General features: G+C 42.2%; 52 protein-coding genes and 1 pseudogene (1 of these 53 running past the window's edge). 17 read left to right on the top strand and 36 right to left on the bottom strand.

Annotated elements, in window-relative coordinates; genetic code table 11:
- On the bottom strand, positions 1-502 hold the 5' portion of the coding sequence (locus ACSAZL_RS14830) for a PGF-pre-PGF domain-containing protein (protein WP_440945396.1). Its footprint begins 998 nt before the window's first position; the window shows 502 of its 1,500 coding nt (coding positions 1-502); it begins with the start codon at positions 500-502; its stop codon lies beyond the left edge, outside the window.
- A gap of 363 nt (positions 503-865) precedes the next feature.
- On the opposite strand from ACSAZL_RS14830, the gene ACSAZL_RS14825 reads away from it, so the two are divergent.
- Entirely contained in the window at positions 866-2,368 is a 1,503-nt protein-coding gene (locus ACSAZL_RS14825; RefSeq protein WP_440945395.1) for a DUF4139 domain-containing protein, read from the top strand.
- A gap of 428 nt (positions 2,369-2,796) precedes the next feature.
- Here the strand turns inward: ACSAZL_RS14825 and ACSAZL_RS14820 are convergent, their stop codons facing one another.
- A complete protein-coding gene (locus ACSAZL_RS14820; RefSeq protein WP_440945394.1) occupies positions 2,797-5,352 on the bottom strand; it encodes a PAS domain S-box protein in 2,556 nt (851 codons plus the stop codon).
- 623 nt (positions 5,353-5,975) lie between these two features.
- The gene (locus ACSAZL_RS14815; RefSeq protein ID WP_440945393.1) at positions 5,976-7,067 is read right to left on the bottom strand and encodes an iron ABC transporter substrate-binding protein; all 1,092 of its coding nucleotides are present in this window, start codon (positions 7,065-7,067) and stop codon (positions 5,976-5,978) included.
- A gap of 550 nt (positions 7,068-7,617) precedes the next feature.
- On the opposite strand from ACSAZL_RS14815, the gene ACSAZL_RS14810 reads away from it, so the two are divergent.
- The gene (locus ACSAZL_RS14810; RefSeq protein ID WP_440945392.1) at positions 7,618-7,845 is read left to right on the top strand and encodes a pyridoxamine 5'-phosphate oxidase family protein; all 228 of its coding nucleotides are present in this window, start codon (positions 7,618-7,620) and stop codon (positions 7,843-7,845) included.
- Positions 7,846-8,462: 617 nt separating this feature from the next.
- Here the strand turns inward: ACSAZL_RS14810 and ACSAZL_RS14805 are convergent.
- From ACSAZL_RS14805 to ACSAZL_RS14795, 3 genes and pseudogenes are all read right to left on the bottom strand, one after another.
- On the bottom strand, positions 8,463-8,837 hold the full coding sequence (locus ACSAZL_RS14805; RefSeq protein WP_440945391.1) for a hypothetical protein: 375 nt from the start codon (positions 8,835-8,837) through the stop codon (positions 8,463-8,465).
- A gap of 979 nt (positions 8,838-9,816) precedes the next feature.
- Positions 9,817-10,205, bottom strand: a pseudogene (gene anfO, locus ACSAZL_RS14800) (Fe-only nitrogenase accessory protein AnfO).
- Between the two features lie 351 nt (positions 10,206-10,556).
- Positions 10,557-12,347 carry a radical SAM protein gene (locus tag ACSAZL_RS14795; protein WP_440945390.1) on the bottom strand — a complete coding sequence of 597 codons (1,791 nt, stop codon included), beginning with the start codon at positions 12,345-12,347 and terminating at the stop codon, positions 10,557-10,559.
- An 829-nt stretch (positions 12,348-13,176) separates the two neighbouring features.
- On the opposite strand from ACSAZL_RS14795, the gene nifH (ACSAZL_RS14790) reads away from it, so the two are divergent.
- Together nifH (ACSAZL_RS14790) and ACSAZL_RS14785 are read left to right on the top strand one after the other, a co-directional pair.
- Complete coding sequence (nifH, locus tag ACSAZL_RS14790; protein ID WP_440945389.1) at positions 13,177-14,004, top strand: nitrogenase iron protein; 828 nt, start codon at positions 13,177-13,179, stop codon at positions 14,002-14,004.
- Positions 14,005-14,405: 401 nt separating this feature from the next.
- Positions 14,406-14,849 (top strand): pyridoxamine 5'-phosphate oxidase family protein, encoded by a 444-nt coding sequence (locus ACSAZL_RS14785; RefSeq protein ID WP_440945388.1) that lies wholly within the window; start codon positions 14,406-14,408, stop codon positions 14,847-14,849.
- Between the two features lie 200 nt (positions 14,850-15,049).
- Here the strand turns inward: ACSAZL_RS14785 and ACSAZL_RS14780 are convergent, their stop codons facing one another.
- The 6 genes from ACSAZL_RS14780 to ACSAZL_RS14755 form a co-directional block, all read right to left on the bottom strand.
- Complete coding sequence (locus ACSAZL_RS14780) at positions 15,050-15,151, bottom strand: hypothetical protein (RefSeq protein ID WP_440948867.1); 102 nt, start codon at positions 15,149-15,151, stop codon at positions 15,050-15,052.
- 834 nt (positions 15,152-15,985) lie between these two features.
- Positions 15,986-17,374, bottom strand: a complete 1,389-nt coding sequence (anfK, locus tag ACSAZL_RS14775) for a Fe-only nitrogenase subunit beta (protein ID WP_440945387.1) — start codon at positions 17,372-17,374, stop codon at positions 15,986-15,988.
- Positions 17,375-17,389: 15 nt separating this feature from the next.
- On the bottom strand, positions 17,390-17,740 hold the full coding sequence (anfG, locus tag ACSAZL_RS14770; RefSeq protein ID WP_440945386.1) for a Fe-only nitrogenase subunit delta: 351 nt from the start codon (positions 17,738-17,740) through the stop codon (positions 17,390-17,392).
- A gap of 22 nt (positions 17,741-17,762) precedes the next feature.
- A complete protein-coding gene (anfD, locus tag ACSAZL_RS14765) occupies positions 17,763-19,325 on the bottom strand; it encodes a nitrogenase iron-iron protein, alpha chain (RefSeq protein ID WP_440945385.1) in 1,563 nt (520 codons plus the stop codon).
- A gap of 33 nt (positions 19,326-19,358) precedes the next feature.
- Positions 19,359-19,739: a P-II family nitrogen regulator gene (locus tag ACSAZL_RS14760; RefSeq protein WP_440945384.1), complete on the bottom strand. Its 381-nt coding sequence runs from the start codon at positions 19,737-19,739 to the stop codon at positions 19,359-19,361.
- 13 nt (positions 19,740-19,752) lie between these two features.
- On the bottom strand, positions 19,753-20,070 hold the full coding sequence (locus ACSAZL_RS14755) for a P-II family nitrogen regulator (protein WP_440948866.1): 318 nt from the start codon (positions 20,068-20,070) through the stop codon (positions 19,753-19,755).
- Between the two features lie 1,818 nt (positions 20,071-21,888).
- On the opposite strand from ACSAZL_RS14755, the gene nifH (ACSAZL_RS14750) reads away from it, so the two are divergent.
- The 11 genes from nifH (ACSAZL_RS14750) to hacB all read left to right on the top strand — a co-directional run bounded on the left by nifH (ACSAZL_RS14750) (position 21,889) and on the right by hacB (position 32,188).
- Positions 21,889-22,716, top strand: coding sequence for a nitrogenase iron protein (gene nifH / locus ACSAZL_RS14750; protein WP_440945383.1), 828 nt, complete (start codon positions 21,889-21,891; stop codon positions 22,714-22,716).
- Positions 22,717-22,735: 19 nt separating this feature from the next.
- Complete coding sequence (locus ACSAZL_RS14745) at positions 22,736-23,053, top strand: P-II family nitrogen regulator (protein ID WP_440945382.1); 318 nt, start codon at positions 22,736-22,738, stop codon at positions 23,051-23,053.
- A 46-nt stretch (positions 23,054-23,099) separates the two neighbouring features.
- Entirely contained in the window at positions 23,100-23,471 is a 372-nt protein-coding gene (locus ACSAZL_RS14740) for a P-II family nitrogen regulator (protein WP_440945381.1), read from the top strand.
- A gap of 19 nt (positions 23,472-23,490) precedes the next feature.
- Entirely contained in the window at positions 23,491-24,933 is a 1,443-nt protein-coding gene (gene vnfD, locus ACSAZL_RS14735; protein ID WP_440945380.1) for a nitrogenase vanadium-iron protein, alpha chain, read from the top strand.
- Positions 24,930-25,268 (top strand): V-containing nitrogenase subunit delta, encoded by a 339-nt coding sequence (gene vnfG, locus ACSAZL_RS14730; protein ID WP_440945379.1) that lies wholly within the window; start codon positions 24,930-24,932, stop codon positions 25,266-25,268. Before vnfD ends, vnfG begins: the two co-directional genes overlap by 4 nt.
- A gap of 40 nt (positions 25,269-25,308) precedes the next feature.
- Positions 25,309-26,694 (top strand): V-containing nitrogenase subunit beta, encoded by a 1,386-nt coding sequence (vnfK, locus tag ACSAZL_RS14725; RefSeq protein WP_440945378.1) that lies wholly within the window; start codon positions 25,309-25,311, stop codon positions 26,692-26,694.
- 162 nt (positions 26,695-26,856) lie between these two features.
- The gene (locus ACSAZL_RS14720; RefSeq protein WP_440945377.1) at positions 26,857-28,386 is read left to right on the top strand and encodes a nitrogenase component 1; all 1,530 of its coding nucleotides are present in this window, start codon (positions 26,857-26,859) and stop codon (positions 28,384-28,386) included.
- Positions 28,371-29,711: a nitrogenase component 1 gene (locus ACSAZL_RS14715; protein ID WP_440945376.1), complete on the top strand. Its 1,341-nt coding sequence runs from the start codon at positions 28,371-28,373 to the stop codon at positions 29,709-29,711. The genes ACSAZL_RS14720 and ACSAZL_RS14715 overlap by 16 nt, the downstream gene beginning before the upstream one ends.
- A 23-nt stretch (positions 29,712-29,734) precedes the next feature.
- Positions 29,735-30,292, top strand: coding sequence for a NifB/NifX family molybdenum-iron cluster-binding protein (locus ACSAZL_RS14710; RefSeq protein ID WP_440945375.1), 558 nt, complete (start codon positions 29,735-29,737; stop codon positions 30,290-30,292).
- Positions 30,293-30,515: 223 nt separating this feature from the next.
- Positions 30,516-31,613 carry an ABC transporter substrate-binding protein gene (locus tag ACSAZL_RS14705; RefSeq protein WP_440945374.1) on the top strand — a complete coding sequence of 366 codons (1,098 nt, stop codon included), beginning with the start codon at positions 30,516-30,518 and terminating at the stop codon, positions 31,611-31,613.
- 80 nt (positions 31,614-31,693) lie between these two features.
- A complete protein-coding gene (gene hacB, locus ACSAZL_RS14700; protein WP_440945373.1) occupies positions 31,694-32,188 on the top strand; it encodes a homoaconitase small subunit in 495 nt (164 codons plus the stop codon).
- An 85-nt stretch (positions 32,189-32,273) separates the two neighbouring features.
- On the opposite strand, the gene ACSAZL_RS14695 is transcribed toward hacB, so the two are convergent.
- From ACSAZL_RS14695 to modA, 16 genes are all read right to left on the bottom strand, one after another.
- Positions 32,274-33,212, bottom strand: a complete 939-nt coding sequence (locus ACSAZL_RS14695; RefSeq protein ID WP_440945372.1) for a hypothetical protein — start codon at positions 33,210-33,212, stop codon at positions 32,274-32,276.
- A 100-nt stretch (positions 33,213-33,312) separates the two neighbouring features.
- A complete protein-coding gene (locus ACSAZL_RS14690; RefSeq protein ID WP_440945371.1) occupies positions 33,313-34,182 on the bottom strand; it encodes a homocitrate synthase in 870 nt (289 codons plus the stop codon).
- A complete protein-coding gene (locus tag ACSAZL_RS14685) occupies positions 34,175-35,305 on the bottom strand; it encodes a homocitrate synthase/isopropylmalate synthase family protein (RefSeq protein ID WP_440945370.1) in 1,131 nt (376 codons plus the stop codon). Before ACSAZL_RS14685 ends, ACSAZL_RS14690 begins: the two co-directional genes overlap by 8 nt.
- 54 nt (positions 35,306-35,359) lie before the next feature.
- On the bottom strand, positions 35,360-36,370 hold the full coding sequence (locus ACSAZL_RS14680; protein WP_440945369.1) for an ATP-binding cassette domain-containing protein: 1,011 nt from the start codon (positions 36,368-36,370) through the stop codon (positions 35,360-35,362).
- 2 nt (positions 36,371-36,372) lie between these two features.
- Positions 36,373-37,065 (bottom strand): GTP-binding protein, encoded by a 693-nt coding sequence (locus ACSAZL_RS14675; protein WP_440945368.1) that lies wholly within the window; start codon positions 37,063-37,065, stop codon positions 36,373-36,375.
- Positions 37,066-37,103: 38 nt separating this feature from the next.
- On the bottom strand, positions 37,104-38,195 hold the full coding sequence (locus tag ACSAZL_RS14670; protein ID WP_440945367.1) for an ABC transporter substrate-binding protein: 1,092 nt from the start codon (positions 38,193-38,195) through the stop codon (positions 37,104-37,106).
- A 46-nt stretch (positions 38,196-38,241) separates the two neighbouring features.
- Positions 38,242-39,330 carry an ABC transporter substrate-binding protein gene (locus tag ACSAZL_RS14665; RefSeq protein WP_440945366.1) on the bottom strand — a complete coding sequence of 363 codons (1,089 nt, stop codon included), beginning with the start codon at positions 39,328-39,330 and terminating at the stop codon, positions 38,242-38,244.
- Between the two features lie 105 nt (positions 39,331-39,435).
- A complete protein-coding gene (locus tag ACSAZL_RS14660) occupies positions 39,436-40,467 on the bottom strand; it encodes an ABC transporter substrate-binding protein (RefSeq protein WP_440945365.1) in 1,032 nt (343 codons plus the stop codon).
- 120 nt (positions 40,468-40,587) lie between these two features.
- On the bottom strand, positions 40,588-41,370 hold the full coding sequence (locus ACSAZL_RS14655) for an ABC transporter ATP-binding protein (protein ID WP_440945364.1): 783 nt from the start codon (positions 41,368-41,370) through the stop codon (positions 40,588-40,590).
- The gene (locus tag ACSAZL_RS14650; RefSeq protein WP_440945363.1) at positions 41,367-42,398 is read right to left on the bottom strand and encodes a FecCD family ABC transporter permease; all 1,032 of its coding nucleotides are present in this window, start codon (positions 42,396-42,398) and stop codon (positions 41,367-41,369) included. The genes ACSAZL_RS14655 and ACSAZL_RS14650 overlap by 4 nt, the downstream gene beginning before the upstream one ends.
- A gap of 1,217 nt (positions 42,399-43,615) precedes the next feature.
- On the bottom strand, positions 43,616-43,927 hold the full coding sequence (locus ACSAZL_RS14645; RefSeq protein WP_440945362.1) for a hypothetical protein: 312 nt from the start codon (positions 43,925-43,927) through the stop codon (positions 43,616-43,618).
- A 98-nt stretch (positions 43,928-44,025) separates the two neighbouring features.
- A complete protein-coding gene (locus tag ACSAZL_RS14640) occupies positions 44,026-44,490 on the bottom strand; it encodes an ABC transporter ATP-binding protein (protein WP_440948865.1) in 465 nt (154 codons plus the stop codon).
- A gap of 60 nt (positions 44,491-44,550) precedes the next feature.
- Positions 44,551-44,652, bottom strand: coding sequence for an ATP-binding cassette domain-containing protein (locus ACSAZL_RS14635; RefSeq protein WP_440945361.1), 102 nt, complete (start codon positions 44,650-44,652; stop codon positions 44,551-44,553).
- A 393-nt stretch (positions 44,653-45,045) separates the two neighbouring features.
- A complete protein-coding gene (locus ACSAZL_RS14630; protein ID WP_440945360.1) occupies positions 45,046-45,255 on the bottom strand; it encodes a TOBE domain-containing protein in 210 nt (69 codons plus the stop codon).
- 326 nt (positions 45,256-45,581) lie between these two features.
- Entirely contained in the window at positions 45,582-45,791 is a 210-nt protein-coding gene (locus ACSAZL_RS14625) for a TOBE domain-containing protein (protein ID WP_440945359.1), read from the bottom strand.
- Between the two features lie 566 nt (positions 45,792-46,357).
- The gene (gene modA, locus ACSAZL_RS14620; protein WP_440945358.1) at positions 46,358-47,161 is read right to left on the bottom strand and encodes a molybdate ABC transporter substrate-binding protein; all 804 of its coding nucleotides are present in this window, start codon (positions 47,159-47,161) and stop codon (positions 46,358-46,360) included.
- 388 nt (positions 47,162-47,549) lie between these two features.
- Here modA and ACSAZL_RS14615 point away from each other — a divergent pair, with 388 nt between their 5' ends.
- Both ACSAZL_RS14615 and ACSAZL_RS14610 read left to right on the top strand, forming a co-directional pair.
- The gene (locus tag ACSAZL_RS14615; protein WP_440945357.1) at positions 47,550-47,675 is read left to right on the top strand and encodes a hypothetical protein; all 126 of its coding nucleotides are present in this window, start codon (positions 47,550-47,552) and stop codon (positions 47,673-47,675) included.
- A 203-nt stretch (positions 47,676-47,878) separates the two neighbouring features.
- Complete coding sequence (locus ACSAZL_RS14610; RefSeq protein WP_440945356.1) at positions 47,879-49,180, top strand: formylmethanofuran dehydrogenase subunit B; 1,302 nt, start codon at positions 47,879-47,881, stop codon at positions 49,178-49,180.
- Positions 49,181-49,182: 2 nt separating this feature from the next.
- On the opposite strand, the gene ACSAZL_RS14605 is transcribed toward ACSAZL_RS14610, so the two are convergent.
- From ACSAZL_RS14605 to ACSAZL_RS14570, 8 genes are all read right to left on the bottom strand, one after another.
- Positions 49,183-49,386 carry a hypothetical protein gene (locus ACSAZL_RS14605; protein WP_440945355.1) on the bottom strand — a complete coding sequence of 68 codons (204 nt, stop codon included), beginning with the start codon at positions 49,384-49,386 and terminating at the stop codon, positions 49,183-49,185.
- Positions 49,383-50,300 (bottom strand): ABC transporter ATP-binding protein, encoded by a 918-nt coding sequence (locus tag ACSAZL_RS14600; protein ID WP_440945354.1) that lies wholly within the window; start codon positions 50,298-50,300, stop codon positions 49,383-49,385. Before ACSAZL_RS14600 ends, ACSAZL_RS14605 begins: the two co-directional genes overlap by 4 nt.
- Positions 50,293-51,231, bottom strand: coding sequence for an ABC transporter ATP-binding protein (locus ACSAZL_RS14595; protein ID WP_440945353.1), 939 nt, complete (start codon positions 51,229-51,231; stop codon positions 50,293-50,295). Before ACSAZL_RS14595 ends, ACSAZL_RS14600 begins: the two co-directional genes overlap by 8 nt.
- 1 nt (position 51,232) lies before the next feature.
- Positions 51,233-52,072: a nickel transporter permease gene (gene nikC, locus ACSAZL_RS14590; RefSeq protein WP_440945352.1), complete on the bottom strand. Its 840-nt coding sequence runs from the start codon at positions 52,070-52,072 to the stop codon at positions 51,233-51,235.
- Positions 52,056-53,006, bottom strand: coding sequence for a nickel ABC transporter permease (nikB, locus tag ACSAZL_RS14585; RefSeq protein WP_440945351.1), 951 nt, complete (start codon positions 53,004-53,006; stop codon positions 52,056-52,058). Before nikB ends, nikC begins: the two co-directional genes overlap by 17 nt.
- 31 nt (positions 53,007-53,037) lie before the next feature.
- A complete protein-coding gene (locus ACSAZL_RS14580; protein ID WP_440945350.1) occupies positions 53,038-53,730 on the bottom strand; it encodes a class I SAM-dependent methyltransferase in 693 nt (230 codons plus the stop codon).
- Between the two features lie 10 nt (positions 53,731-53,740).
- Positions 53,741-55,303, bottom strand: coding sequence for an ABC transporter substrate-binding protein (locus ACSAZL_RS14575; RefSeq protein ID WP_440945349.1), 1,563 nt, complete (start codon positions 55,301-55,303; stop codon positions 53,741-53,743).
- A gap of 333 nt (positions 55,304-55,636) precedes the next feature.
- Positions 55,637-57,208 carry an ABC transporter substrate-binding protein gene (locus ACSAZL_RS14570; protein ID WP_440945348.1) on the bottom strand — a complete coding sequence of 524 codons (1,572 nt, stop codon included), beginning with the start codon at positions 57,206-57,208 and terminating at the stop codon, positions 55,637-55,639.
- Positions 57,209-57,671 lie beyond the last annotated feature (463 nt).

Below are 57,671 nucleotides of genomic sequence, written 5' to 3'. Positions count from 1 at the left end.
CGGCTTCAAGGGGAGGGTATGTGACTATTATTTCCGAAGCTCCTGTAACAGGCACGGCAGGGATTGAATACGCGGAAACATTGCCTGAGATTTTGAAATTCCCGGGTTCGGAAGTTGAAGGCACTGTAACCCTGTAAACTACGGTTTTTTCCCCGCCTGCCTGGAGGCTTTCGACCCAGATCCATTCTAGGGTAGAAGCTTTGAAAGTCTCGGAATTCTGGAATGTAGCCCCGTCATTTTCAATTATTGTTATATCCCATCCGGCGGGAAGGTTTTCATCAAGAGCGGGGGCTTCAATGTACTGGGCTGCCTCTATGTGCACGGTTACCGTGAAAGTTTCGCCTGCATAAACCGTTCCTGCAGAAATCTCCCTGCTTGCCTCTATTCCGGAGGCTGAAACTGGAAGTACAGTTACTGCAAAAAATAGAAGAAATATGAGCCCGGAGATAAAATTTGAGATTGTGATCCGGTTTTTTACTTTAAGAGTTTCAACAGTTTTCATGAAAACGAGTCCTTTAGTTTTCTGGGGATTAGCTGGCATCTATTCTGCATATGTTATAGCATCCATCTTAGCAGCTATTTTAGCAGTTATTTTAGCAGTTATTTTAGTATCTATTTTAGTAACTATTTTAGCAACTACTTTAGTACCTATTTTAGCATGTATCTTGATATCTCTCTTAAATTCTATATTATGTATTGGTCTATATTATTATAACTGTGAACAGCCTGATTTTTATTAAATTTTTAAGGATTATTTGTTTTCCAGCATCACAGGGCTTCAAAAATTCAGGGATTCAAAGGGATAACTTCGAGTGAATCCGCAGTCAAAGTCACATATAAATAAAACAGTGTTCTATTCTCTGTTATGAGAACGAGAAAGAGTTATCTCTGGCTTGCTCTGGTTTTTATCGGGGTTGTAGCCACAGCAGCAGCGTTTTCCTCTCCCGGCTCTACCGAGAGTACGGTTCAGGCTGACGGGCAAGAAATCGCTGCAAATGGGATTGAGTCCTCTTCCAGCATTGTCACAAAGGTACAGCCTTCGAATCCTCTGAAATTTCTTACTGTCGGAGCTGCGGTGACCGATGCAGCTACCGAAGTTACGGTCTACAACGATAACCTGGCCCTTGTGAAAGAACGCAGGGAACTCGATTTGAAGACCGGGGTCAACAGCGTTGAATATACGGATGTTGCCGCTCTCATCGACCCTACATCGGTTATGTTTGAGGATACTACGAACAAAAATACTGCAGTGCTTGAACAGAACTATGAGTATGACCTGGTAAGCAGTTACAAGCTGCTGGATAAATTTCTGGGCGAAGAAATAACTGCGACTGAAAAGGAAGGAGAGACCTATACAGGCACGCTTCTCAGCCACGATGGCGGGGTTGTGCTCAGGCTGAGTGATGGAAAGGTTGTAAGTCTTGATGAGGTCTCTAAATTTGAGTTTCCTGATTCTGCAGGGCTGCTTACCAAGCCCACCCTGGTCTGGCAGGTCTACTCTCCCATAGCAGGCAGCCGGGATGTCCTTACGTCCTATCTTACGGGCGGCATGAACTGGAATGCGGATTACATTGTAAAGACGAACGCAGATGATACAAAGGCTGACATTCAGGGCTGGGTCAGTATTGACAATGAGGCAGGAACTACCTATGAAGATGCCAGACTGAAGCTCGTTGCAGGAGAAGTCCACCGCGTAACTGTACCTCAGACGATATATTATGATTATGAGGTTGCGGAAGAAGAGGGAGCAATGTATGCTGGGGCAAAGGACAGCTTTGTTGAGGAATCCCTCTTTGAGTACCACCTCTATACCCTTGAGAGGACGGTCACCCTGAAAAACAACCAGGTCAAGCAGATTTCTCTGCTTTCTGCGGATTCCGTGCCCGTGGAAAAGGAACTAATCTTTGATATTTCAAAAAGCGAGAATGTCCAGGCAGTCCTGAACCTCGAAAATTCAAAGGAAAAGGGTCTTGGAATGCCTCTTCCCGCCGGAGTTGTGCGTGTATATAAAACCGATTCCGATGGGCAGCTCCAGTTCCTCGGAGAAGACAGTATAGACCACACCCCGAAAGACGAAGAGGTCGAAGTTGTTGTCGGAAGCGCTTTTGACGTGACCGGCACCAGAACCCAGACCAACTACGATAGGGTAAGCAATGATGTCTGGCGGGAAAGCTATGAGATCGAGCTTAAAAACCACAAGTCCGAAGCCCAGAAAGTCAGGGTTGTGGAACATTTCTACGGGGACTGGGAGATTACCACAAGTTCCGATACTTATGAAAAGACGGATGCTTACACTGCCGAATGGGAAGTAACCGTGCCCGCGGACGGCTCGAAAAAGGTCACTTTCACAGTGGAACGCAGATATTGAGTTCCCGGCAGATACCAGGTTCACGGGCTGAAGCCTGATATCTTCCGGACTCCGGCCTGGCGGGAGAAAGTGGAAGAAATATGAAAAATGTAATGTGGGGGGCTTTTTTGCCCTTTTATTTTTTAAACGGGCTCTTTTTACACCCTTTTTCTGAAAATCGGTTGATTCTGATCTATTGGCGGATCTGGATTGGTGGATCTGGATTAGCGGATCCATTCTGAAATCCGGAAGAGAATCCTTTTAATTTTCCTTCCCTGCGCTGCACGTGCCTGGGTCGTACTTGTTAGCCGGATAAATACTATCCTGAACTCCGAAAGCCATTTTCAATTCAGATAAATGTTATCTAGGATTGATATATCACCGGAATGATCGAAAAAGCAAGGAATTACTGAACGACCTTGCAGGTCCGAAAGCCTGATTATTTTTCTCTATACTGCGAACTTTATAGTGAATTTAGTCCCGTTTTTCCTGTTCAGTTCAAGTTCCCCGTCTAACTGTTCTATGAGGGTGGTTATAAGCTGCATGCCAAGGGTGTCGGGATTTTCCAGGTCAAAGCTTTCAGGTATGCCGATCCCGTCATCTGAAACTTTTAGAATGAAACCGGTTTTCTTCAAGCCTTGATTTTTATTTCCTGTTCTACTCTCTTTAGATTTTCCGATTTTTTCTTTATAGAGTTTGATCCGGATTTCTCCTTCGTTTCTCCCATGAAATGCGTATTTAAGGGAATTGGAAACAAGTTCATTGACAACTATTCCTAACGGGATTGCTACGTCCATATTGAAGAACGCATTTTCTTCCAGATCCATACATAGGCGGATACTTTTGCTGCTAAGGCTGTAAGTCTGGAAAAGGTTTTTAGCCACCTTTTGGAGGTACGCTGAAAAATCAAGTTTATCGGTTCCTTCTCCTTTATAGAGTTCTTCATGGATAAGGGACATTGAGAATACACGGTTTTTACTTTCCTTGAAAGCTTCCAGTACCTCTTTATCCCTGAACTTTTCAGCCTGAAGATCCAGCAGGGAAGAGATCACCTGCAAATTGTTCTTGATTCTATGGTGGATTTCCTTTTTTCTGGCTTCTTCACTTCTTGCCAGGGCTTCTTCTGCCTTTTTTTTCTCGGTGACATCGAGAACAAAGGCTATGCCTTCATTGCGTTCCTGATCGAAGGTAGCTACTCCAAGGATGATGGGTACGCGCGAGCCGTCTTTGCGGATGTACTCCTTCTCAAAGGGTGTGGCCACACCTGTGGCTTTTAGTTCCGCGATAGCGTGCTCGTCCAGGAGACGATATTCCGGGGGGGTCATCTTATCCCAGTTAATCCGCCCTGCCTGTAAGTCTTCACGCGTGTAACCTATTATCTCCAGAAACTTGTCGTTGGCGCCGGTAATCGAACCGTTCAGCTTATAGTAATGCATGCCGAACAGACCTGATTCGTAAAACCTGCGCAGACGCGCCTCACTTTCCCGTAGCGTCTCTTCCGCCCGCTTTTGCTCGGTAATATCTCTGGCAATGGCTGAGATAGCCATAAGCTCTCCGGATACATCAAAAATCGGAGAAAGAGTTACTGAAACATTTATTATCGTACCGTCTTTTTTTAACCGCAAAGTTTCATAGCTCTGGATTTTTTTGCCCCGTTTAATCTTTTCAGAAAACCGTTTTATTTCCCCTTTGAGATTATCCGGTTCGACTATTGATATGTTTTTTCCCAAAATTTCTTCGGCCGAATAACCATAAACCTGTTCTGCCCCTTTATTCCAAGTGGTGACAATACCTTCAAGAGATTCGGTAAGAATAGCATCATTTGATGATTCTACAGCATTTACCAGGATCTGAATTTTCTCTTCTGCTTTTTTGCGCTCGGTGATATCCTGCACTATTCCCTTTATTCGAATAGGGGTATTTTCCTCATCAAAAATAATTCTGGATTGCATATGGATTGTGCGTATTTCTCCATTAGCCAGAAAAATCCTGTAATCAATATTGCAAGGTTTTCTCCTACTTAATGACTCTTTAAGGGCATTATCGACATAGTCCCGATCATCGGGGTGCGTGTAATTTAAATATTCATTGTAAGCTGGTGCTGACTCCCCAGGATTACGTCCAAAAATACGATACATTTCCTCAGACCAGTAAGCTTTATCATTTGCAACGTCCCAATCCCAATTTCCGACGTGGACCATTTTTTGAGCTTCAGCAAAACTTTGCTCACTTTCTTTCAACGACTCATAAGCCTTCTCAAGCTGAATTGTTCTTTCTTTAATTTTCTCTTCCAGACTGTCCCGTGCTTTTTTTAAAGCTTCTTCTGCTTCTTTTCGCTCGGTGATATTAGTGAGCACGCCAAGTGAGCCTGTAAACTTGCCATCTTTATTAAAAATGGCTTTAGCGCTTATAAGTGCCCATAAAAGTGAGCCGTTTTTACATATTAATTTCAATTCATAGACCTGATTGATACCTTGCTTCCTTTTTTCCAGATTAAGTTTGAGGATAGCCTTAAATTCCTCGTCGGCAAAGTTACATGGAGATCTGCCGACCATTTCATCCTGACTGTATCCCAACATCTCCGTCATTTTCTCATTGACGTAGGCAGTCCTGGCTTCGGCGTCAAGTATCCAGATACCTTCGTTTGCTATCTCTATAATATTGCGGTACTTTTCCTCACTCTCCCTAAGTTTTTCTTCAAGCCCTTTCCGGTCACTTATATCGAATCCGTAAATATTTACGGATTCATCTTCGGGTAAGGGATGAAATGAGACCAGGTATACTCTCTTTCCTGCTTTAACTTCCATTGTTTCCGGGCTATTCCGGCAAATTACCCTTTTCACAAGATCTCCGATACAGGAAGGCAGTTTTTTTCCAACTCTTACGCCCCACTCATGCAATAAGGGCTCACCTGCCTCATTTGAATAAAGAAGCGTCCCATCCTTTTCCACGCGGAGCACAGGATTCGGGTTCGCTGCCGAAAATTGCTCCATTTTCGCCTTCATTTTTACCCTTCAGGCTCTTATCTTTGAAGGCAACGGCTTACCTTCATTGAACAGTTTGACGGGAGTAAAACTTACGCAGTTATACTGAAAAACCAACAGCATCAAACCACTAACTGTCTAAAAAACCGATTTGACCATAGCGTATAGCGAGCTTGATTTTGTATTTTAAGTGTATAAATCTTGTAGATTAATTTTTAATTACTATGTTATTTTGTATCTCTGTTCTAATATATAGACTATACACACATTTGAGGTACAAAATTAGTATCTATTTCTTCCGAAAAATGAAATGCTCTTCATTGGTCATCGGTTGAGGAATTTTCTTGCCTGAAAGCTATCGATTTTGCACCAAAAGGTTGCCTTAAATTTTGGCCTTATTACATGAAATCGATACCCAGTTCCAGTCCACAACACATTAAAATTATTGACAACTGTTGTGAGAATGGAGGCAATTTATCACGTTTCCTCACTTAACCGAAGACGCATGGTTTTTAGTTTGTATTATTTCGCTGACTAATTTGAGAGGTTCATATATGGGTTTTTGCAGTGGATATGCCGATTTTTGAAAACATCTGCGGAAAGCAGGTTGGATTTTTAAACATCCTTGCCCTTCTCGCTCATGTTCAGGCCTCTGCTTCAGGGTTCAGGAGCATATCCAGTTCTTCATCCGTAAGCTCATAATGGAAGAATTCCGAGTAGAACTCACGGGTCAGCCCGGAGAGGTCCGTATCTGCAAAAAGGTCCGGATACAGCATTTTTGCAGTCCAGGCAGTCCCTATTATGAGATGAGGACCCTGAGGCCTATCGATCCAGCAGAAAGGATTCTGAGGGGCAAGGTATACCCGTTTGTTCCGGACAGCATCCACGCTTGTCCATAGAGAGTCAGAATATACGGATGTGTAAAACTGTGGATCGGAAGTGATAATTACCTCTGGATTCCAGTCCATGACCTGTTCTATTGAAACCTGGGTCATGCCGGTTCCGGATTTGAGGGGGCAGTCGGCAACATTGATGCCCCCGCAGATATCAATGAGCTGGGAATGGGGAGAACCCGAAGGGTCGGTCATCAGACCTTTCGGACCTTCTGCATAGTAAACCCGTACTTTTTCATCTTCGGGAATATCTTTTATAGTGTTGTTGATCTCGTTGAGGATTGAACTGCGGAACTCGATGAGTTTTTCTGCCCTGGCTTCACAATCGAGCAGCTTACCTGTATATTCGATAGTGGGGTTGGATTGTGTCACAAGGAGAATAGAATCATCAATAGCCACCACCGGGATGCTGCCGAGACTTTCCTGCCTGCGTTCTATGGCTTCATTGATTTGTCCGTCCTTGGAGGTACTTTCAATGACAATGTCAGGATGCATTTCAATAATGGTTTCATAATTTCCGGTTTTGGATCCTATCCAGTTTCCTATTACAGGCAGATTTGAGTAATTTTCATCCATGAAGGGTTGGGTGAGATTTTGTTTGGAGTTCCAGCCTGCAAGTTTGTCCGGGGCGAGCATATACACAAGGATGGTGGAAGGCGAAGAAGTACCTATAGTCGAGGATATTTCCGCAGGCACGGTTAATTGCCTGCCCAGCATGTCGGTGATATGCACAGTGCTTGAGTTCGGAACAACCTGTTGATCTGCATTTCCTGCACATCCACTGAATGCAACAACTAGAACCAGAAGATAAAGTATCAATGTTGTACCTATTTTTCCACCCATAGAGATACCTGACAAACTTTTGAGTATATAGTTGTTATGTTCGAATAGACATAATGCAAGTCGATGTCCTATCTTATGAGAAATTGAAAAACGCTGTCAAACATGCTTATTTAATAATTCCTGCGTTTTTGTAGCGTTCTTCGAATTTTCACGCTTCATATAATATAGGAAAACGGTTACCTATTTCCTAGTAATCATATAAATATTTTTTCATTTATGTGGAACTCGAATACTCTGCAAACATTATCACAAAATATGCGCGTATCTCTTCCATATCAGAATTTATCATCAGAGGAAAGGTCTGAGGCCTCTGAGTTTAGGTTGCAAAAAAATAGCTCTTAATCTTGAAAACAACAAAGTAAGGAGTTGTAACTCTCGACAAACTGGATCAATAAACGAGTTGATCCCAAGAAGGCCTTCAGAACTGAGACTTTCTTTTGGATGGATATTCATTTCCGGCTGACTGTACTAATTTTTCAATAAATTATTTCTTTCGATTCCTTTGTGGCAAAAAAACAGTCTATTTCCCTGTTTTGAGGATGCTGTTCCGATGAGCTATGTATGGCACAACGGTTCTGTTTATTTTCGTGGAACGGGTTCAGGTAAAAAAGAAGATCTTCTTTCCCAAAATCCACCTGTTTGTTTCACAATATATAGGAAACAGGGTATCGTGACTGACCCGGTGCCCTGTCACGCTGATACGGCATATATGAGCTTAATGCTTTTTGGAAAGGCTGAAAAAGTGATTGACCAGGAAGAAGCTGCTGAGGCTCTCTAGAAACTGGTTGACAAATATATGCCGAAGTACTACAGTAACCCTTTGACCAGCACCTTTATTGAGAAGTATAGATCTTCACTTGATGGGAATGTAGTTTCGGTTTATCGGATAACGCCACAGGGAATGACAGCCAAAGAAAACTCGGTAGAATCTGGCAAATTGTTTAACCTGGAAGCGCAGTAACTACACGCTGTAGTCACACAAAACAAAGGTACTTTGGGAGAAATTCATGAAGAATTAGTCTGTTGGATTCACAATCAAGAAAACAAATTTTAATAAAGCCGAACTGGTTAATCCCACATGCTCGTGAAGCTTGCACTTTTTCATAAGGGATAAAGGAAGCTACCTTCAATCAAATATGAAAGCTCTGTGCGAGTTGTTGGGGATTAACCAGAGGGTCTTGCCCTTTATTTGTTTCAGTTTAAAAGTATGGGACTTACGCAGTTGAATGAAAAACCAATAAATTTTAACTGAAACATCTGGAGACAGCTTTTAATCTCAGTGCTTTTCGAGTTTGATTTAGTTTCTCAAGTACGTAAGTCCTGTGTATTTTTGCCGGATTTGATCCGTAGCCCATCTTGTAATTTTACAAACTACTTATTATTTTTTTAATTACATCAGGTTCCATTAGTTTCATTAGTTACAGTTGCATTTTCAGGTACTGAATTATTTATGAGGTCGGTCAACTTAGAAAAATCCACAAAATCTGAAGGAGAAACAGGACCATTTGTTGAATTTAACGTATTATTCATGAGATTGATTACCTCAGAAATATTCTCAAGATCTGAAGGAGAAACAGAACTATTTGTTGAATTCCCTGTCGTATTCCCATCAGTTGCGTTTCCTCTAATTTCGTCCCAATCTATGTTTTCCCAATTCCGCTGCATATCCTCTGGTATATTCCATGCAGCAAGTGCATTCCCTGTTAATGCTGTGCAAATTAACATCCCTACAAATAGGGATAGTGCTTTTGTTCCTTTATATTTACTCATACTTTTTACCCCCGTATCAAATTTAGTTACTATAACTTAAGTTATAATTTTACATTTTTTTAGTCAAATAGTTCAGTCAGAAGCAAACCGAGTACGACGATATTATACCCAAATCTGACTATTAAATCCCAGAGATGACCTTAAAACCCCACACTTAATTATTAGAATTCAAGTAATATAATATATAAAGAAACATGGATTAGAAAGGAAAATTTTTATTAAATATATGAAACGCATCAATATAGAAAATCTATCAAATAATTGCACGAAAAATAAATTAGTCCGGACTTACGTACTTGAGAGACTAAATCATGAACGACAGATATTGATGAGCTAATCCCAAAACTCAAAATTTGCTTCTTTGGATCTCATATTTAAACTACATATCTAGCCTCGTTTATGAAACAATCCTGAATAATCCTGGATAATTAGATAAAACTGGGTTTTGGGATGAGCTCGATGTCAAAAACGTGATTTAGAGCTTATCCAAAAAGTGGTTGCCTGCTATAACTTTTACAATCTGCAATATACAAAACCGGAACGGATGCCCTAATCCTATAGACCTTACAAGTTTTACAACATGCAGTTATTGACTTTCCGGATAGGCTCTTAGACTGTTGAAGGTTTAATACATATGATTTTTCAGTTCAACCGTATTCCTATCATTTTCAATAGCAGTTTTCTACCCTCTGTCTTCATCGAAGAGGTCCTGTAAAGTGACTTTCCAGCACCCTTTTTACCACCTATCGTGAGTCCCATGTATTAAAATCAGTGCTTTGGATTATACTTGTCTATCAAGTCCAGATGGCAGTCCACATTAGGCTGAACGAGCCTCAAAGAATCAAGTTTGATCTTGCTGTTTCCGGAAAATTCCCGCCTTTCACGGAGTCTGCGCACGCACTATCCTGACTGTCTTCCTATTCTGCGATTAGTTCACAGTTTCATATTCAAACCCCATGGATCTTAAATCTGTGACAAACTACTTTGGAATATGACTACAAACGACATCCAGCCTGTTGAATTTTTCATTTTTCAGATGGGGGCTCAGAATTTTCTTTGAACTCAACCCGGATTCTTTAACATGATTTCTTCCATATTAATAGAAAAATCCCCTTTATTCATACCAGGTTTCAAAAATTCCATGATATCGAACTTACGGGGTTCTTTCTGTCGCTCCTCAATTGCCTCAAGCATTTCTTTTTTGATTGGATCAAGGACATCAAGCACGTCACTTTCCACAAGGAATATGTCAAAACCTGCTGCTTGAAAGGCGCCGGACGCTATCCCCGGAATTTCACTTGCAACCACTATTTTTGCATCACCAAGTTGCTTTATGGTATCCGCCACAGCCATGCGTACCGCAGCCATGCCTTTCGCGTTGCAAACTTTATTTTCAAAACGGCTCAGGACTTTCCATTTCCCCCGTCTTCCTCATATGTTGCAATGAATTCCGGTTCAAATATTGAACTGGTTTGTTGGTTATCGTTTTCCACAACTGCAATTTTCAAGACATGTCCTCCTTGCATGTTGAAATTCATGATAGGTTCAGGTATCATCAAAACAATTGATCGCCGTTGCAACGATCTGCTCTATTCGCCTACAATCCTGTGGAATTAATTCTGCAATCAAAGGAATATACGTTTGCGACAACGTGAACATACCCAGTTGCTTGGGGTGCGCCAGCACAACTTTGATTTTACTGTAATAATCTGGATGTAATCAGGCATGAGTACACCTCATCACATGCCGTGGCCAGATACCTGAAGAAGGTCTATGAAAAGACCTGTTAGGCGTGGCTTCCTTAAACCGCATACCATAAAACTGCATGTAAAAGTCATCAGCTTCCTCTTTCAGGTCGATTCCAAGTTTTCCGGGATGTAGCTTGTCTGTTATATATAAAAGGCCCAGTATCCAGCGGGGGTTTCCGAAATCCCACGCAGCCGGGACCGCATAAACCTGCCGTTTTTTTACAGCATCTGCATGTATTCCATATTTCTGGCACAGGTCATAGAACTCATTAAGGGGCCGCGAAAGGAAACTGGAAATGAAAATAGCTTCCGGATTGTGTTCATTGATAAATGCAGGAGATACATTCACTCCCGGTTTTCCTTTTTTTTGAAGCTGTTTATTGATACTAATGCCTCCGGAAAGCGTTACCAGGTTGTTTTCCATTCTCTCGGCGTTCAGGGCAAAGAGGGGAGAACCCATGCAATAATAAGCTTTACAACCGTTATCTTCTGCTGCAATATTCTGGACAATTTCAAGGCGATTGCGAATGAAAGAGACAAGTTTTCCTCCTTTCTTTGGTACGTTGGCTTTTTTAGCGATAAGTTCTATGAAATCCAGATAAGAATGTGGTTGCTGTGTCATTTTATGTATGTGCATTAGGGTTTTGGTGTCGGAAACTTCTCTCCAGACATCCATTAATTTATCATCCATCCAGAAATCCACCAACTTATCGTCTCGTATATCCAGGCACGTAAGCACCGCGTGGACCATACGGAAAGCCTGGACTACTCTGTGACCGTCCATAAAGCCTGTCTCACTGAAACTTTCATTGGCAGTTGTCCCTTTAACCGGAACGCTGTTGCCACAACCACACTTATAACTCACCTTTACGAACCTGGAGCCCATGAATTCCTGGAATTCCCTCTCTATTAAAGGGCTGCCACATTCGGAACAATACGTGCCCAACAATTCCGTACCCGGGGAATTGAAGAGGTAGACATAGTCCACATGCTTACGCAGGGCAGAACACAGTTTTTCCGCTTCTCCTATTGAAGGTTCAAGTTCCATCGGAGCATAACCGAAGGGAAGAAATCTCATGACCTGCAAGGGAATTGTGGGGGAGATCTCAGCCACTGCTTCTGCAACTTTTATCATCTCTTCCTCATTTCCCCTGGAATAAACTATTGAAGTTTCGACATGTACCCCCATGTCGAAGAGTTTTGAAAGGTTGCGGAAAACCGGGGCTGACGAAGGAACTCCGCAATTCATGTAGCTCCTGTCAGAGTATCCTTTAATTCCCACGTTCATGAAGTCTACAAGCTGCCCAAGCTCTTCTAAAGTCTCTCCTGTGAAATAACAATTGGTTGAACAGCCTGCAAGCAAACCCTGTTCTTTTGCCCTCACCGCAAGGTTCCTGAAGAGATAATAATTTGCAGCAGGCTCATTCATTGTGGAAACCACACCAAGGCAATTCTGCTGCAGGGCTTTTTCCACTATTTGAGAGGGATTGAGGGCCAGCTGGTTAAGGGGTTTGCTTGAAGCCAGCACCCTGGCCATGCAGCCGGGACATTGGAAATTGCAGCCCGTACTAAAAACCTGAAGGAATTTGCCTGAAGGATAATAATGAAGCAAAGGAACTGCTTCTATTGAAATTGGATATGCCCCAAGGTATCCCATCCCCGGACACTGGGCAATATTATCGCCTGTACACACATAAGCTCCACATCTGCCCATGCTACATCCTCCGATTTCGCACCTGACTTCACATATATTGCATTGCATTTTTTAGTCTCCGTTGCTTAACACTGTCCGGTTCCGCACTGGCCGGATTCCTCCTGAACCGCACGGCAGGGGATGGCTGTCTACCTTCAAGCTTTCTTAATGGCCTCAATTCTGTGTTCCAGGTCTTTTTTCCCAGAAACGCAATCTACCTGCCGTTTTTTTGGTTAATTCGTTATGTGTGCCTATACATAACCATGTGCATATGCTCGGATATGAGTAAAAATATTACACTTTTTGGGGAGGAAAGTTCTGTTTTCTTAAACATGGTGATGTACTGTTTGATATGTTTTTTTGACCTAAACAGCTGCATGTTCGCGATTTGTGGGTTTGAGCGTTATGTACTTAAACATAACGGTATCATCGGTCTCATAACTCCTCTGGCTTCTCAAATATGTTATTTTTTCTCTTCAGAGAATTCGTTATGTTTATATAAACATATCTGCATTTCTACCTTGAATTCAAATTTTGCAGTATTATTTTTTCAGTGGCAACGTCTATTGATGCTGTTTATTCCTCCCTGGCTTACTTTTTACCTCCCAGTCATTTTCTCTTTCTAATTTGTGGGTGTTTCTTATTTGTCAACAGATATCTATTTATATTATTAAATAGGAAATAGGAAACTGTATTCCGCAATATAAAGCTTAGTTATGTTTGATTAAACATAACACTTTGTGATCTGTATGTGGGAGGTGTATGACTGGAGTAGGTATACAGAAAAAGTATTTTCATTCTGTCGGATATGGCGATCAGTTGTTCCGAATACGATGTTCAAGGAAGTAGGTTATGAGTTTTGAGATTTGATTTGTAAATAAATATTGGAGGGTTGTAATTGACAAGAAAAATCGCTTTTTACGGGAAGGGTGGTATCGGAAAATCCACCACTCAACAAAATACTGCAGCGGCTATGGCATATTATCATGGCAAAAATGTTTTCATCCACGGGTGCGATCCCAAAGCAGACTGTACTCGTCTGGCACTCGGGGGTGTGCCTCAGACCACAATAATGGATACGCTCAGGGAACTGGGAGAAGAAGCCGTAACAACTGAAAACGTAATTAACACCGGTTTCAAAGGAATCAGATGTGTTGAATCCGGAGGTCCGGAGCCAGGCGTCGGTTGTGCTGGCAGGGGTGTTATCACTGCGATTAATCTTATGGAGGAACTGGGAGCCTATTCCGATGACCTGGATTTTGTTCACTTTGACGTGCTGGGGGACGTTGTCTGCGGCGGATTTGCAATGCCAATCAGGGAAGGAAAAGCCCAGGAGGTATACATAGTCGCTTCGGGAGAGATGATGGCGACTTATGCAGCAAATAATATCTGTAAGGGTCTACTGAAGTATGCCGAACAGAGCGGAGTGAGACTGGGAGGAATAATCTGCAACAGCCGTAAGGTCGATAATGAGCTGGAAATGATGGAGGAGTTTGTTTCCGCGCTAGGAACACAGCTGATACACTTTGTGCCACGCGATAACATTGTTCAAAAGGCGGAGTTTAATAAAAAGACAGTTGTGGAGTTCGACCCGGAATGCAACCAGGCAAAAGAATACGGAAAACTCGCCAAAAAAATTCTTGAGAATGAAATGTTCGTTATTCCTAAGCCATTAACCATGGATCAACTGGAAAAAATGGTGGCAAGATATGGTCTTATGGATTAATTTTTCCAGGGAAGGTCGAAAAAATAGTTACTCCATATAAATAGTTACTCCATATATTGTCTGGCCGAGAGAATAAAATAACTGACTACTGGCAGAAGCCGGGTATTATCACTTTAAAAACTTCTTATAGAAAGTAGAAGTTGGAAAAATACCTGACAGAAGTCATTATTCCTTAATAAATATTTTCCAAAAAATCTTTTATTCGCTGGATATACCGGAAAATTGCTTATTTGCCTTTAATATGCCAGTAGGACTAAGTCGCTAATATCTTTCTTACTCAACTAGAACAAATATGCATAGGGTGTTCTTTAATGGATCAGGTTCGTTATACTCAAAGAAACTGTACAGATAAGGAGAAAATAGAATCATTTCTTTTGCAGGAAAGAACCGGTGTACTGGGGATGGTAAACGGTATTTTCCCTTATGCTGTCCCGATGAACTATGTATGGCACAAAGGTTCTGTTTATTTACATGGAATGGGATCAGGCAAAAAGGAAGAGATTCTTTCCCGGAGTCAGCCTGTTTGTTTCACGATATATAAGGAGCATGGTACAGTGACCGACCCGGTTCCCTGCCATGCTGATACTGCATACATGAGCGTAATGATTTTCGGAAAGGCTGAAAAGGTGAGTGACCCGGAAGAAGCTGCTGAAGCCCTCTGGAAGCTGGTTAATAAATATATGCCAGGGTATTACAGCAACCCTTTAACCGGTACTTTTGTTGAGAAGTATCGGTCATCACTTGACGAAAATCCTGTTTCTGTTTATCGAATAACTCCACAGTGGATGACAGCCAAAGAAAACTTTGTAGAATCCAACAAACTATTTAACTTGGAAATGAAGTGATCATTTACCAGGTTATATGGATTGAAGACGCTTTGAAAAATGTTCTCAAAACGCCTTTTTACGGTACTAGCCTCAGCAATAGTCTGACAGTGAAATATATTATAGGTTTGCTGGAATTCACAGAGACTGCGTATTTATTATTCGGATGGTCATCTTATTCGGCCATCCATTCACAATTTCATATTTAAACTTCAAAACTGCTAATTCTTATCAAACCATTTTGAAATATGACTGAAAATTATATCCGGATTGTGAAACCCCTTATCTATTAAATAGGGAATGAAAATTTTCATGGAACTCAAATCAGGCTTATTTAACGGGATTTCCTCCAAGTTAAGGGAAAAATCTCCTTTATCCCACCAGGTTTCAAAAATTACATGTATCAAATTTAGGGGGTACTTCCTGCCTCATTTCAACGATCTCAAGCATCTCTTTTCTGATTGAATCAAGAATATCCAGCACTCAATTTTCTACAAGGAATGTGCTAAAGTTTGCTGCTTTTTAATAATTCAGAAAGTCATTTCATGGAACTTGCAACTATCATTCTTACAAATCAGGTTTCTTTATGGTATCCTCCACAGCTAGCTGTACAGCAGAAATACCTTCGCATTATAAACTTTGTTTTCAAAATGGCTCGGGGAACTTTACATTCTCCCTTGCCTTCTCATTATACTGCAATAAAACCAGATTCAAATAGTGGACTCGTTTTTTGGTTGTCGGCTTCCACAGCCGTAATTTTCGAGCCATTTCCTTCCTTCAGATTGAAAATTATAATATATTTAGAGAATTAAAACAGTTGTTTGCCTTCGAAACTATCTGCCCCTCACATAATTTCAAAGGGATTAATTTCTTATGTAAAGTGATGTTAATTTCAACAATTCCACATTTAAGCAACGTAGCAAAAAAACAGACAGCTATAAAAGCAGTGTAGATGCACCCCTGCATTTTTTGTTTCGCAAAGGAGCAAGAGAGCGAAAGATTATCTTTTGCAATCGGATGCATCATCACATTTGAGTTTATGTCTACTGTTAATTGATCCTACCAGAAATCAGTAACACTGTGAACTGGCAGACCCCAAAAAAATCTCAAGTGACTCTCACATGCTTGAGAGTTCAAAGGTTTTATTCAACGAATACTTACCATACATTCAGTATCCATTCCCTGTCTTTCTTATATTCCATATCGGCGAAGAGCGTGTTTGCCATCTGTTCAGCAAGCCATATAGCGCCTTCATATCCAACAACTGGATGGCGGTACATCCCTGCACGATCAAAAGTGGGAAAACCCACACGTACCATAGGGATGTTGTTGTCGATAGCAGTCCATCGACCCTTGGAATGCCCCATAATCAAATCAAGTTCAACTTCCTTATCCTTGATCCTCCTTTCAAGTTCCCACATATCTGCATTCATAATAATTTCCATATCGAAATCGACTTTTTCCTGCAATTCTTTGATGCGTGGATCATCCGGGTAAGTTTTGTTGTCATCTCCAAGAAGAAGAACCATAGGTTTCATCTCCATATCGAGGCAGAATTCGGCAAGACCAATGACAAGGTCTGGATTTCCGTATATAGCAACCTTCTTGTCTGCGAAAAACATGTGAGTAAGGTCAGTAATTGCATCGATTGCAATTCCTCTTTCGCGAACAAGTGATTCTGGAATTGGTTTTCCTGTCATTTTCTTCAAATTTTGCAGGAAAGTATCCGTATTACGGATTCCGATCGGAGTTGGTCCTATGATTGCAGGAACATCAAATTCGCTTTCAAGATATTTGGCGGCTTTTGCACCTTCATATCTGTTCAGTGCAATTGTTCCTATTGCATTTGCAGTTCCGGTCAGATCTTCTATCGTTGTACTGCCATGGGCAACTCCACTTTTATCCGGCATCAAAGGAGAATCAAAGCTTTCGATTTCGAAAAGGACTGTTGCATCGATGTCCATTGCTGACAAAAGATGCTTAAGTGCAGTAACATCTCCAGGATTGACCCATCCGGTGATCAGATTGATTTTTCCATTAGTTTTATCTTTTTTGGCAAATTCCTTTACTATGTCATGGACCGCCACATCATAGCCAGTTACCATACTTCCTTTAAAACTTGGAGTATGGATAGGAATAAGGTGTACCTCCCGATCTGCATATTTCTCTTTCAGAAGCTTTTTGTTTAGTTTCCGAATAAGACCGTCAATATCATCTCCAATAACTTCAGTCGAGCATGTCGTGATGATTGGTACAACCTTCACACGTGGGTACCTCGTCAAGAGCACATCTACAGCCTCTTCAACTCTATTGAGAGCTCCGAATACTGCACCGTCCTCATGTAGAGATGAGGATGCGATCTCGAAACTATCCTTGAAATGCTGTGCGAATAGCATACGGACGAACATTACGCATCCCTGCCCTCCATGAACGATTGCGATACAGTCCTTTATTCCTATACTGGCATACTGTGCTCCGCAAGGCTGGCATGTGAATATAGGGTTGATAATTCCCGGACGTTCTCGTTCTTTTAGTTCACAAGACATAATATTTCCTTTTCCTCAATAGAGCGGGTTAGTGAGTTCTTGATTAAGTGACCCGTTAATAGTTAAGTAGTCGATACGGTCTTTTAGTCCCTGCATAAGCAGCTTGATATCTTCTTTTTCCATCGTGCCCAGCCAGGGGTACGTCTTTTTGAAACCATTAGCCAGATACACAGCATCTACCCAATAGCATCTATCTGAAGGCGTGCTGAGATCAACAGGTTCGTCGCACAGTAATTGCATGGTTTTTGTAAGGATCTCTTCATTTTGTCTCTCTCTGTCCCAGGAACGTGAATGAAACTGCCACAGGCACCATTTCATAATAAAATCTACAAGCTGCTCTATTCTATCTTTCATAACGTCGTCCATTTATGACCTCACCTTCTTTCTATTATGCCGTACCAAGCTGTTGTGATTCAAGCTTTGGATACGTTTTTCCACGCAATCTTGTAACAATATCCCAGTCGCCGGTATACGGTCTCTCCTCAGATGGAGTTGTTCCGTCATCAACAATATTTACATCGGAAATCATTTGTCTGGTCAAGAATCCTTTATCAGTGGGAATCTCATCCTTACTTATGTCCATGCCAGAAAGCTGGTGAATTGGCGAATATATTGCATTGTAAAGATCCCTGGCAAGCCTGACCCATCCTTCATACCCTTTATATGGGCCATTGTGATATCCGTGAATATTGAGATACGGGATTCTCATCTTTTTGGAGACCTCTCCCGGACGGACACCTGTAAGGACACAATCGGGTTGTAACATCTCCATAGCTTCCAGCCCTTCAAGTTCATTGGGATCGTCAATTGCAAGTGCTCCTTCACTGCACCGAGCAACACCTTTTTCAAAGTCTCCCTGATGGCCGAATTTTGAATACACTGAGACAACCTTAACTCCCATTTCCTCTTCAATTACATGTGCCCAATGCCAGAGCTTAGAACCACCAGGCCAGAGACAGATCTTTTTTCCTTTCAGACGTTTGGCATACCAGTTGAGTTCCGGTCTCCATCTAGCGGTTTCTTCATCTATTATAGCCTGTGCTTCTTTTTCAAGTCCGAAAAACATGGCTACTTTCATTAATGATGCTGAGAGCGGTTCGAAACCAAAACCATCAATGTCAAGACGTGGAATTCCATATCTTTTTCTGAGTTCATTACAGATATATTCGGAAGAACGCGCACATTCAAGCACATTGAGGTGAGCACGATGCATACCTCTCAGGTCATCGTAGGTACAATTCCCAGTAAAGGTGGAGAGAACCTGAATTCCCATTCTCTGGAAAAAATCTAACATAATTTCCGCATCACCCTGGATATTATAGTCACCAACGTAATTGATAACATATTTACTTTTTATTTCAGGTTCATATGTTCCAACTTTTTGATCTATCCAGGCAATATTGATTTTGTGATGTCCTCCAGATTGGCTGGGTCCTCCAAAACCTGGAGCATTACAGACAAAAATGTCTACATCTGGCATTTCGGCCATCACTTTTTTAGCAACTGCAGCGATATCATCTCCAATAAGTGCCGAAGCGCAAGTTTGGTAGATGGTCATTCTTTTAATGTGGGGAAAAGCCTTGAAACAATCAATAATATTCTGTTTAAGCATTTTTTCAGCGCCGAATACGACGTGTTTTTCCTTCATATCAGTTGCAAAGGTATATTTAAGCTGAAAATTGTCGTTATCGCTGATGTAACGCTTAGTATGCCAGGTATCGTAGGTGCATCCAACTGGACCATGGCTCATATGAATGACGTCCTTCATGGGTGTGCCTATAACATGTTTTGCCCCACAGAAAGCGCATCCTCTTTCTGAAATCGTTCCGGGAATAGTGTTAAGGTATCCAAGGGGAAGACAGGACGTCAAATCTTCACCTGGACCTTTTATAACAGCATGCATCGCCCTTTCGGGAATACATTCGCTACATTCAAAAGTATGATATGGCATCGGTTTGTTTCTCCTTATTTTTTCTCCTTATTTTTATAGAAGGGCACTATCTCCCTGTTCGTCTGTCCTCACTCTAATGGCATCATCAACAGGACAGATGAAAATTCTCCCGTCGCCAATCTGAGCGGTTTGATTGACTTTAATGATTGCATCAACAACAGTATCGATATCTTCATCACGAATGATTAAGTACAGAAGACGTTTGGGAATAAATTCCATATATTTCATTCCAGCCAACAAGCCCTGATCCAAAAGACCGGGACGAATATCAATGTTGAGCTCTTCTGCAATACCTCGTTGCTTTCCTCGTCCAAACACTGAGACTACAGTTACACTTGGAATTCCGAGTTCCACAAGAGCTTCCTTTGTAGGTTCAACTTTTTTTGGACGAATTATCGCAATTATTTCTTTCAAAACGGCACCCCTTTCAAAGCCCTGAAACTCCGGTGCGTATCGTGTACGCGTCGTCAACAGGAGTTACAAAAATTTTACCATCCCCATAATTGCCTGTGTACGCTTTGTATTTAATAAGTTTAGCAACTTCTTCAACAGACTTATCTTCAACGACTAGCATTATTACTGTTTTAGGAAGTTCATCATAATGTATTGTTCCTACTGTAATCCCTTTTTGTTTCCCACGACCAAATACATCTATTTTTGTCAGTGAGAAAAAACCAGCCCCTTCAAGCCCTTCGATAACATCATCAGTGGCTTCGGGGCGTATTATAGCTTTGATCATTTTCACATTAATCCTCCTTTTTCCACTAAACTTCCAATATGGAACTTCATCCGACGGCAAAGCCTTGTATGCAGGCAATGAAGCATGTATGCGGAATGGAATTTTGCGCTGCAACATCCAATGTACTTAACTTCTCTTTATTTTTCATAACCTCCTTTGTAGCTATTAATAGAGTTATGTTTCATCAAACATAACAAATCTTTATATCAAAGGAAAACAGTTACCTATTTCCTATGTAATATTATATATAATTTTCTATTAACAAAAGAAATTTAGTCACTCTTTGTCGACAAAAACCCTCTGGAACAAATTATTGTTATGTAAAAGTAAACATAACAAATGATGCCCATGGATGGAAAGTTCAGAGTCGGAAATAGCCAGAATTCTTCAAAACCATTCCAAATATGCATTTGGATCGTTATCGGGGGAGTCTCTATTACTTCAAAAAGTTTCATAATAAAAAAATGTACTTTTTAATAACATCAATTGGCTGCTTCGCTATTTTGAGCGGACAACTTCAGTCACTTTCTAAATATGAGTAATACTTAAACACTTTTTGTTTAAGATATCGTACTCAGAATCGATTTTTATCCATGAATAGAATTGTTATATTTCAATTGGGCACCATTTGCTGCCTATATAAATCCAAGATTCTGTATTATTTCTATTGAAATAATTAGTTCTCACGATATCGTTTTTGAAATAAATCGATATATCCTAAAATCATAGTAAAATAGTTGATAATCGAATGCTATTGTTTTTTAGTCGCTAGATACACATGTACCTGCCTTTAATTCCTGCACAGGAGTTTAATCAGGTTCACATTAATCAAAAAATTGACCAAAATTAATTATGAAACTGTGAAATTTTGATGCGGAGGGTGAGATAATACATTGAATTGTCGTAATTAGGCATAGATGCTTCATCGCATACTGTGGCTAGATGCTGGAAGAAGACCCGTTAAACCCTGCTTCTTTGAATTTCCATACCTCACAAATGCCGTATAACTTATCTGCCTTTCATTTCTGCTGGCATGATGTGTTATGGACTAAGTTTTTGAATTTACATGTCTCCTCTTAATATACTAACTAATTTTCTTAAATAAGTACTTAGTTAATCTTTTTTACGTGAAAAACTTAAGATGCACTCGTTTTTCATGTTAGGTAGTTATGTTCAGTTGAACATAACATGGTAAGGTGATTAGTTTCACGAGATAAAAAACCAAAATTTATTGAAATAAAAGAGTTATGTTTACTTAAACATAACAATATGCAATATCACACTTTTTTGTACTGAAAGCTATGCACACTCACGATTTGGAAGTTAAGTGTTTGTGTAAAAAGCATATGGTACTATGTTTTCCTTATTATTCAATGATGCCTTATGTAATCGATAATTTGACCATTATCTTGTAATTTCTATATTATGCACAAACATAATTCAAACTCTTTCTTTAGGCATAAAACAATTATCGATAAATTATACATAAATGGATACTGATATCTTTTTTTAGTAATCGTTTTTCTAACTATACATATCGCAAATTTTTATTTCTGTCTCTTTCTCTAGTACTAGCAATAGATAGTTATTTATAGTTTCGTATAGGAAATAGGTTACTGTTTTCCTATATTATATAGCATTGTTATGTTTGAATAAACATAATACAGATTAAACTATTAACGGAGGCAGAAAATGGAGTAGGCATTTAGGGGAAATCTTGTTACTTTGGTTAGAAAATTGATTGATTATTCAGAGTATGTTACTCAAGGAAATGAATTGTGATTTTTTAGATGATGTTTTTTAAAAAGTGTTGGAAGAGTAAAAATGACCAGAAAAATTGCTTTTTACGGGAAAGGTGGTATCGGAAAGTCCACCACTCAACAAAATACTGCTGCAGCTATGTCATATTATCATGGCAAAAATGTTTTCATCCACGGTTGTGATCCCAAAGCAGACTGTACTCGTTTGGTACTCGGGGGTGTGCCTCAGACCACAATAATGGATACGCTCAGGGAACTGGGAGAAGAAGCCGTAACAACTGAAAACGTAATTAACACCGGTTTCAAAGGAATCAGATGTGTTGAATCCGGAGGTCCGGAGCCAGGCGTCGGTTGTGCTGGCAGGGGTGTTATCACTGCGATTAATCTTATGGAGGAACTGGGAGCCTATTCCGATGACCTGGATTTTGTTCACTTTGACGTGCTGGGAGACGTTGTCTGCGGTGGATTTGCAATGCCAATCAGGGAAGGAAAAGCTCAGGAGGTGTACATAGTCGCTTCGGGGGAGATGATGGCGACTTATGCAGCAAATAATATCTGTAAGGGTCTACTGAAGTATGCCGAACAGAGCGGAGTGAGACTGGGAGGAATCATCTGCAACAGCCGTAAGGTCGATAATGAGCTGGAAATGATGGAGGAGTTTGTTTCCGCGCTAGGAACACAGCTGATACACTTTGTGCCACGCGACAACATTGTTCAAAAGGCGGAGTTTAATAAAAAGACAGTTGTGGAGTTCGACCCGGAATGCAACCAGGCAAAAGAATACGGAAAACTCGCCAAAAAAATTCTTGAGAATGAAATGTTTGTGATCCCTAAACCGTTAAGTATGGATCAACTGGAAAAAATGGTGGCAAGATATGGTCTTATGGATTAACATGGAGGTGGGTTGACAAATGAAGATGATTCGTGCTATATTAAGGCCTGAGTGGACGGAAGAAGTAACCGATGGACTTGCAGAAGCTGGATATTATTCTCTTACAAAAATAAACGTTTTCGGTAGAGGAAAACAAAAAGGGATTACTGTCGGAGATATGCACTACGACGAACTCTCAAAATCCATGATTATGATGGCTGTGGAAGATGAAGCGGTTGACGAAGTAATAAAAATCATTTCAGGTAAAGCATATACAGGCAACATGGGAGATGGAAAAATCTTCGTGAGCCCGATTGACGATGCATACACGATTAGCTCGGGTGCAAAAGGATTATGAAAATAATTCTAAAAGCAGGAAATTTTGAAAACCGGGAGGTTTCCATATGAAAGAAGTTACTGCAATTGTCAGACCCAATAAAATGTCTACAACAAAAGATGCACTGGATAAAATCGGCTTTCCTGCTATGACAGCAATTCCGGTATTAGGGAAAGGCAAGCAAAGAGGCATCTCTGGGGAACTTAACTTTTACATACAGCCAAAGCTGCTTGCAAAAAGGTACAGTACAGGTATGAAATACATACCCAAAAGGCTTCTGAGCATAGTCGTAAATGACGAAGATGTGGATCTGGTGGTAAAAACCATTATCGAAGTCAACCAAACTGCCCAGATAGGGGATGGAAGGATTTTCGTTGAGCCGATTGATGATGTCATCAGGATCAGGACTGGCGAAAAAGGAGAACTATCTTTGAAATAAACAGATAAGGGAGTATAAGATGCCGTTAAAACTATTCTGTTGCGATGAATGCATACCTGAGCGCAAAAACCATGTTTACATCAAGGAAGAAGGGGAAGACACAACTGATTTTCTCCCATTGTCAAATATTGATACGATAGCAGGATCGTTGTCGGAAAGGGGTTGCAGCTATTGCGGAGCTAAACTCGTTATTGGTGGAGTAATTAAAGACTGCATTCAAATGATACACGGGCCGGTAGGGTGTGCATATGATACATGGCACACGAAGCGGTATCCCAGTGACAATGACAACTTTCAATTAAAATATATCTGGTCTTCGGATACGAAAGAAAAGCATATTGTGTTCGGCGCTGAAAAGCAGCTGAAAACAGCAATAAAGGAAGCTTTCCAGGAATTTCCGGAAATTAAGAGAATGTTTGTCTATACAACCTGCACAACCGCCCTCATCGGGGATGATCCCAAAGCTGTATGCCGCGAAGTTCAGGAAGAGCTTGGAGATGTCGATATATTCGTTGTCGAGTGTCCGGGCTTTGCCGGGGTCAGCCAGTCGAAAGGACATCATGAGCTAAATATTGGCTGGATGAGGGATAAAGTAGGCACGCTTGAGCCTGAAATCACAAGCGAATACACGATTAATGTTATTGGCGACTACAATATTCAGGGAGATACTTACGTCCTGCAAAAATATCTTGACAAAATGGGTATACAGGTTATCGCACACTTCACCGGGAATGTAACCTATGATCAACTGCGCTGCATGCATAGAGCAAAGCTGAATGTTGTCAACTGTGCTCGTTCTGCCGGATATATAGCTAACGAGCTCAAGAAAAAATATGATATCCCTAGAATGGATGTCGATACCTGGGGTTTTGAATACATTAAAGTAGCCTTGAGAAAGATCGGGGCTTTCTTTGGACTGGAAGATAAGGCTGAAGAGGTAATTGCAGAAGAAGTTGCAAAATACGAAGGAAAGCTTGACTGGTATAAGGAACGGCTCAAAGGAAAGCAGATATGTATCTGGACCGGAGGGCCAAGGCTCTGGCACTGGACAAAGGCTCTTGAAGATGATCTGGGTATGGAAGTTGTTGCCATGTCATCTAAATTTGGGCATCAGGAGGACTTTGAAAAAGTTATTGCCAGAGGCAGGATAGGGACTATCTATATTGATGATGGAAACGAGCTTGAATTCTTCGAGGTGCTCGATAATATCCATGCCGATCTGATTTTTACCGGTCCGAGGGTTGGAGACCTCGTCAAAAAACTGCACATCCCATACATTAACGGACATGCGTATCACAATGGTCCTTACATGGGTTTTGAAGGAGCAGTAAACATGGCGAGAGACATGTATAACGCGATATATTCCCCGATGTGGGGTTTAGCTGGAAAAGATCCCAGAGTGGTGGATCCCCCTATGTGGAGTTTAGCTGAAAAAGATTCTGGTGTGGTGCAGGAGTCATGAATGAAAAAATAGAGGAAGTTACGGCTCTCATCCAGGAAAAGTGTTTGTGGCAGTTCTTTTCAAGAAGCTGGGACAGAGAGGAAAACATTGAGGGTATTATGACAATGGCCGGCAAAATCCTCAACGGAGAAAAAGTAAATCTTGTAACTCCGGCAGATAAAGCATTTTATTCCGATGCAAAAAATCTGGCTGCAGATATACAAAATAAAATGCCCTGGATCTCCGAACTCGACAAATCAGGAATACTGGAGTTAGTTGAAGGCGTCAAAAAAAGATTGCTCCATATTACTGTAAAAAAGTCCCGGAACTGCGAACTGAACTTGACAAATTACTAACTAAATAAAAATACCAGCTGAATCAAAAGGGGGTTAAAGTGTGTCATGTGAATTGATGTTGAAGGAAAGAACAGGAATAATTAACCCTATGTACACCTGTCAGCCGGCAGGTGCCCAGTATGCAGGAATTGGCGTAAAAGATTGCATCCCGCTCGTACACGGCGGTCAGGGCTGCAGCATGTTTGTCAGATTGCTGTTCGCTCAACACTTTAAAGAAAATTTTGATATTGCTTCCTCTTCCCTGCATGAAAGTGCTGCCGTTTTCGGAGGTGCAGTAAGGGTTGAAGAAGCGGTTGAAACGCTTATTGCCAGGTATCCTCACCTGAGGATTATACCTATAATAACTACCTGCTCAACTGAAACGATTGGGGATGATATTGAAGGTATAATCCGGAAAGTAAATCAGAAAATCAAGGAAAATCATCCTGACAGAGATGTAAAGCTCATTGCCATTCACACCCCAAGTTACAGCGGCAGCATGGTGACGGGATATGATAATGCAATTAGTGCTATGATAAAAGCTCTTGCAAAAAAAGGTGACCCTTCCGAAAAGCTGAACATATTCACCGGCTGGGTCAATCCGGGGGATGTTTCCGAAATTAAACACATTCTATCTGAGATGCAGGTTGATGGAAACATACTCCTGGATACCGAGACCTTTGATTCTCCTATTATGCCGGATAAATCGGCATTCGCATATGGAAACACGACTATTGAGGATATAGCCGATTCTGCAAACGCTCTCGGATCGATTGCATTAAGCCGATATGAAGGAGCAAATGCTGCAACATTTTTAAAAGAGAAGTTCGATGTGCCTTCGATTATTACGCCGACTCCCATAGGCATAAACAATACCGATATCTTCCTTAAAAATATTAGTGAACTCACCGAAAAACCCATACCCGAATCCCTGGTTATCGAACGCGGCAAAGCGATAGATTCGATTGTAGATCTGGCTCACATGTTTTTTGCAAATAAAAAGGTAGCCATCTTTGGCAATCCGGATCTTGTATTCGGGCTTGCGCAGTTTTGCCTGGAATGTGAGCTTGAGCCGGTACTCTTGCTGTTAGGCGACGACAACTCTTCATATAAAAAAGACCTGAGGCTCAAAGAACTTGAGGAAAAGGCAAATTGTGATATGCAGATCATCTGGAACGCTGATTTGTGGGAACTGGAAAGCCGTATCAAAAACAAAACAATAGACGTTGATTTGATTTTAGGGCATTCAAAAGGCAGATACATTGCCATAGACCATAACATCCCTATGGTCAGGGTAGGCTTCCCGACATTTGACAGAGCAGGGTTGTGGAAGTATCCGGTAATCGGATACAAAGGAGCCGAATGGCTGGCTGAAACAATTGCAAACACGCTTTTTGCATCTATGGAAAGCAAGCATGACAGAGAATGGATAATTAACGTCTGGTAACCGAAAGGAGGCAAAAAATGGAGAATTATCTGGTGGTAGCAGCATTTGTTATAGTGGAATTGCGTGGGTATCCTGTTTAATGGCTTAAATTATAGCTAAAAACTCTTAACAATTTTTATTTTTTTTGGTTGTACTCAATCGTGTGAAAGGAATGAGGAGAATATGGCTGGAATTGCTAACGAAAGTATAGTGTTTTTTGGAAATTTAAGCGAGCTTTATCAACTGGCAAAAGAAGGGAAAATCGATACGAAATTACAGGGCAGCCATACCCGACCCTGTAAATTCTGGACTGCAATGAAAATACTGAGTGGGATTAAAAATGCTGTCGTGATCGCTCACGGCCCCAGCGGCTGCGCATTCGGAGTAAAGCAGACCTATAAGCTAACAAATTGCAGAAACAGCGGTTCGCCTTATGAAGCTGTCATTACCACAAATATTGATGAGAAAGCTGTTGTGTACGGGGGCGAAAGGGAACTGAGGGGCTCCATACTGGAGGTCGACAGCAAGTATAAGCCGGACATAATTTTTGTAGCGACAAGCTGCGCTACCGGAATAATAGGAGACTACGTGGATGCGATAGTGAATAGAGTCCGGCCTAAAATTAACGCCAAAATCATGGCCGTTCACTGCGAAGGCTTTGCGGGAGAGTACAGAAGCGGATTCGACCTGGTTTTCAGGCAAATAGTTCGGCTTATGGATAAACCTGATTCGGAGAACAGAGCAGCGCTTGCCGGTTCGGTCAATATCGTCGGGGGGAAGATGGGTCCCGAGAGGACGGAAATTGATACTGATGTTAAAGAATTGCGGCGATTAATTGAAGGCATGGGTGCAAATATAAATGCCATCATAGCAGGCAACTGTTCGCTGGAGGAGATACAGCGGGCTCCCGGTGTGGCTGTAAACTGTACTTTATGCCTGGACCTGGGGTATGCTATAGGAAGAGAAATGCTTGATCAATTTGATACCCCTCTGAATTCGACGATTCTTCCTTATGGTATCAGTGCAACGGAAAGATGGCTGAGGGAAGCGGCTAAACATTTACACATGGAAGCTGAGGCTGAAGCCCTGATCAAAAGAGAATATGAAGCAATACGTGTCGAATTTGAAGAGGCGAAAAAACATCTTGCCGGCAAGCTGGCAATTGTTGAAGGGCATGACGCGATAAAGGCTCTGTCAATTGCTCATATGCTCGAACGTGATTTCGATATGCGTGTGGTCATATACAATTTCCATCCCTGGAGCACGGAAGCAAGAGAAACAAGTATCGATTACCTTCTGGAGACCGGGCTTGACCCTGAAATACTGATAACAAAGGGTACGCTTGCTTTCGGAAAATATGAGGCAATGCTCCAGACTGAAAATGAGCTGCTTGAATATCTGGGAGATATGAGCCCGGAAAGAACCGTATACTTCGGATCATCAATGAGCTTCCCGAATATTCCGGTAGTCGACTTAAACGCCATATTGAACCGTCCGAGATTCGGTTACAGGGGGGCCTTAAAGGTGGCAAAATGTATTTGCACTGCTCTTGAGTATTCCTTCAGACCACGCAGCTGGGTAACAAAAAGAATGGTGTTTCCTGAAAAATCAGGGCTCTCTTCGGCTCAGTCGCTTACCCCAAAGCTCGCTCAGGAGCTGCCGGATTGCACAATCTATGCAGGGAAGGAGAGGGGCAAATGTATGATGAGCTGAAATTCGAGAATTGCAGCCACAGCAAGGACCCGATGGTCGGTTGTGCTCTTGAGGGTGCTGCCGGCATACTGGCCGGTATTAAGGATATCAGCATTGTCATACATTCTCCTCAAGGTTGTTCTTCAACGGTTGCAGCGGCTTATGATACCCACGAAATTGACTTTACAAAGCGAAAGGTTGCATGCACCCGGCTTTTTGAAACGGATATAGTTATGGGCGCTTCGGATAAGCTGAAGGAATTGATCAGGGAAGTTGATTCGAAATTTAAAACCCGGGCGATCTTCGTAATTGGCACATGTGCAGCTGATATTATCGGTGAGGACCTTGAGGGCTTATGCAGAAATCTCCAGCCGCGGATCAATGCGAGGCTTATCCCCCTGATGGCAGGAGGGTTTCGAGGAGACAGCTATGCCGGGATTGACCTGGGGCTGAGGGCTTTATTCCCTTTCATCAAAAAGCAGAGTGAAAAAATTCCAAACACTGTGAACTTAATAGCCCCTCAGGCAAACCTGAATCCTACATGGTGGGCTGATTTGAAGTGGATGCGTGAAGTCCTTGAAAAGATCGGTATTCGAGTGCTGTCTGTGCTGCCTCATGAAACTTCGCTGGAGGAACTGGAGAATGCGGGGCTGGCATCGGCAAACATACTTCTCAGTCATGATGCAGGGTACGAATTCGGATTAAAAATGCAGGAGGTTCATGGGATCCCTCTTATACTTTCGGATATCCCTCTCCCTGTCGGGCTGAAAAATACCGCAGGATGGCTCCGTGCGCTGGGCAAGTATTTCGGCGTTGAAGAAGAGGTCGGGACGATAATAACAGAAGGAGAAGATACAACTATCGACGTGCTGAGACGCAGGGGACTGATGATGATTCAACGGTACCGCAACTGCAGAGTAGCCGTTTCAGCCGATGCAACCCTGGGAATAGGCTTGATCAGGATGCTGTTCGAAGAGCTGGAAATGATTCCGGAGCTGTTGCTTTTCAGGTCTTCTATGCCTGACTCTCAGTTGTTGCTGGAAAATGAACTTAAAGCTATGGGGATTTCTCCCAAGGTTGTTTTTTCAGCGGACGGGTATCAGGTAAAGCAATCTTTAACGGACAGTAATGTTGATGCCGTATTTGGTTCCTCCTGGGAATATTACATGGCTGAAGAACTGGGGATAAAGTTTGCATTTGACGTTTTCAACCCGACAAATAGAGTGAATTATCTGAATAAATCATATTTCGGATATGAAGGTATGCTGAACTTTTTAGAAAATGTTGCGAACGATTGGGAAAGAGCGCTGCGTTCGAAGCAGATTAACTGGGAAGAATATCTGTAATTCTGAGAAATTGAGGTGACAACGTGGATTGTGCATGCACAGCTTTAAAAAAGAGTGTACGGATGCATGGAGCCTTGCTGGCAAATACCGCAGGTTTTCTGGGGGAAGGTGTGGGGTTGTTGAATAAAGAAGAAGTGCTTACCGAAGGTTATTCAAGAGAACTTGCAGACAATACGCTTGTGCGGGATAAGCAAAAAAAAGAGGTTGAAAATAGGGACAATGGGATATTCAAGGTAGCGGTCACTTCCAGAGGAGGAAAGCTTGTTGACCAGCATTTCGGGAAAGCAACTACTTTTATGATTTTTGCGATTGAAGGTCAGGATTGCAAATTTCTTGAGACGCGTTCAACAAAGAAATACTGCAATGGAGGCCGCGGAGTCGATGTGGAACCCCTTGAGAAAAACGAAACAATAAAGTCGATTTCGGATTGTGATGCCGTGCTTACCATGAAAATCGGGTCAGGAGCGCAAAAAAAGCTTCAAGAATACGGGATTGATTGCGTTGAATATTGTTATACTATAGAGTGTGGATTAAAGTATTTGCAGATGGTGGGGAAACAGAGAAACAGGTATAAAATTTAACCGAGTTATACGGCAAACCGAATTATACGGCATTATTTCAGAATTTCGATAGTTTTCCTCGATTCCGGAATTTAATAAATCGTCAACCGTTATTTTCCTCTTGATGCAAAGTTTTTTGGAAGCATTTTCCTTCTGATAGCCGGGGGTATAGCCGGACGAATCCTTACAATGAATATTTCCTGGAAATTAGTGCTGAATTCTAAGAATAAAAAGAGGTACCTGAATGAACAAAAAAATAATAACTATTCTCTTCATCGCACTCTTATCGGTATTATTTTTCACTGGCTGTATGGAAGAAAAAATCAGCTCGCAGGAACACGGGAGCACAAAAGGCGTATCCGCTTCAAACGATGAAAACGCGGAGAATAGGACTGTTACTGATTCGTTAGGTCGACAAGTTCAGGTTCCTTTAAAGGTAGAAAGGGTTGCGGATACCTGGATGGGACATAATGAAGTGCTTGCCATGCTAGGAGCTGACGACAGGATTATTGCAACAATGTTCAGCCCCAAAACAAGACCATGGGCGTATAAAGTTTGTCCGGCCTATTATAACGCTGTAACACTCAGCCCAACATATGATGTGGAAGCTTTGCTTGCCACCAGGCCGGATGTTGTTTTCATGCCAAGCAGAGATAAAAATATAGAGAAAGTATCCAATCTTGGAGTTCCTGTTGTGGAGGTAAGTTTCACAGATTTTGATTCTATGAAAAAATGTTTTTCAGATACTGCGAATGTATTGGGAGACGAAGAAGCTTTGGAGCGTTCACAGAAATATAATGCATATCTGGATAGCAAATTAGAATCTGTAAAAAATATCTCATCCAAAATACCTTACGAAGAAAGACCAAAAGTTCTCCATCTCGTATCACTATCACCTTTGTGTGTAGATGGCGGTGGAAATATTATAAGCGATTGGATTGAGGCCGCAGGAGGGGTTAATGCAGCCGAAGAGGTAAAAGGGGGCATCATGCAGGAAGTTTCAATGGAACAAATATTAAAGTGGAACCCGGATGTGGTTATTCTCAGTGTGAACGCCAAATCCCGGGAGAAAGAACAAATTATGAACAGTGATCAATGGAAAAAAGTTAAAGCAGTTCAGGATAACAGGGTGTTTCTAAATCCGGAAGGAGCATTTATCTGGAGCCGGGCCGGAGCAGAAGAAGCGCTCCAGATTCAATGGGCTGCAAAAACCATCAATCCGGATAAGTTTCAGTTCATTGACATAAATAATGAAACAAAGTGGTTCTACAAAACTTTCTTTGAGTATGAACTTACGGATGGGGAAGTTCAAAAAATTCTGAATGCAGAGGCTCCAAATTAATATCTGACCGGCAGTTTGGGAAAATTTCAGTGCTTTTTAAGGTATAAATGCATTAAAAAATTTACTTTCAGGTGAGGGTGATGGCAAATCCTATTGTAGGGCGAGTCTGGAAATTCGGAGATGACATTAATACCGATGCGATTATCCCAGGGAAATACCTGCGAACCAGGGATATGCAGATATTCGGAACTCATGCGATGGAAGGCATTGACCCTGAGTTCACAAAAAAAGCAAAACCCGGAGATATCATTGTTGCAGGCACTAATTTCGGGTGCGGTTCATCAAGGGAGCAGGCTCCCCTCGCTTTGAAACACGCCGGAATAGCCTGTATTGTGGCAAAGTCTTTTGCAAGGATCTTTTTTAGAAATGCAATCAATATAGGACTGCCTCTCATGGAAGCAGATGTCGAGTGTCAGGAAGGAGACGAGATTAAAGTTGACCTGCTCAAGGGGGAAGTTCTGGTTCCGGAAAAGGGCACATTCAAAGGAAACAAACTGCCTGATTTCCTGCTCGATATGCTCAATGACGGCGGACTTGTAGCTCACAGAAAAAAGGTTAGGAGTGAGCAAAAATAATAACCGAATCCGATAACTAATCCAAATGATAACTAATCCGGGTCTCGGTAATAATCGAAATCTCTCAGTAACAATCGAAATCGAGTTACATGCAGCCCTTACACTTAGAACAATCTCCGCAAGTTGGAGCTTCCGTATAGTCCCCGCCTGTGATTTTGAACATGGAATCGGATATCCTGTATTCGTTTGCTTTAGTCCCGTCATCAATAGTTACGGTATCCCCGTCAAAACTCAATTTTATCGGCACTTTTTCATACTCTTCCGTCAGGCCGGGTTTCAGCTTAGGGAAAGTTACTTTCATTTCGCCGTTGCTTTTTTTGACCGAAATGATGTCAAAGGTAGCAAGAGAAGTTAACCTTCCGTTCCTATCAAAGCGCAGGGAATTTACATCAGCATCGATACCCACTGCAGCCGCATCATATGCATTGATCAAACCGATAGAGGTTTCAACAGGAACCGGTTGCGCCGGTTCCACGGATTCCATACTCCCGTCTTCAAAAAGCTTGAACCCTGTCCGGATGGGAATTTTTCCTGCCGGTGTGTCAACTGCGATTCTTTCTGTCGGCCACAGGATCAGGCTTCTGACTTTTCCGTCCGGATAAAAACGCAGGCCGATTATTTTTGCACTGAAGCTCCCGAACGGAAATGTGAAATCATATTTCTGCGCCAGGGCACTTTCCTCTTCTTCCGACCAGAAGCCGCTTATTTGCCCGTTTAACGGGAATAAACTATTGAGCGAGCCATCTTCAAAAAAAGTGACCAATTCAGCCGGAAAATTGCCTATTGAGGTGCTTATTTCTGTCTGCTGCTCCAGTGAAATGTTTTTAACTTTCCCACTCTTATAAAATGAAAGGGCATTTAACTGCTTTCTCCTTATTCCGGGGTTTCCGTACTGAGGAACAAAGTCCCCGTATTTTGTGTGGATTAAATTGTACTCATTAAGCTTACACTCTTTCAGTCCACCACTGTCATACGTGGTAAAGCTTGTAATTCCTTTTATGTTGCTTGTTTCAACAGTGAACATTTGTATCACCCTTACTAAAAAATGAATCAAATTTTTTGCTTTAGCTCATATCCTGAAAAGCAATACTGTGTATTAAGAATAAAAATAGAGTTAAATTATATTAATTATCTAAAATCTTTTGTGTAAAGGGTCCAACTACCGGTTTATACGGGAACAATGTTCTTTCGCTCGCTTTTGAGACCATCTCAACCAGGGACGTTAAAGCTTCAAGTTCAATTCCGCAATCATAGTTGTAAAAGTGTTTTAAAGACACGGCTGTTTCTTCCATTGACGCATTTCCTGCACGTTCGCCGATCCCTGTTATTGTCACGCTGGCAAACTTTGCTCCCGCTCTGTATGCCGCCAGGGTATTTGCCAGGGCCAGGCCAAAATCATTGTGTGCATGAATTTCAACAGGAAGAGGGCTGCGATTTACAATGCTTTCGATTTTGTTATAAGTCGTAAAATGATCCAGGCATCCGACCGTATCCGAATATCGTATCCTTATCGCACCGTAAGAAGCCGCAATATCTGCATATTGAAGAAAGAACTCCGGGTCTGCCCTGGATGCGTCCTCCGCTCCTACAATAATCGTTATCCCACAGTTTTTGAGATATTCCAGGCATGTCTTCAATTGATCTAACACCCAGACCCTGCTTTTTTGAAGCTTGTATTCTATATGCAGGTCAGATACCGGCAGGGAAACATGAACAAATTTAAACCCGCAATCGATAGATGCCTTTAAATCCTTTAAATTTGCCCTGTTCCACGCAATAAGATTCGATTTTATCGGGAGTTCGAGCATAAGGCTCAGAGCTTCACATTCCTGTTTGCCCATAGCAGGGATGCCGGCTTCAATCCATTTCACGTTTGCTTTATCTAAAGCCGAAATGATATTCATCCTTTCTTCAATCGAAAATACAACACCTGCAGATTGTTCCCCATCACGCAAAGTGGTATCAACGATTTCAAAGCTTTCATTTTCAGTCACAGGGCATTTCTCCTTTACCTGATAAATGAATATTCGAGTCTTTTACCGATTCCATCTGCAAATCGTAAAGAGTTTTAAGCTGCAAATCCGTTAACGGTTTCTTTTGCAGGATCGCAGTATTTCTTACTTTCTCGAGCAATGCAGCTGCTTTCTCGGGACTCAAAGATAAACCCAGATGCCGGAGCTTCTGCACTAACGATGCTGTCCCCGAGTGTTTTCCAATTACTAAAAGCCTGTGCAAGCCCACCTCTTCCGGCTTAATCGCTTCGTATAAATTAGGATTTTTAAGGACGCCGTCAACGTGAATCCCGGATTCATGCGCAAATACATTTTTCCCTATAATGGCCTTTTCTCCGGGCAACATAATACCAGCCCTGTATAAAATATTCTCACAATCTGTCGCAATGCTATATCCATTGGGCACCTGTTCATTTTTCCACAAATGCCTTGCTGCCATCAAAACCTCTTCCATGGCCGCTACTCCCGGAATCCCGATACCGCTGACTGCCGTTGCGACATATTCAACGCCTGCTCTTAATGCTGAAAGCGTGTTGGCTGTAGCAGTCCCGTAATCGTTGCACCCCACATATTCAACAGGACATTGCATTGTATTCCCTAAAGAGCCAAGCTTATCATAGGTGGTGAAAGGGTCCATTTTCCCGTTTCTATCGCCCAGTATTAACCTTTTTATCCCGTATTCGGCAATAAGAGGATATACTGCTTCTAAGTCTCTTATTGAGAATTCCAGAGCATTGTCAATGCTCAAATAAATTTCCTGGTCGTTGCTACAGGCCATTTGCAATACAGGTTCAAGCGTATCCTGTATGGGGGTGAGAGGGTTTAGAGAAGTGTTTATTACTATTTTGGAAAAACCGAGCTTTTTCGTCCTGAATATCTCCTGTCCGGAACACTTTACTCTGCATCTTATACTTTCCGAAAATTCATCAGCTTCAAATCCGACCATATTTTTTTCTAAATTATTCAATGAGACATCTGCCGTATCGAATGAGTACTTTTTCAGAACTGACAGCATAAACCTTACATCGGCAGGGTTATTAACTCCCAGGCGTATGACCTCATTGATTGTATGGTCCACAATTGAAATCTTAATGTCTGTTTTCAACTCGCTTCCTCCGCCGATAATTCAAAATTTAGAAAGGCCTCTTTTTGTTTTTCATCATCCAGAACACCAGTTGAGTTCGGTATCAATCCGCCCTCCGTTTCTCAACATATCACGCAGTTCCGTCATTTTGCAATCCAGAAACTCCATGTATTCCAAATTCATTCTTTCCTGCTTACTTGTTTCAATAATATTGGATATTGCCCCGTTCCTGATTACAATCCGACGATCGCCCATTAAAGCTAACAGTGGATCATGGGTAGATACGAGCACTATTTTCTCTTTATCAACCAGAAGTTCCAGCGCTTTTTTCCTGTTAACTCCTGCATTCTCGATCTCATCAATCAAAACGATAGGAGAAGCACTTAATAAAGCCGTATCCGCAATCATTAACGAACGTGTCTGCCCCCCACTAAGCTGGGTAATTGAAACATCGGCACTGAATTTTTCTCCTGTCAGTTCATTTGCCATATAAATTATGTCGTTGATTGTTTCATCTTTCCTTGAAATCATGCGGCACTCGGCATGCATTGTGATGAACTCTTTTACTGTAAGGTCTACAACAAAATTCATGTTTTGAGACAATTGTGCCACTATCTTCTGGTTCATCGAAAAGCGTTTCTGCGCTTCAGGTACACAGCCATTTATTAAAATCTGCCTCCCTGTCGGCGTATCTTTCTGGGCCATACATTCAATATCCGCAAGCAGTCGACTTTTTCCAGAACCGGTAGGGCCAACGATACAAACTACCTCTCCGGGCTTCAATGTAATACTCGCATTCTCCGGATTGCCGTACTTATCTTTTCCCCCAATTACTGTAAGGGAGCTTACCTGATGTTGTTTCTCGGGAATGGCATTTATCTGGATTATTTCTTCGATATGGTTTAATATCCGTTTCCGATCCATTCCCGAATCCCTCAGGAATTCATCGGTCAATCCTGCAAGCCAATCATGTAAGGTCAAGGACCGGGGTAGTTCTTTTAGTCCGATTGATGCAAAAAAATCCATGATGAAAGGATGGAAATTCAAAATATCTTTAATCGATGAAGTTAACAGCTGATCGTTCACTTTTACACCTCCTTAAAAATCATTTTTTTTGCATTGCCGCGCTGGTAGTCTTTACTGATTACAGTTTCTCCCACACAATAAGGGCATACGGCTGACGGCATGGAAAAACGCAATTTTTTCCCTTCCAGTGCGTCCACTTCAGCTGCGCTATGCAAATAATAACTTAAATCAAAAGCTCCCTGCCCGGTAATACCATTGACAAACATAATTTCGGCCTTCGGATTTGCCAATCTTACATTGAAGGCAAAAACTTCCCTTTCTGCTTGCGATACAATATCGCCCTTTGTGATAACAACAATATCCGCTAATTTTAACATCGGGCCGATTTTTTTTGGTGTATGGACCCCCGCAAGGTTATCAATAACACATACCCCCAGCACTCCTTTTATATGGGGTGAGCATCTGTTGCACAAACCTGCACTCTCGGTGATAAGCATATCCAGTTCGTTTTTTAATCCCCAGGTCAGACATTCGTCAACGTTACTCACAAAGAAATGGTCAGGGCATAGATTTCCAGAGAGTCCGACCATGACCGGTAGTCCCATTTTTTTATACGCAAGGTCGTCTTTTGTGGAAAGTGCATCAAACTTGATAATGCCTATTTTTTTCCCTTCTTCTTTTAAGTGTTCAACCGTTTTCAGTATGACTGAAGTTTTTCCAACTGAAGGCGGCCCTGCCACTGTAATTAATCTCATCTCGCGGATCTCCTTTCGGTTTTGGAATTTTGTCTCTCTTAAGTATCAATTTTGGTAAAATGGAGCGGCTGCCATACTTCAAAAAATACTTCTGATGCCCGTCGGATTAATTCCATGGTATCGTTGGAACGCACATAATCCCATCCCAGCCATTTCAATTTTGCATTCTCCGGATATCTGTACTCCACTTCAGGACTTAATGGCGGATAGCAATTGTCGGATAAATATTGTCCTATTTTTCTACCGGTAGTGTACTTTATCAATACATCCAGTTCCTCCAGCTTTGATTTCTTGACTAAAATATAAAACGGGAACGCCAGAGCCCCGTCTTCCGGCCATATCACTGAAGTCTTCCCGCGTCTTGGACAAATATCGGCCAGAAACCAGGGAATGATATATATGGCTGCGCCAAGCTCGCTATCCGAACCTGCAATTCTCGACATGTGAACGTAATGCAGCATGTTTTTCGTATTATACGCGAGGTGCTTTATGCCCTGAACGCCGTGGTCTTTATATATATTTAAAAATAAAAACGTGTTAAACTCGGAATACGGGCTTTTTTCATCTTTCCGCCAGCCTCCGACTATTATCTTGTCATGGTAAATCGGGTCAAGAATGTCACTCCAATGCCTTGGGATGGGCAGGCCGCCAAGCCTCCGATGGTCTACAAGAAAAACAATAGGAACCACGGCAAAAATAGTGAATTGCTTTTCAGGATCTTCGATCCCGCACTCAGCATATATGGGAGGTAGCGGTTTGGGTTGGCACGCTTGGAAATAACCCTTATCAATAAATTTCCCGAAAAATTTTTTCTCAAATACATTATCAAACGATGAAGACAACACTATGTTGGGAAAATCATCAATGTTGTCAACCTCGTGAATATTCTGAAAAGGTGAATAGCCGCTTCCTCCACCCATCGGAAAATAGCATTTGAGCCGGATTCCTTTTTCAATCCGATAATTCTTTAGTACGGCTTCCAAACCATCCTTGAACGTATACTTTAAGGGGACCGGAATTCGTCCCATAAAGTCAAATTCTCCGGGTGGCAGGTTACCGCTATAAAGTTCGGTTTCGAAATTGTAGTCATTTCCTTCTGTACGGAAATCTAAAGTATCTCTATTTTCCACCTTAATGTTTTCACCCCCTCATTTTGTCGTTTCTCTTGTTTTCGTATCATGAGCTTGCAGGCGGCAAATGCTGCAGTATCCTGTTTGCTTCATCATCTGTCAGATTGTAGTGGTAGAACCTCGAGTAGTAATCTTTGACCTCACTGGTCATGTTCAGGTCTTCAAATAACTCAGGATGCAGGGTCTTGGCAAAATATTCCATGAGTAGTACCCCTTCTGCACCATAATCCCACCAGGCCACTCCCTGCGGGCAGAGATATACGCTGTTATTCTGTACAGCCTTTAAATTAATGAACTTGGAATCGTTCGTAAATATATCTGTACTGTTAACATGTCCTACATAGATTACATCAGGATTCCATACAAGCAGCTGCTCCGGTGTAATTGTTTCAATCCCTTCCGTATCTCCTGAAATATATTTGCCGCCAGCCATCTCCACATAAAACTGCGGATAAGAGTTTTTACCCTGATTTGTCATTGCATCATTGGCATAGTATACTGTTGGGCGCTCACTATCTGTAAGGTTTGCAGTTCTCGATGTCACATAATTTGCCTTCCGATCAAAGTATACACCCCATTCGTCAGCAGTCTTTTTTGCATCCGGCCCCATTACCTCACCGTAAAGCGCGATTTCCTGCTTCACATATTTAACGAATGAGTCTACGTTATCAGGATTTCCTGAGTTTTTCTGAGTGACCACAACAGGAATATTACTCGAATTTAATTTATCCCTTGTAAAATCCAGGCAAAATACTACCTGTACTTTTTTGCTTATGAGATCTTCAACATTAGGATTTTGTTGATTTCCATTCATTGGGATATTTCTCAACTGCGGAGCTACCTTATAGGCCCATGGGAAATCATTGGACACACGTATTGTCACTGCCATTTTGTCTGTTTGGTTTAGCAAAATTAATTTTTCATATGATTGACCGGCAAGAGCAGCGACATGAGTCACATTTGCTGGTATAGTTACAACTCGTCCCTCTTGATCCGTAATCTGAACGTATTTATCAGACTCTATCTCACTACTTTGATCAGATTTTGTGTTACTATGACCTACATGTGCAGCAACGGATACTATTGCAAGGACTGCAATAAGCGCAACAACAGCCATTATTCCCCTTTTATCCATTCAATCACCTTGAACTCCATTTTAATTTTGTATTGATTTTTTTCTTTGACCGATGAAGGTACAATTAATTTTATGCCTTCGTTGCTGTCGATTTCTTCAAAAGCATTAATAACTGGCAGGTGGGAGATGCTGCAGTATCCTGTTTGCTTCCTCGTCTGTCAGGTTATAATGGTAGAACCTCGAGTAGTAATCTTTGACCTCACTGGTCATGTTCAGGTCTTCAAATAGCTCAGGATGCAGGGTTTTGGCAAAATACTCCATAAGTAACACCCCTTCAGCGCCGTAATCCCAGTAGGCCACTCCCTGCGGACAGAGATACACCCTGTCATCCTGTACGGCTTTTACGTTACTCAGCCGAGTGTCATTTGTAATTATATCCGTACTGTTAACCCGGCCTATAAAAATTACATCAGGATTCCATGCCAGTAGCTGTTCCATTGTGACGCTTTGAAGTCCTTCTTTATTGGTATTTTTTGCAACGTAGTCGCCACCGGCCATTTCCACGTAAAACTGTGTATAAGAGTTTTTACCCTGTGTTGTTATCGCATCCGGACCTCTGGCATAATACACTTTGGGACGCTGACTGTCTGTAAGGTTTGCAGTTCTCGATGTCACATAATTCACTTTCTGATCGAAGTACGTACCCCATTCATCAGCAATTTCCTCCGCATCCGGGCCCATAACTTCACCGTAAAGCGCTATTTCCTGTTTCACGTACTTAACAAATGAGTCTGCGTTCTCGGGGTTTCCCGAGTTCTTCTGAGTGATCACAACAGCTATATTGCTCGAATTCAGTTTCTCCTTATTACCGTCGTATGACAAACAAAAAACGACCTGCACTTTTTTGCTGATAAGATCTTCAACATTGGGATCGTTTTCTATAGGGATATCTTTCAACTGTGGGGCTATCTTATATGACCAAGGCAGATTGGTCCATGCCGATATTGTCACTGCCATCTTGTCGGTCTGATTTAGCAAAATTAGTTTTTCATATGACTGACCGGCAAGAGCAGCCACATGAGTCACATTCGACGGCACAGTTACAACTCTTCCCGTCTGGTCTGTTATCTGAACGCCCTGATCAGCTCTTATCCCGATGTTACTATCTAGATCAGGCCTTGTGTTACTGTAACCCACGCCTGCAATGGATAAAATTGCAATAACTGCAATGATAGCCACCATACCCTTTTTATCCATCCAATCACCTTAGTTTCCCATCGTATGCCCGGATCGATTTGTTTTCATAGCCCCTTATGGTTATTGTATCTGCATAGGTATGCATGCTTTTCTTTGTTCATCCACATCCAGTATTTTTACGTCTATGCCGTAGGCTCGTTTCATATTTTCTTCTGTGACTACGGTTCCAGGGGTTCCTATCTCCATAATTGTGCCCTGATTCATTATAGCGACTTTATTGGATGATAAAAAAGCATGGTCTGGAAAATGAGAAGTCATAACAACTGATAGTCCACTTTTAGACAATTTATTTATGACTTTGAGTGTTCGTATCTGGTTCCCGAAATCCAGATGAGATGTAGGTTCGTCCAGAAGAAGAATTTCGGGTCTTTGGGCTATTGCTCTGGCCATCAGTACGAGCTGTCTTTCTCCACCGCTGATCTCAGTGTAGCTTTTATTCTTCAGGTGCAGAATTCCAAGATTTTCCAGAGCTTCTTCAGCTATCTTATAATCATTTTTCCCGGGAACCGATGTTACGCTTAAATAGGGAGTCCTGCCCATTAAAACAATATCAAGAACTGAATATGCAAAGGTTGAATTGTTTGATTGGGGTATGTACCCCATGACCTTGGCGATTTCGGTATTATTCATTGAATATATGTTTTTGTCCTTCAATAATATCTTGCCACTTTTTAGTTTAAGCAGGCTGCTCATACATTTGATTAATGTTGATTTTCCGGTTCCATTGGGTCCTAATATACACAGGACATCTCCTCTTTCAATTGAGATGTTCACATTTCGGAAGATGCTTTCCTTTCCGTTGTAAGAAAATTCTGCATTCTTTATATCCATAATATTTCTCACGACCATCCCTCGTAGCCTTTTTGGAGTAGGTGCACAAAAAAAGGTGCTCCTATAATGGCTGTTAATATTCCCAGAGGAATTTCGATAGATGTGGCTGTTCTGCACACATCATCCACCAGCAGGAGAAAAGCAGCTCCAAGTGAAATGCTTGCAGGTAAAAGCTTCCTGTGATCCGGACCTACAAGCATTCTGGCCGCGTGAGGTATTACAAGGCCCACCCAGCCAATGATTCCACTAATACTTACAGCAGCAGCTGTTAGGAGTGTGCAGCAAAAAATTATCAACAGTCTCATTTTCTCCGTGTTTATGCCAAGTGAGCGTGCTTCGTCGTCACTCATTGAAAGGACATTAATTCTCCATCCGATAAGCAGTAATACTGTAAACCCAACCAGAACCGGTCCTGCTATCATCAACATACTGCTGCTTTCAACCGCAGAAAGGCTGCCCATAAGCCAGTATACGATCTCAGGGAGCTTACTGTCCGGATCTGCAAGATATTTGATACATGAAATGAAAGCGGAAAAGAGTGCTGCAATAGCTATCCCGCCCAGCACCATCATCAAAACGGTATTGCCCTTAAATCTTTTACTCAGGAAGTAAGTGAGGAAAACCGCAAGGAGGCCGAATAAAAAAGCTGTAATCTGAATCATCGCCATGGAAAAACCGAACAAAATAGCTATTGCAGCTCCAAAACCCGCACCTGAAGAAACACCCAGGATATCCGGGGATACCAGCGGATTCTGGAAAGTTCCCTGAAAAGAAGCTCCTGAAATTGATAAAGCTGCACCTACAATCATCGCAGCTATTATGCGGGGCAAACGTATGTCCCATACTACTGTATAAATAGTGGGATCCAAATTTGTTTCCATAGGCACAAAAACCGATACAATGGCAAGTATTACGTCCAGGGGAGACACTGGATATCGGCCAATCATAAAAGATCCAAAAAATAAAATGATCGGGAGTGCTAGCAGCACAGTTGTTGAAGAAATATTCCTGATGGTTTCCCTGTTTATTCGCCTGTTCATTGTTCTTTCCACACCAGATCTATGTACATATTCATTATGTTTGTTTGAACACAACAATTCTTATATACTGGAATACAGAAATTAATTACCTATTTTATTGTATAAATAAGTATCTATATAAAAATATTAATTGTATGGGCGTTCCTACAAATAAACAATAACAAGAGATGTAAAAGCGAAAAAAGTATTTTGTGAGTATAAAACTGAGATCTTGGTTCTCTAAAAAGGAGCACTTGTAAAACCGTAATTGGAAACAGATATGTCAAATGAGACATAACGCTTTGCTTGGAAATAGAAAGATTACAGCTTGGAGCTCCAAATGCAAAATCATTCGTCAAATGAGTATCTATTTATATCATGAATAGGAAATAGGTTACTGTATTCCTATATATAAAAATTGGCTATGATGAAATAAACCTATTCCTTATACAAATATAAAGGAGGTAAATAAGAAAAATGTCTTTTCATGGAAAAAGTAGTATCGAAAAGCCATTGTTCAGCAAAATACTAAGTATACTATCATTATCAGGTTAAATGAGTTCGTATTCATGGTTATGAAATTTAAATGGTGGAGATTGACGTGCATCATTTGCAACAGTCTCAAAGTCGATATTTGTGATTCGGTTGCGTAACTAAGGAGGTTAGAACCTGGGTGCTGAATGTGAAACGAGATTCCAGAATCTACATGATGAAATCGAGAAAATAAATACAGAGATTAAAGAGCTAAAGAACGAGATTAGAAAGAACAAGATAAACAACTCGCCTGCGAATATATAAATACAGGAGACAAATTCAAAAGCGAGCGAAGAAAACACAGAGAAAGATTTCACGGATGTAATAAGAAAAGTATTAGATATTTCAGAATAGAATAACAAGTAAATCCGGGCTCTTCGGTATTTCAAGAGGGGTAATTTGATCCATTTCCTGGAAAAGTAAAACGTATAAACTGAAAATACTTATTGAAAACCAAACCCTTGTACCATATTTTCCTTATTGGTCCGCTAGATTGTATCTTCAGTATTATTTATATTCTCTACAAAAACGAGAAGAGTCCGGAAAGGTAAAATACACTGGCAAGAGAATTCCAGTACAGAGCTTAAGTAAATATTAGCTCGTTACTGCCATTTGAGTTTGAAAAAGCAATTATGCAATGGTGAACTGTCAGTATCCTACCATAATCAATATCCTATCTACAATAAAATATTCTATTTGTTGAGTCAGAAATTACGGAATGTTACTACTTTATTCATTTCCAGTCTGACCAGGCAGAAATCACCTGCATGCAGTTCCAGGGAATCAACAAATTGTGCAGGCACTTCTGCAATCAGAGTATTGTCATATCTTACAAGTTTAAGGGTAATTCTTTTTTTAGGTCCGTTATTTATGATATTGTTCACATGTGCAGAATGAATTTTTTCATCCTGATCTTCAGAGCCGGAAGCCGGCAAAAGAGTTATGTTCTCCGGGTGGATTCCCAATGAAACTTTATCCCCTGCTTTGAAGTTCGGAGATTCTGTTTTTATTCTCATGTCTCCACTTTTTAATACTGTACTTTTTGACTCTTTATCGTGCTCTTCAACATAGGCATCGTCAAAAATATTTGATATCCCTATGAGTTCTGTCGCATTCAGATTTTCAGGCTGATAGAAGATTTCTTCCGGAGTTCCGAACTGCTGGATCTTTCTTCTATGTGAGATAAGATCCTGTCGGCCAGCAGGAAAGCTTCCTTAAGGTTGTGGGTGATGAATAACAGAGGTATCTCAATCTTTTTTCGCAATTCCTTTATTTTATCGGCAAGTTCGGTTCTTATTTCCATGTCCATTGCGGAAAAAGGTTCATCTAGAGGTAAAATCCCCGGTTTGGGGGCAAGGGCTCTTGCCAGGGCGACTCTCTGTTTCTGTCCACCTGATATCCTGGAAGGGTAGCGGGTTTCCAGCTCTTCAATATGGAGCAGGTTCAGCATTTCCATAACCCTTACTTCCCTGTCCTCTTTTTCCAATTTTTTGAGGCCGCATTTGATGTTTTTTCTCACGTTCATGTGGGGAAAGAGGGTATAGTTCTGAAAAACATAGACAAGATTACGTTTCCGGATTGACAGGTTAATTTTTTGTCTTTGTCGTAGTATATTTTACTCCCTACAGTTATTTTTCCGCTACCAACTATGTGATGTTATTTTTCCGCTATCAGGCTGTGTGGTTCCTGAAATGCATTTGAACAACGAGGTCTTTCCGGATCCCGACAGCCCAAAAAGCACCACAAGTTCTTATTCGTTTCAAAGTTGACATCTAACATAAAAGCTCTCTTTGTAGCTTTTTTCCACATCTCTTTTTAAAAACTTACTATTACTGGTATCCAGGAGGTAATATTTTTCCTTGGAGAATTAGGAACATTATGAACTCTGAAAGTCGAGCATCCAGAATAGTGGTGAAACAAATATAATTTCTTCTAAAGATCATCTCAGATCAGATGAATCTATCAGACAAGATAAATCCACATTCCGCAGATTATACCGCTATACAATTATCTGTTTCTTTTTAAGCCACCCTGATAATAAAAGGTAGCCTTTGTATATTTCCACGGAAAGCGGAATAAAGGTTTTAACTACATTTTGACTATTTTTATCTCTTAATGCAAGGAAAAAAAGCTTTCAATCTGTGGCTATCATCACACTTGTGGCTTTGAATGCTGCATATACTTCGCTTCCTTCTTTCAACTTCATACTTTCAGCTGAAGTCTTTGTGATGATGGCAGTTATTTCTGTTCCCCCTGGCACTTCTACTACAATTTCCGCATTGACCATCCCGATAACAATACTTTTTACTTTGCCTTTAAAGACATTGCGTGCACTCAGTTTCATAGTTTTATCCTCCTTTCAGGTGGCAGGTAATTAATTTCCCACCTATTCTATATATTAACCTTCCGAGTTGATATCAGTTACCATTTTCTACGTTTATTTGACTCTATTTCACGGAAGTTGGAATATGGCGGTATAAGTAAAATTCATTCCAAAAATATTGAGGAAAGATAAATCCACATTCTGTAGGTGTACACAGCTGTATGATTTATCTGCTTCTTTTTTAAGCTACTGTTAATGAGTCAAGCAGGCTTTTTGTGCACTTCTGCGGAAAGCGGAATTAGTATTTCTGACTATATCTCTCATCAGTTGACGATAAAATAAAGCTTTCAGTCTGTGGCTATCATCACATTTGAAGCCTTGAATGCTGCATATACTTCGCTTCCTTCTTTTAACTTCATATTTTCAGCTGAGGTCTTTGTGATGATGGAAGTGATCTCTGTTCCCCCTGGCAATTCTATTACAATTTCAGAATTGACCATCCCGGTGACAATGCTTTTAACCTTGCCCTTAAAGACATTGCGTGCACTTAGCTTCATTATTTGTTCCTCCATTCAACTGTTGGGTTTTTATATTAGTTATTTTTCCATATCTTTTCCTATTTATTTATATTTATACATTTTGCTTACTTTGTGGCAGTTTCCAATTTTCTGTTGTTTTCAAATGGCTTTTCATTAGTCTATATTTTTTCTCTCAAGCGGCCTACCTTTGTAAAATCCTCTCAGTCTCCCTATGGTCTGCCCGAACATAGCTCCCTGTCCGACCATAGTTACCTCGGACGTTGTACTCTCCGGAAGGTATTGGTACTATGAAATTTTTCCTTTCAGGTTCGTGCGGAGCAAAGAGAACACCTGAGATAGCCTTTTGCCAGACTCAAGCAAAAATAAAATCTGTTTTCCTCCTTCTATTATATGTAAGAAAAATAAGCAGGAAAATTAAGCAGGAAAAAAGTAATACCTGAAAATTTTTCCCTTATTTCAGTGAGATCTACAAAATAGTCAATTAAGGAAATGGGGATAAGAGAATGATTATTAATACTTCTGCAAGCTCTTTTCCCCGAAAATCATACCTTCAAGAACATTTCTTGAAAATATGTGGGTCATGATTACGCTACTGCACAGTCCAATACCGTAAATCCGTACCCTTTAAGTATTTCCTGTCCTTCTTCCCCTGTTACCAGATCAATAAACTCCTGCGCTTCTTCCTTATCCTCGGAAGAAGAAACTACGGATATTGTATAATTTATCGGAGTACTGACAGGTATGCCGGTGACTATTTTTACGGTACAGGGTTTTGCAGCTTTTGCATCGGTCATATATACAATACCTGCATCCACTTCCCCGTTTTCTACCCGTTCAAGGACCTTTCTGACATCTTCGGCAAATACCATCCTGTCTTTAAGCTGGCACCATAGCCCCGCTTCAGTTAGTGCAAGGCGTGAGTATTCGCCCACAGGTGCTGTTTCAGGGTCTCCAATGCTTATGTTTTCTACCTCAGGATCTGCCAGGTCTTCCAGGCTCGTTATGTTGAGAGTGCTATTTTCCGGGACGATGAGCACAAGTGAATTTTGAGCAAAAACTTCTCTCGTAGAGTTATCGATAAGCGATTCATTTTCAAGTATGTCTATCTGAAGCTCGTCAGCTGAGGCAAAGACACTTACAGGTGCTTTTTCTTCTATCTGCATTCGCAGGTCCCCCGAACCTCCAAAGCTAAGATTGACATCCGTTCCTGGATTTTTTTCCTCGAATTGGGAAGCTATGTCCGTGAAAGCTTCAGTAAGGCTAGCAGCTGCAGAAACGTTTATCACTTCGGTCTCCTGCTCGCAAGCCGGTAGCTTTGCTGTGGCCACGGGTGCTAAAAGTAATATCCCCAAAACGATAGCATAAATAAATTTTCCACTATCCCCCATGTTTACTTCCTTCCCTAAGCCTTAATTCCGTTTTTCTATGGGAAATATTAACTCATTTTTATATAATTACTTTTTCTGTCTATAATTCCTGATTTCAGCTCTTTAACTGGTTCATGTTTCACTTTTGAACTCTATCATTATCTGGTTTCTGAATCAAACACAAATACGTTGTGCAGATTCGTCACTCCAAAAGAAGTAAACTACAGGTCATTTCTGATTCAAAACAGGAGGAATCGACATATTTATATCTAACTTATATAACTTATTTCTACCATACGTTTGTACTCTATACGTTTGTACTCTATACGTTTGTGCTCTCCATATCTGATTTATTGAAGGGAAAATAACTGTTTCCTGAAATACATGTCTGGAGATCTGCAAATGGTAAATGACAGCAAAGAAACTTGAACACGGTTTTTTTTCTATTGGGATCCGAAAAGTCCTGAACTCTCTCTGGTTCCCTCACCCGTCTTCCTGGCTGCAGGGGAAAAGGCGTATTCCTCAGACCTGTTGACATTGAAGTACTAGTTCATAAAAAGGATACAGTGCTGTACAATTTCTGCGCACTGTTCATTCCATATAAAAATGAACTGCTGTGCAGCACACAGAACAATGTTAAGAGGTACGCAAAATGCAAGATGATAAGCTGTTATCTGACTTTTCCGAAAAGAATGCCGAATTTACGGTTTTGAAAGTTAATATCGGGGGGCAGTGATTATGTTCTCCAAAAACATAGTCTGTCCTGCCTGTGGGGCTGCCTGCGATGACATTCAGGTTGAATTCGGAAAAGGAGTGATCGAAGCTAAAAATATATGTAAAGTTGGGGATGCCAGGTTTAAAGTGCTTAAAAGTTCCCGGAGGCTCAGGCAGCCCCTTATAAAGCTTGAAGGAAAATTAAAACCTGTTTCCTGGGACGAAGCCCTTGAAAAAGCTGCTGACCTCCTTGTTTCTGCAAAACGCCCCCTGCTTTTCACGGGCAGTGATACTTCCTGCGAAACGCATGGAATCGGGCTTCTAATCGGAGAATACCTGGGTGCGGTTGTGGATTCCAATACCACTCTCGGGAACGGGCCGGCAGCTATGGGACTCCAGGAGTCAGGAAAAACAGGTGCAACGGAAGGACAGAAGAAAAACAGGGGAGACCTTGTGATCTACTGGGGGACCAACCCTCTCGAATCCATGCCCAGGCAGATGTCAAGGTACGGAGTTTTCCCGAGAGGCTACTGGACCCGACGCGGGCGTTTTGACCGGACAGTTATCACGGTGGACCCGAGAAAAACTCCGACTGCCATAGCTTCCGACCTGTACGTGCAGCTCAAACCAGGCTCGGACTACGAACTGATAAGTGCCCTTCTTACCCTGCTCCACGGGAAAACTCCCCACCCTTCAGTAGAAGAGATCACAGGAGTGCCCATTCCGGTCATGGAAAAGATGCTCGATATGATGAAGAACTGCAACTTCGGTTCAATCTCTGCAGGGGTTGGGCTTTCTTCTTCACTCGGAAAACACAGAAATGCCGAAATTGCCATGAACCTCGTAAAGGAACTGAATAGCTATACCAAGTTCACTTTTGGAGTGCTCCGCAGTCACTGCAATGTTGCAGGCTTTAACCAGGTCGCATCCAGCCTGTACGGCTATCCTTTCGGGCTTGATTTCATGCGGGGGTATCCGCGTTACAACCCGGGGGAATTCACCACTGTTGACCTGCTGCGAGAAAGGGATGTAGACGCTGTCTTTGTAATATGCGCTGATCTTTTAAATCAGATCCCTGCGGATTGTGCGGCTTACCTTGTAGAAATCCCCCTGATCTGCCTGGACGTTGCTCCGTGTCCTACTATAGTTGCCTCGGATGTCGTGCTTCCGGGGGTAATTGACGCAATGGAATGCGATGGAACCTTTTACAGGCTCGATGATGTGGCTATTTACTTTGACTCCTTTACAGAGTCCCCCTTTGAGTTCACAAAGAGTAATGAAGATACTTTAAAGCAGCTTTTTGTGAAGATCAAAGAAAAAATATGAACTCAGAAAATAAGGTTTCTTCCTGTAGGAGGGAAAAATCCCTCATTTTTAAGCCGGATCTCTCGGTTTTTATGTATTTTTCTGAAACCGATGGTTTCTGATAATTGGTTTATAGTTCCATAGCCCGGAAAGAAATTTTTTTGTTTTTTCTTTCCCTGCACTGCACGCGTAAGTCCTGGATAAAACAGTGTCTGGATTGCAGTCATTTTGATTTCCAGCACCTCACCAATCTCCCCGAGACATCCCGTAGTTTCTGCGGCTCTTTACACGCGTCCGTTTTCTCCCGGCACAATCTAAAGTAGGGGCAGCCAGAAAAACTATCCGGCAGCGCTCCTTCCTCTTCCGGCAGCACAAGTTCGAGCGACACATACCGTACTGCGTCCAGAAGAGCACGCGTATACGGGTGCAGAGGCCGGTCAAACACGTCCTTCCCTTCCTCAACAACCTCACCTGCATACATCACCAGCACCCGGTCCGAAACAGCCTTCGCTGCTTCCAAATCATGCGTAATAAACACAAGTCCGAGCCCGCGTTTTTTCTGAAGCTCTTTGAGCACCGCCACAATAAACGCCTGCACCGACACATCAAGCATCGAGGTCGCCTCATCACAGACCAGCAGCTCGGGCTTCAGAGAGAGTGCCCTGGCAATTACCACCCTCTGCAGTTCTCCTCCTGACAGCTCATGAGGATATCGGGGCTTGTGTTCCGCAGAAAGCCCCACTTCTGCAAACAGGGCATTTACGTTTGCCGAAATCTCCTCTCTGGAAAAGCCTCCGCAAACCACAAAAGGCTCGGCAACCGACCTCTCAACCGTCCATCTCGGGTCAACCACATCATCAGGATTCTGGGGGATCAGCTGGATTTTCCCCATAAACTTCCGGAGATTCTTCCAGCTCATCCCTGTTAATTTCGCCCCGTCGAAAAATACTTCCCCGGAAGCCGGTGCAAGTTGCTGGACAAGCAGCTTTGCAAGAGTCGATTTCCCGCATCCCGACTCCCCGACAATAGCTACCGTCTCTCCAGGATAAATTTCAAGATCAACACCGCAGACGGCTGTCTTTTTGGTGGTTTTAATCAGGCCAGAGGTATAAACATAATGCAGATTCTCTGCCTTAAGCATACATCCAGCACCTCACACACCTGCCCTCAAGCTCCACAACCGGCGGCTCCGTCAGGCACCTATCCGTTTTATACAGGCATCGCGGATGAAATCTGCAGCCTTCCGGCACCTCAATCATCGAAGGTGACGAGCCGGGAATCGGGTGCATGCCGCGCTCCGGCACCGCATCCAGAAGCGCCTGTGAATAAGGATGCAAAGGCTTTTTGAAAAACGCTTCCTTTCCTGCAATCTCTATAATCTGCCCGCAATAGTTTACTGCGATTTTGTCTGACATCACCCGGGCAAAACCGACATCATGCGTAATTAAAAGAAGTGCACAGCCGTCCGAGACAACCTTATGAAAAATTGCCGCAATATTGCGTTTCTTCAGCACATCAACGCCTTTTGTCGGTTCATCAGCGATAATCAGTTCGGGGTCTGCAGCCGTCCCCATTGCAACCATTGCCCGTTGCAGCATTCCGCCGCTGTACTGGAACGGGTATTCCCTTTCCCGCACTTCGGCAGGGAGGATATCAAAATACATCAGAATCCGGCATGTCCTTGCCTTTGCGCCCTCTTTACTCATCCCGAGATGTACCTGCATCGGCTCTGCAATCTGAGTGCCAACCCTTATTCCCGGGTTCATCGCAAGATACGGGTTCTGGGCAATAGATGCAACCATTTTGCCGCGGACTTTCTGCATCTCTTTTTCGGATAGAGCTGAGATTTCCGTCCCGTCAAGTTCCACTTTCCCCGAAAACATCGCATTAGGGGGAAGCAGCCTCATTATTGCCTGGCCAAGTATCGATTTTCCGCTCCCGGACTCCCCAATAAGTGAAAACACCTCATGTTTGTTAATAGAAAATGCCGCATCATCAACCGCGTGCACTGCTCCCCTTTCGGTTGGGATTGATACGGAAACCCCGGATACTTTCAGTAAGACATCAGACATATCAGAACCTCCCTTCAAGCTCAAGATTTTTCATCTTCTGATCAAGTGCATCCCTTAACCCGTCACCAAAATAGTTGAACGCAAGCACGGTAATCATGATAAAAAGCCCCGGAAAAAACATCAGCCATGGAGCAGTTGTGAAATATGACCTTCCAGCATCCAGCATCGCACCCCATTCAGGTGTTGACGGCTGCACCCCAAGCCCGAGGAAACTTAAACCAGCTGCTGCCAGAATCACATTCCCGATTCCAAGTGATGCCATGATCAAAACCGGAGAGATAATGTTTGGTAGAACATGCTTTATCATTACATAGGTGTTTGAAGCCCCGATCCACCGGGCTGCCCGGGAATAGCCTTTTGTCTTGACGTCAAGCGTCGAACCGCGGGCAATTCTTGCAAACACCGTCCACTCGACAGCAATTAAAGCAAGCATCATGTTTTCCATTCCCTGTCCCAGAAACGCCGTAATTGCAAGGGCCAGAAACATCGACGGAAACGCAAGGAAACTATCCGTCAACCGCATGATAAGCTCGTCCATCCACCCTCCGTAGTACCCTGCCAGAACGCCAAGTGTGACCCCGATTGCAAGTGAAACACTGACAACCGCAAAACCGACGAAAAGGGATGCTCGGGCACCGTACATCACCATTGTCAGGATATCACGGCCAAGGTGATCGGTCCCGAACAGGTGGTCGGAAGACGGAGGCTGCAGGCGGTTCTGCAGGTCCTTTTCCGTGTAATCATATGGAGCCAGAACATTGGCAAAGACGGCCATGAAAATAAGCCCCCCAAGAATTATCAGGGAGAGAGCGATTTGCCTGTTTTTAAGAAGTTCTGTCATAACGTATCTCCGGGTTTGCCCAAACGTAGACCAGGTCTACAAAGAAGTTGATCAGAAGGAAAACAACGGCAACAAAGAGTACCGAGCCCTGTACCATCATATAATCGTGGGAAAGAATTGAGTTCACCACAAGATTTCCAATTCCTGACCATCCGAAAATTGTTTCAACAACAACCGAGCCGTTTAAGAGAAAACCAATCGACAGCCCAACCACCGTGAGAACCGGGACAAGCGCATTTTTCAAGGCATGTCTGATGATGACGATCTTTTCCGAAAGCCCTTTTCCACGTGCGGTCCGGATGTACTCCTTCCCCATGACGTCCAGCATGCTTGAACGGATCATCCGCATCATTACGGCTGCCGACCCCGTTCCAAGGACAGTCGCAGGCAGAATCATGTAGCTGATCTCGGTTCCGTGCCCGAACCCGGATGCAGGTAGCCAGTGAAGGATTACCGAAAAAAGAATAATCATCATATAGGCCTGCCAGAAATTCGGTATGGATACGCCGAAGAGAGCTCCAAAGCGGCAGGCATCGTCAACAATGGTGTTATGTTTCAGGGCTGAGACTACGCCAAACGGAACGGCAATAACAAGAGCAATTACAAGGGCGAGCACGGAAAGTGTCAGCGTATTTTTGAATGCATTCAGGACAGTTTCAAACACCGGCTGTTCGCTCATATATGAGTAGCCAAAGTCTCCTGCAACCGCGCCTTTGAGCCAGTTCAGATACTGGACGTAAAACGGCTGGTCAAGCCCGTGGGCTATACGGAACGCTTCAACAGCTGCCTCATCATATCCACCCGAGGGACTCGTCATCATAATCTCTGCCGGGTCGCCCGGAGCGATATAGGTAAGTGAGAAACTCATAAATGAGATAAATATAAGAACCGGGATGAGATACAGAGCCCGGCGTATGAAATAATCTTTTAGCATTACAGTGCCTCTGGAAAACTTCAGCTCCTCCTCAAGATCTTATTCCGGTAGCAAGGTACGGAACAGATAAATAGTCGTAACCTTCCGGATCGCATCTTTTCATATACTCGGCATACTCGGGAAGAGATTTCCAGGAAACCTCCGAAAACCCGTTATTTTCCATGATTGCTGCAATCATTTCAGGTGAGTTGCTGTCATAAAGCGGAAGATACTCAATCAACTCATCGTGATTTCTTTCTTCCGGGTTGTAATTTTTATCTGGCACGTATCCTGGCTGGAACCATTGACCGTCGATTGCAAGAATCCTGCCCTCGGGTACCAGAACTCTTCGGCATTCACTGAAGAATTTATCATGGTCCGTGAGTGTCCAGAGAAGGTGCATGTTGACGATAATATCGAACATACTATCTTCAAAAGGCAGGTTTTCTCCGTCTCCTTCGACAAACCTGATTGATAAATTGCGGTTCTTTGCCCCTTCTTTTGCATGTGCAAGCATCTCTTCCGAGATATCAAGGGCAGTGACATTGTGCCCCAGCTCGGCAAAAACAAAAGCCTGGATGCCAGGTCCCGTCCCGATATCAAGGACATTGAGTTTTTTACCTGCCGGCAGCTTCTCCGAAAAGAGGTTTTTCATAAGGAGAATCTCTTCATCAAGGTGGTCACGATACATTTTCCGGTAATTCGGACTAACCTTGTTCCAGTGTGCTGTAATTTTATCTTTCATTTTTAGTCCTTCAGGCAATTTCCATTTTGTTTGTAATGAACGTGTATTCGTTTGGATAAATTTCAAAACCTTTGAGATCGGAGGAGAACCCATCGATTTCTTTCTTGTATGCAATACAGACCAGTGCCGCATCATTCTGGACCTGTTCCTGAATCATGTCGTAGAGTTCTGTACGTTTTTCTCTGTCCGTCTCAGCCCTTGCTTCGAGAATCCATTCATCAACCTGAGGATTATAATAGCGGAGCCATGTGGATGCGTAGGTTCCGGTTGAAAGGAAGTGGCTGGATACAAAATAGTCTGGATCTCCTACGGGTGCAACACCCCATGAATAGAGTGCAAGGTCATAGTTTCCGGCTACCACGTCGGCGCTAATTGAATTTGTTTCGGCAATTTTTATTGTAGTGGTGATGCCGATTTTTTCAAACTGCGTGGCAATTACCTCTGCCATTGGCTGGTGTGCTGCCTGTTTTGTATAGGTCTGGATCTCAATTGTGAACGGCTCCCCGTTGTAATAGAGTCTGCCATCATTTCCCTGTGTGATTCCAGCTTCAGAAAAAAGTTCAAGAGCTTTTTCAGGGTTATATTCGTACGCTTCAATCTTGTCGTTTGCATTCCAAGGCATGATGTCCGGGAATATTCCAATTGCTGGAGAACCGGCAACGCCTTCGAGGGCCGTGTCAACGATCTCCTGACGGTCAACTGCATAATTGAGTGCCTGGCGAACCTTTACATCGTTGAATGGTTTTTTTCCTTCGTTGATGTACATGAAGTAGGTTCTAAGCGTTTCTCTGGATACGATATTAATATCATGGTCATCTTCAAGAGTTGTGTACTCACTTTGCAGGATATCTCTTGTTATGTCAACATCGCCTGATTTGAGCAGAAGAGTTCGTGCAGCGGCGTCTTTGCTGTACTGGACAACTATCCTGTCGATTTTTGGCTCTTCACCCCAGTAATCAGGATTCTTTATCAGTTCTATACTGGCGCCCGGTTCAAATGAAACAAATTTGTATGGGCCTGTTCCGACCGGTTCGGTATCAAGGTTTTCTGCGTTCGGACTTACAATTGACATGATGGTGTCTGTGAACATGAGAATCGTTGGTGCGTATGTTTCATTTGTTTCCACAACGATTGTGTAGTCATCGGTTTTGTAGACGTCTTTGATAAAGGAGTATTCTGATGACCTGCTGTTTGATGGGTCAAGAACTCTGTTGATTGAATAAATTACGGCATCTGCGTCCATTATGATCCCATCATGGAATGTAACATTCTTGCGGAGCTGAATTTCCCATGCCGTATCATTTAGCTGTTTATAGCCTGTTGCAAGTTCAGGCTGGAGACTCATATTTTCGTCATAAAAGAAAAAAGTCTCATAGATTCCGGTTCTTCTCATAGGCCAGCCTTCCCATGAAATTGAGGGATCAAGGCTTCCTCCTGTATCAGGGCCAGTCGTGAGGGCTACGCGAAGAACTTTTTCTTCAGAGCCCTCTGTCTGGACACAACCCGAACAGACGATTGCTGCGATAAATAAAATTGCAGCACAGCCAAATGATAACTTCATCCTTAACGCCATGTCAACACTTCTTTTGTCAAAAAATTGTAATTATCCAGGCTGGGTAAAACAGCGGATTGTAACTACCCAGCCGGGTAAAACAATCAATATCCATTTTCCACTTCACTGATTTTTTTCTCAGGAGGAAGAACCCTCGAAAGTATCCGTTTCCAGATATTATCTCATAATTTCAGAGATTGCTCACAGCATATTGTTATCGTAAAGGAAGAGATCGTTCAGAACTTCGCTGCGTAAGCTTTATCCTTGCTGATCTCTCCTTCGGGAACATACCTTTCTACAAATCACATCAAACCTGTGTCTGCAAACGGCAGTTTTTCCTTCCTTCTTACAAGCTTATGCAAATCCGATGTCCCTGGTGATGATCGTGTACTCGTTTGGATACATCACAAAACCTTCAACATCTGACGACAGGGCATAGATTTCATTGGCATAGAAAACGGGCAGTACTGGTGCATCTTCCTGCATCTGTTCCTGGATCTTATCGTACAGTTCGGCCCTTTTCTCTTTGTCAGGTTCGTTTCTGGCTTCGAGAATCCATTCGTCTACCTGAGGGTTTGAATAGCGGAGCCAGCCTGATGCATAGCTACCGGTAGAGAGGAAATGGGTCGAGAGGAAGTAATCGGGATCTCCGATCGGGGCCGTGTTCCATGCACTGAGAGATAAATCATATGTTCCCGCAAGAGCGTTTTCTTTAAGTGCGGCACTTTCCAGAATTGTGACCTTTGATGTGATGCCAATGTCTTCCAGCTCTGAGGCGATAACTTCCGCACTCGGCTGAAGAGCTGCACGTTTTGTGTAGGTCTGGATTTCAACGGTGAAGGTTTTCCCGTCGTAGTAGAGTTTACCGTCCTCACCTTTTGTGATTCCTGCTTCTTCGAAGAGTTCCAGAGCTTTCTCAGGGTTATATTCGTAAGACTTAATCCGGTCGTTTGCGTTCCATGGCATGGTATTTGTGAATACTCCCTTTGCCGGGATCCCGGAGACTCCTTCAAGTGCTGTATCCACGATTTCCTGGCGGTTGATCGCATAGGAAAGGGCCTGGCGGACTCCGGTGTCATTGAATGGAGCTTTACCCCCATTTACATACAGGAAATATGTCCGCAGTGTTTCTTTGGAAGTGACGTTTATATCGGGATTATTCTTAAGTGCTGAATACTCGCTCTGGAGTGGATCTCTGGCAATGTCGACATCTCCTGATTTTATCAGCATGGTTCTGGCTGTGCTGTCTTTATTATACTGTATGAGTACGCGGTCAACTTTGGCTTCTCCACCCCAGTAATCAGGATTACTTTCTAGTTCAAGGCTCGTGCCCGGTTCGAAGGACACAAACTTGAAGGGTCCGGTTCCAACCGGTTCGATGTCACGGTTTTCGGCATTCGGACTTACAATGGACATGATAGGATCTACAAGGGATGAAATCAGTGGAGTGCAAGTGCCATTGGTTTCAATAACAATGGTATAATCCCCGGTTTTTCTTGCATCTTTGATAAAGGAGTACTCGGATGATCTGCTGTTTGAGGGGTCAAGCACTCTGTCCAGCGAAAAGAGAACTGCATCCGCATTCATTTTTGTTCCGTCGTGGAAGCTTACATTTTCACGAAGCTGGATTTCCCATTCCGTATCGTTTAACTGTTTGTAGCCGGATGCGAGTTTGGGCATGAGATTCATGTCCGCATCATAATAGAACAGTGTTTCATAGATGCCCGCCTGATGGACATACCACCCTGTCCAGCCGTTGGCAGGATCAAGACTGCCGCCGGTATCAGGGCCTTCGTTCAGAACTACGCGGAGAACTTTTTCTTCAGTTCCTCCAGTCTCAACACATCCCGCACAGAGCAGCGCCACAATCAAAATTACTGCAACTGCAGGATAGGAGATTTTTGTTTTTTGTACGTTTAATTTCATAATTAACACCAATATGCATAAAAATTTAGTATATTATTAATACGATTTTTAGCTAAGTTATGTAGAATATATATTTAAACCGTGTGATTTTATTTTATACTTGTATATTTAAAGTGTGTGATTTTATTTTATATCCTCATAGATGGTGTGATGAAATGAAAAATTTTTTAGATTTATGGACTGCCAGGTAAACTGGGTTGAGGTTGGACAGATATTGTGTTGCCGGGTTTAATTATACAATTATTTGAAAAACGTTGAGTGTAATTCATGAGATGCAGAGACTCAGCATCAAAGTTGGACTAAAAGCACAAAAAATAAAAAGATTTTTATTTGCTTTTCATTTCAAAAAGGAATTATTGGTCTGTTGAAGGACTGATTTTCTGATACTTTTTCATTCCGCTATTTCGTTATAGTCGTAATTCCGGACTATTAACCCCGGTAATTTTTAGTCTCTTTACCTGCT

The organism is Methanosarcina mangrovi (assembly GCF_052057765.1).
Lineage (GTDB): Archaea > Halobacteriota > Methanosarcinia > Methanosarcinales > Methanosarcinaceae > Methanosarcina.
This window is presented reverse-complemented; position numbering and strand designations above follow the sequence as displayed.

What these genes read in the sequence shown, in the direction of transcription:
- ACSAZL_RS14825 (WP_440945395.1), top strand. Translation starts at nt 866, where the DNA reads ATGAGAACGAGAAAGAGTTATCTCTGGCTTGCTCTGGTTTTTATCGGG.
- ACSAZL_RS14820 (WP_440945394.1), bottom strand. Translation starts at nt 5,352, where the DNA reads ATGAAGGCGAAAATGGAGCAATTTTCGGCAGCGAACCCGAATCCTGTG.
- ACSAZL_RS14815 (WP_440945393.1), bottom strand. Translation starts at nt 7,067, where the DNA reads ATGGGTGGAAAAATAGGTACAACATTGATACTTTATCTTCTGGTTCTA.
- ACSAZL_RS14810 (WP_440945392.1), top strand. Translation starts at nt 7,618, where the DNA reads ATGAGCTATGTATGGCACAACGGTTCTGTTTATTTTCGTGGAACGGGT.
- ACSAZL_RS14805 (WP_440945391.1), bottom strand. Translation starts at nt 8,837, where the DNA reads ATGAGTAAATATAAAGGAACAAAAGCACTATCCCTATTTGTAGGGATG.
- ACSAZL_RS14795 (WP_440945390.1), bottom strand. Translation starts at nt 12,347, where the DNA reads ATGCAATGCAATATATGTGAAGTCAGGTGCGAAATCGGAGGATGTAGC.
- ACSAZL_RS14785 (WP_440945388.1), top strand. Translation starts at nt 14,406, where the DNA reads ATGGTAAACGGTATTTTCCCTTATGCTGTCCCGATGAACTATGTATGG.
- anfK (WP_440945387.1), bottom strand. Translation starts at nt 17,374, where the DNA reads ATGTCTTGTGAACTAAAAGAACGAGAACGTCCGGGAATTATCAACCCT.
- anfG (WP_440945386.1), bottom strand. Translation starts at nt 17,740, where the DNA reads ATGGACGACGTTATGAAAGATAGAATAGAGCAGCTTGTAGATTTTATT.
- anfD (WP_440945385.1), bottom strand. Translation starts at nt 19,325, where the DNA reads ATGCCATATCATACTTTTGAATGTAGCGAATGTATTCCCGAAAGGGCG.
- nifH (WP_440945383.1), top strand. Translation starts at nt 21,889, where the DNA reads ATGACCAGAAAAATTGCTTTTTACGGGAAAGGTGGTATCGGAAAGTCC.
- ACSAZL_RS14745 (WP_440945382.1), top strand. Translation starts at nt 22,736, where the DNA reads ATGAAGATGATTCGTGCTATATTAAGGCCTGAGTGGACGGAAGAAGTA.
- ACSAZL_RS14740 (WP_440945381.1), top strand. Translation starts at nt 23,100, where the DNA reads ATGAAAGAAGTTACTGCAATTGTCAGACCCAATAAAATGTCTACAACA.
- vnfD (WP_440945380.1), top strand. Translation starts at nt 23,491, where the DNA reads ATGCCGTTAAAACTATTCTGTTGCGATGAATGCATACCTGAGCGCAAA.
- vnfG (WP_440945379.1), top strand. Translation starts at nt 24,930, where the DNA reads ATGAATGAAAAAATAGAGGAAGTTACGGCTCTCATCCAGGAAAAGTGT.
- ACSAZL_RS14720 (WP_440945377.1), top strand. Translation starts at nt 26,857, where the DNA reads ATGGCTGGAATTGCTAACGAAAGTATAGTGTTTTTTGGAAATTTAAGC.
- ACSAZL_RS14715 (WP_440945376.1), top strand. Translation starts at nt 28,371, where the DNA reads ATGTATGATGAGCTGAAATTCGAGAATTGCAGCCACAGCAAGGACCCG.
- ACSAZL_RS14705 (WP_440945374.1), top strand. Translation starts at nt 30,516, where the DNA reads ATGAACAAAAAAATAATAACTATTCTCTTCATCGCACTCTTATCGGTA.
- hacB (WP_440945373.1), top strand. Translation starts at nt 31,694, where the DNA reads ATGGCAAATCCTATTGTAGGGCGAGTCTGGAAATTCGGAGATGACATT.
- ACSAZL_RS14695 (WP_440945372.1), bottom strand. Translation starts at nt 33,212, where the DNA reads ATGTTCACTGTTGAAACAAGCAACATAAAAGGAATTACAAGCTTTACC.
- ACSAZL_RS14675 (WP_440945368.1), bottom strand. Translation starts at nt 37,065, where the DNA reads ATGAGATTAATTACAGTGGCAGGGCCGCCTTCAGTTGGAAAAACTTCA.
- ACSAZL_RS14665 (WP_440945366.1), bottom strand. Translation starts at nt 39,330, where the DNA reads ATGGATAAAAGGGGAATAATGGCTGTTGTTGCGCTTATTGCAGTCCTT.
- ACSAZL_RS14650 (WP_440945363.1), bottom strand. Translation starts at nt 42,398, where the DNA reads ATGAACAGGCGAATAAACAGGGAAACCATCAGGAATATTTCTTCAACA.
- ACSAZL_RS14645 (WP_440945362.1), bottom strand. Translation starts at nt 43,927, where the DNA reads ATGAGAATAAAAACAGAATCTCCGAACTTCAAAGCAGGGGATAAAGTT.
- ACSAZL_RS14630 (WP_440945360.1), bottom strand. Translation starts at nt 45,255, where the DNA reads ATGAAACTGAGTGCACGCAATGTCTTTAAAGGCAAAGTAAAAAGTATT.
- ACSAZL_RS14625 (WP_440945359.1), bottom strand. Translation starts at nt 45,791, where the DNA reads ATGAAGCTAAGTGCACGCAATGTCTTTAAGGGCAAGGTTAAAAGCATT.
- modA (WP_440945358.1), bottom strand. Translation starts at nt 47,161, where the DNA reads ATGGGGGATAGTGGAAAATTTATTTATGCTATCGTTTTGGGGATATTA.
- ACSAZL_RS14615 (WP_440945357.1), top strand. Translation starts at nt 47,550, where the DNA reads ATGACAGCAAAGAAACTTGAACACGGTTTTTTTTCTATTGGGATCCGA.
- ACSAZL_RS14610 (WP_440945356.1), top strand. Translation starts at nt 47,879, where the DNA reads ATGTTCTCCAAAAACATAGTCTGTCCTGCCTGTGGGGCTGCCTGCGAT.
- ACSAZL_RS14605 (WP_440945355.1), bottom strand. Translation starts at nt 49,386, where the DNA reads ATGACTGCAATCCAGACACTGTTTTATCCAGGACTTACGCGTGCAGTG.
- ACSAZL_RS14600 (WP_440945354.1), bottom strand. Translation starts at nt 50,300, where the DNA reads ATGCTTAAGGCAGAGAATCTGCATTATGTTTATACCTCTGGCCTGATT.
- ACSAZL_RS14595 (WP_440945353.1), bottom strand. Translation starts at nt 51,231, where the DNA reads ATGTCTGATGTCTTACTGAAAGTATCCGGGGTTTCCGTATCAATCCCA.
- nikC (WP_440945352.1), bottom strand. Translation starts at nt 52,072, where the DNA reads ATGACAGAACTTCTTAAAAACAGGCAAATCGCTCTCTCCCTGATAATT.
- nikB (WP_440945351.1), bottom strand. Translation starts at nt 53,006, where the DNA reads ATGCTAAAAGATTATTTCATACGCCGGGCTCTGTATCTCATCCCGGTT.
- ACSAZL_RS14580 (WP_440945350.1), bottom strand. Translation starts at nt 53,730, where the DNA reads ATGAAAGATAAAATTACAGCACACTGGAACAAGGTTAGTCCGAATTAC.
- ACSAZL_RS14575 (WP_440945349.1), bottom strand. Translation starts at nt 55,303, where the DNA reads ATGGCGTTAAGGATGAAGTTATCATTTGGCTGTGCTGCAATTTTATTT.
- ACSAZL_RS14570 (WP_440945348.1), bottom strand. Translation starts at nt 57,208, where the DNA reads ATGAAATTAAACGTACAAAAAACAAAAATCTCCTATCCTGCAGTTGCA.